The organism is Rhodoferax sp., from assembly GCF_011391645.1.
Classification (GTDB): domain Bacteria; phylum Pseudomonadota; class Gammaproteobacteria; order Burkholderiales; family Burkholderiaceae_C; genus Rhodoferax.
Genome location: NZ_JAABQC010000001.1, coordinates 15,514 through 70,442, shown reverse-complemented (window position 1 = coordinate 70,442; position 54,929 = coordinate 15,514). Strand labels below are relative to the sequence as shown.

Here is a 54,929-nt window from a genome sequence, read left to right as displayed (position 1 = left end):
GCCGGTCTGCACCAGTGCACCCGGAATCAGGCAGTTGATCAGGGTGCTTTTGCCCGCGCCCGACGGGCCCAGCACCAGCGTGGTCTTGCCTGTCAGTCGCGGGCTCAGAGCGGCACGGCCCGCCACCACGTCCGCGAGCGACAGCGGCAACACGTCATACCCCATGTGGCGATACGGCGCCAGCCAGTTCCAGGCACGGGCAAAGGGCTCGGTGAGGTCGCTTTTGTTGAGAACAATGACCGGACTGATGTGCTGCTCTTCGGCGGCAATCAGGGCCCGCGAGAGTTGGCTGCTGGAAAACTCTGGCTCGGCGGCAATCAGGATCAGCACCTGATCGAGGTTGGCGGCAAACATCTTGGTTCGCACATCGTCCTGCCGATAGAACAGGTTGCGGCGCGCCTCTATTTTCTCAATCGTGCCCTCGTCCTGCGAGGCCAGCCACAACACCCTGTCGCCGACCACACCCTGGCTTTTTTTACCGCGCGAATGGCAAATCAAGCGCTCACCCGCGTCGTTTTCAACCAAAAAATGGCGTCCATAGTTGGCCACGATCAGGCCGGGTTCCCGCTGCGGCTGAGCCATCAAGGCGTTGTCCTGGCAACACCTGGAAGCGCATCGACCGCGGCGGCACAATCAAAGTCCGCCTGCGAGAGTCCGGCCACATCATGCGTGCAGTAACGCACCACGCAGTTTCCAAAGTGCACGATAAGTTCCGGGTGATGATCACGGGTCTGGGCCAGCCAGGCCACGGCGTTGACGAACAGCATGGTCCGGGCGAAGTCTGCGAACCGGAAGGTTTTCTGGATCACCACCGCTGCGCCATCGCCGTCCAGATGCCAGCCCTCGAGTTTGGCCAGCCGCGTGACCACCTCAGTTGCGGTCAGGGCTCTTTTGGGTTGCATGAGGGACATTTTGGATCCGAAAAATTAACGCACTGCCGCGGCAATGCCCTGCATGCGCGCCAGCCGCTCCGAAGCACCAGGATGCGAATAATAAAAGCGCACATACAGGGGGTCGGGCGTCAGCGTCGAGGCATTGTCTTCGTAAAGCTTGAGCAGCGCTGTTGAAAGATCCTGCGCGCTGGTTTGCCTGACAGCGTAAGCGTCTGCCTCAAACTCATGCTTGCGCGACAACTGCGCAAAAAGGGGGGCCAAAAAGAAGCTGAACACCGGCATGACCAACATGAACAGCAACAGCGCCAGTGCATCATTGCCAGACGCCAGGTTGGGCTGAACCCCCAGCCCCGTATAAAACCAGACCTGCTGGGTCAAATAACCCAGCAGCGCGAAGCCGGCCAGACTCAGGGCAAACATGGAAACGATGCGCTTGATGATGTGCTTGTGTTTGAAATGCCCCAGCTCATGCGCCAGCACCGCATCCACCTCAGCCGCGCTCAGTTTGGCCAGCAGCGTGTCGTAAAACACCACGCGCTTGGCGGCACCAAAGCCGGTGAAATAAGCATTGGCGTGGGCGCTGCGCTTGCTGCCGTCCATCACGAACAAGCCCTTGGCGGAAAAGCCGCACCGCTGCATCAAGGCTGTGACACGGGATTTCAAAGTCTCATCTTCCAGCGGCGCAAACTTGTTGAACAGGGGCGCGATCAGCGTCGGGTAGATCACCAATAACAACAGGTTAAAGCCCATCCAGAACAGCCAGGCCCACAACCACCACAGGTTGCCGGTGGCGGCCATCATCCAGAGGATCAGGGCGGCGATCGGCAGCCCGATCAAGGCGCCGATCAAACTGGACTTAAGCAAGTCGGCCAACCACAGTTTGAGCGTCATTTTGTTGAAGCCAAACCGCTGTTCCAGCACAAAGGTCTGGTACCAGGACAATGGCAAATCGATCACGCCACTGATGACCACAAAGGTCACCAGCAAAGCCAACTGCTGTCCCATGCCAAGGCCCATGGTATGCGCCAAGAACTGATTCAGGGCGGAGAGCCCGCCAAGCAAAGTCCATCCAAGCAAAACCGCCACGCCCAGAGCCATCTCCAGCAGCCCGAGTCGGGCCTTGGCCAGGGTGTAGTCGGCTGCCTTTTGATGGGCGGCCAAGGAAATGGTGTGCGCAAAGGCTGCAGGCACCGCTGCACGGTGCTGCGCCACATGGCGAATCTGACGCGAACTGAGCCAGAACCTGACCAGCAAACCCAGGCCCAACGCGGCCGCAAACAATGCGGTTAACAAAAGTGAAGCGGGGAAGAGCGTGTCGATCATGGCCGGGGAGTTTAGGTCATCGGCGACAATTTGACCCATGCATAACGCCAACACCCCCACTGAATCGGCTGCTCTGGCCAAATCGGACCTCAACCTGGTCTGGCTGGACTGCGAAATGACCGGCCTGAACCCGGAACATGAGCGCATCATCGAAATCGCAGTCATCGTCACCGACGCCCATTTGACCCGGCGCATCGAAGGCCCGGTGCTGGTGATTCACCAAAGCGACGACCTGCTTGACAAGATGGACAAGTGGAACACCAACACGCATGGCAAAAGTGGCCTGATTGGCAAGGTGAAGGCCTCAACTTTGGGGGAAGAGGAAGCCGAGAAAATACTGCTTCATTTTTTAAGTCATTACGTGCCCAAGAGCGGCGCACCCATGTGCGGCAACAGCATCGGCCAGGACCGGCGTTTTCTGGCCAGGTACATGCCCAAACTCGAGGCGTTTTTTCACTACCGCAATCTGGACGTGAGCACGCTCAAGGAACTCTCCAAGCGCTGGGCACCCGATGTCTACAAGAGTTTCAAGAAGAAGCAGCGTCATACGGCGCTCGCTGACGTGCATGAGTCCATTGACGAACTTGAACACTACCGCACGCACTTTTTGCAACTGCCCAAACCGCCTCTTTGAACGGAAATTGAACCCGACTCAGTAGAAACCCGAATCTGTGGCATAATTCGAGGCTTCGCTGAAATTACAGCGTATTTTGTACATCTCCCAACATTCACTGGGTCTGTAGCCGGGTTGTTTCACAACCTGCCTCAAAAAGACCCCCAGCATCCAGACGCACTCACCTTGCTGAGTCTGAGCCGGTTCCGTTTGATGGTTGATGTTTTTTAACCACCACACGGATCCACCGCACACCTTGCGGGGCTTCGCGTTTGAGGACATTCCATGACTGACGCTACTCTAGCGGCCGGCGAAATTTCGTCTGCTGAAAATTTTTCCAACGACATCAACCTGTTGCCCCACGATGCTTCTGAAGCGTCTGACGTTGCAACACCAGTGGCTGAAGACATCCCTAACGGTTTTGTCACGCTTGGCCTGGCTCCGGAGCTGATTGCCGCCGTGAAAGACCTGGGCTTTACCCAGCCCACCACGGTACAACTGAAAACCATTCCCCTGGCCATGCAAGGCGCGAGCACCGATGGCAACAAAGCCAAATTTGTTGACCTGATGGTCTCCAGCCAAACCGGTAGTGGCAAAACCGCCGCTTTCCTGTTGCCCGTGCTGCACACCTTGCTCAAGCAGCAAGAACAAGTTGAAATCGATGCCCGCGCTGAATACGAGCAAGCTGTGGCTGACGCTGCTGCCAAAGGTGAGGCGCCTCCGAAGCGTGCCAAGCGCAAAGACCCGACCAACCCGCGTCATTTTTCCGCCCCAACACCCGGCGCGCTGATCGTCTGCCCGACCCGTGAGCTCGCTCAGCAAGTGGCTCACGACGCGATTGACCTGGTGCAGCATTGCCGCGGTCTGCGCGTGGCCAACATTGTGGGTGGTATGCCTTACCAGCTGCAAATTGCCAAGCTGCAAAACGCCAATTTAGTGGTGGCCACCCCGGGTCGTCTGCTGGACCTGCAGCGATCCATGCAAATCAAACTCGACCAGGTGCAGTTTTTGGTGGTTGACGAAGCCGACCGCATGCTCGACCTCGGTTTCTCGGATGACCTGGCTGAAATCAACCAGCTCACCATCGACCGCAAGCAGACCATGATGTTCAGCGCCACCTTTGCGCCGCGCATCCAGCAACTGGCCTCCCGCGTGATGCGCGAACCCCAGCGCATCACCATCGACAGCCCGCAAGAAAAACACGCCAACATCAAGCAAGTGCTGTTCTGGGCTGACAACGCCCAGCACAAACGCAAGTTGCTGGACCACTGGCTGCGTGACACCACCATCAACCAGGCCATTGTGTTTGCCAGCACGCAAATTGAATGCGACGGTTTGGCCAATGACCTGCAACAAGATGGTTTTGACGCCGTTGCTTTGCACGGTGCACTCAGCCAAGGCTTGCGCAACCGCCGACTGATGGCGCTGCGCCAAGGCCAGGTGCAAATCCTGGTGGCAACCGATGTGGCCGCCCGCGGCATTGACGTGCCCACGGTCACCCACGTGTTCAACTTTGGCCTGCCGATGAAGGCCGAAGACTACACCCACCGCATTGGCCGCACCGGCCGCGCTGGCCGTGACGGCCTGGCCGTGACCTTTGCCGAATTGCGTGACCGTCGCAAGATTTTCGACATCGAATCGTTCAACCGCCAGCCGATCAAGGCCGAAGTGGTGCCTGGCTTGGAACCCAAGCAGCGCATTCCTGAATCACGCCCAAGTGGTTTTGGTGGCCGTGACAACCGTGGCGGTGGTGATTTCCAGTCGCGCGACCGAAAATTTGGTGGTGGCGGCCGCAGCGGTGGCTTTGATGCGCCGCGTGGCAACTTTGACGCGCCTCGCGCTGGTTTTGCCGACCGCAATGCCACCGGCCCGCGTATGGCTGGGGCGGGCAACTTCCAGAACAACAACGGTGGCGGTTTTGCCGGCCGTGAAGATCGCTCTTTTGCACCGCGTGACAGCGCGCCACGAGAAGGCTTCAACTACGAACGCAAGGGTGGTTTCAATGATCGCTTTGCCGGCGACCGCAACACCACCAGCGCAGCTCCCCGCGGTGATTTTGCCGCCCGCAAGCCTGCCTTTGGCAAGCCCGCGTTTTCCAAACCTGCCGGCGGCGGCAAAGTGTTTGTGCCGCGTGACGCGCAAAAGCGCTTTTCCAAAAACGACCGCTAATCAAGACTGGTAACCATTCAGGCCCGCTGATCGAAAGATCAGCGGGCTTTTTCATGAGCAGCAAGCGGCGCAGTGCATTGCATGCATTGCAGCGCCCCCCGCTCAAGCCATCAGCAAAGTAGCTGCCTGCAGGTTTCCCAGCACAATGGCAGCCACTTGCAAGAGCACAAGCAGCACCAGGGGCGACAGATCAATGCCCCCCACCAAAGGCATGACACGGCGGATGGGCTGCAATAGAGGCTCAACCAGGCGGGTGATCACCGCCCCGATGGCCGATGGCGCAGACACCCAGGACAGGACGGCATAGACAATAACGGCCACCGTCATGCCAGAAATGGCCATGCTCAACAAGCCAAACAGTGCCAGAACCGGAACGACAAAGAGCCCACCCCCGGCTCCGGCGAGCAGCCACAACACCAAGTACTTTCCCAGTTGCAACAAAAAAGCCGCCACCAGGCTGGCCGTGTCCAGGGCACCCAGCGCCGGCAACACGCGCCGCAGCGGCAGCACAATCCAGTCGGTCAGCGCAAACACGAATCGTCCCAGGGGATTGCCTGAACGCACTGCCATGGGGATGCGCATGAGTTGCATGTAAAGACGCAGCAGGCAGGCACCACTCACAATGCCAACAGCAACCTCAAGCAACAAAGAAATAATCTGATAGAGCATGGCCTCAGCACATGGTTAACAAGCAGCAGCAATGATAACGACCGGCGCACTAGCTCTTAAAATCCGGGGTTCTGTCAAAAACACCTGATGCCTTGCTGCCCACTTGATGGACCGAATGCAGCTTTTTTGGATTGCCCCCATGCCTGACCACACCACCACGCCCACACACCCACCAGTCCCTCAGGACGAAAACCAGTTGATACTGGAGCGGCGCGAAAAACTCAAAGCCCTGCGCCTGGCGCAGGCCGAGGGCAAAGGCGTGGCCTTCCCGAACGACTTCAAGCCCGCCGACCATGCGGCCGACCTGTTTGCCGCGCACGCGGGGCAAACACCCGAGGGTTTGATTGAGCAGGGCGCTAAGGCCAAGGTCGCCGGGCGCATGATGCTCAAACGCGTCATGGGCAAGGCCAGCTTTGCCACGCTGCAAGACAGCACCGGGCGTATCCAGATCTACATCAAGGGTGAAGACGTGGGCGCTGACGTGTACGCAGCTTTCAAACACTGGGACCTCGGCGACATCGTTGCGGCAGAAGGGCTGGTCTTCAAGACCAAGACCGGTGAACTCTCCATTCACGCCAGCAGTATTCGCCTGCTGACCAAAAGCCTGCGCCCACTGCCCGACAAGTTTCACGGCATGGCCGACCAGGAGATCAAATACCGCCAGCGCTATGTGGACCTGATCACGGACGAGGACACTCGCGAGCGCTTCAGGGCGCGCAGCAAGGCCGTCAGCGGCATCCGTGAATTCATGGTGGCGCACGAATTTCTGGAAGTGGAAACCCCCATGCTGCACCCGATTCCGGGCGGTGCCAACGCCAAACCCTTCACCACCCACCACAACGCGCTGGACCAGCAGATGTTTTTGCGCATTGCGCCTGAGCTGTACCTGAAGCGCCTGATCGTCGGCGGGTTTGACCGTGTGTTCGAGATCAACCGCAGCTTCCGCAACGAAGGCATCAGCGTGCGCCACAACCCCGAATTCACCATGATGGAGTTCTACGCGGCGTATTGGGACTATCAGGATTTGATGACATTTACCGAAGCGCTGATTCGTGACGCCGCCCAAAAAGCCCTGGGTACCTTGCACTTGAGCTACGCCGGCAAGGCGGTTGACCTGGAGCAACCGTTTGAGCGCCTCACGATTCATGAAGCCATTTGTAAATACACCGAAGCAGGGCAGATGCTGGACGACGGCTCGGGCTTGAAGGTGGACAACGCTGCCTGGCTGCGCTCGGTGTTGCCCAAACTCGGCATCACCGAAGCCAAGCATCACATCTCGACGCGCAGCCTGCCCAGCCTGCAGGTGTTTTATTTTGAAGAGACTGTGGAAGAAAAGCTCTGGCAGCCCACCTTCATCATGGAGCACCCCACTGAAATTTCACCGCTGGCGCGCGCCAACGACAGCCGCCCGGAAGTGACCGAGCGCTTTGAGCTCTACATCACCGGTCGTGAATTCGGCAACGGCTTCAGCGAACTGAACGATGCCGAGGAACAAGCCGCACGCTTCCAGGCTCAGGTGACGGCCAAAGACAGCGGCGACGACGAAGCCATGTATTACGACCACGACTTCATTCGCGCCCTGGAGTACGGCATGCCACCCACCGGCGGCTGCGGCGTGGGGCTGGACCGGCTGATGATGCTGCTGACCGACAGCAGCAGCATTCGTGATGTGATCCTGTTCCCGGCCCTGCGCCGCGAGGCCGGAAAAGAATAAGCCATGCACCCACCCACCCCCTGGCCCTACCCGCGCTGGATCGCTCACCGGGGCGCGGGCAAACTGGCGCCTGAAAACACACTGGCAGCATTCCGGCTGGGAGCCAGCCATGGTTATCGCATGTTTGAATGCGATGTGAAACTGAGCAGCGACGGTGTCCCCTTCTTGTTGCACGACGACAGCCTGACACGCACCACCAATGCCTTCGACAGGCTGGGGGCGCACAACAGCAGCACGGGCGGCGACCATCCCTGGGGAGCGCTGTCCCAGCTTGATGCCGGCAGTTGGCATTCACGCACCTTTGCCGGTGAGCCTTTGCCGACCTTTGAAGCCATTGCCCGCTACTGCCTGCGCAATGCATATTTTTTAAACATTGAGATCAAACCGACGCCCGGCCTGGAGCGCCAGACCGGCGAAGTGGTTGCCAACCATGCCGCTCGCCTGTGGCAAAACGCTGCCGCGCCGCCGCTGCTGACCTCGTTTGATGTCGCCGCGCTGGAATCGGCCATGAGCACGCAGCCAGCATTGCCGCGCGGCCTGCTGCTCGATACCTTGTGGACGGGCTGGCTGGAAACCGCGCAACGGCTGGGCTGCGTCGCCATCGTCTGCAACCACACCCTGTGGAACCAGCTCAGCCTGGCGCTGGCGCACAGCGCAGGTTTCAAAACCCTGAGTTACACCGTCAACGATGAAGCCACGGCTCAGCGCCTGCTGGACCTGGGGCTGGATGGCATCATCACCGACCGCGTGGACTTGTTCTCGCCCGTCAGCCTTTGCGCATGAGCCATTGGCTGGTGGCGGCAGTAACCACCAGGGCCAGATAAGTCACCATCTTGCCATCCTGGCCAAACAGCGCCAGACCAAGAAGCAGGATCACCAGCCCCGCAAAAAAAGTGAATCCAATTTGCGCTGGCAGAGAATAAGTGGACGGTCTTTTCCTGATCAACCACCGGGCTAACCAAGGCAGCAGCAACGCCAGCCACAACGCGGGCGCCGCGAAATTGATGAGATGATCCAGCAGTGTCAGAAATCCCATCAGAAACCCTTCGGGGGAAAGAAAAAATGATACAGGTCAAAGCGCATGGCGGCTGATTTTATAATCCACGCATGACAGTCTGGGCCCTAGGCATCAACCACACGACCGCACCACTGGATCTGCGCGGTCGTTTCACGTTCGCCATCGACCAGGTCGAGCCCACGTTGCGACGCTTTCGCGAGACGCTGGCACACCAGCCCGAGGCGGCGCTGATCTCCACCTGCAACCGCACCGAAATTTATTGCGCCAGTGAAAAGCCTCACCTGGAGCACACACTGGACTGGCTGGCCGAGACGGGCGGTGTGTCCCCTGCCCTGTTGCGGGCGCACTCCTACACGCTGGAAGACAGCATGGCCGCTCGCCATGCGTTCCGCGTCACCAGCGGGCTGGATTCCATGGTGCTGGGCGAGACCCAGATTCTGGGCCAAGTCAAAAATGCGGTGCGCGTCGCCGAAGCCGCGGGCGCGCTGGGCAACACACTGAGCCAGTTGTTTCAGCGCTCCTTTGCCGTGGCCAAAGAAGTGCGCACCTCCACCGAGATCGGCGCGCACTCCATCAGCATGGCAGCCGCTGCCGTGCGACTGGCCGGCCAATTGTTTGAAGATTTGGGCGAGGCCAGGATGCTGTTTGTTGGCGCGGGCGAAATGATCGAGCTGTGCGCCACCCATTTCGCCGCCAAAAACCCCAAATGCATGGTGATTGCAAACCGCACACTCGAGCGTGGCGAAAAACTCGCCAGCCGGTTTGGTGGCGAAGTCATGCATCTGGCGGAGTTGCCTGATCGGCTGCACGAATTTGACGCAATCATCAGTTGCACCGCCAGCACCCTGCCAATCATTGGTCTGGGCACGGTCGAAAGGGCGTTGAAAAAACGCAAACGCCGCCCCATGTTCATGGTCGATCTGGCCGTCCCGCGCGACATAGAGCAGGAAGTCAAGGCTCTGGAGGATGTCTACCTGTACACCGTCGACGACCTCTCCAGCGTGGTGCAAACCGCGCAGGCCAGCCGCCAGGCGGCAGTGGCGCAAGCTGAGGCGATTGTCGATGCAGGGGTGATGAGCTTCATGCATTGGATCGACCAGCGCGGCTCGGTGCCGCTGATCCAGCAACTCAACGCCCAGGCCGACGAATGGCGCGCCCATGAGATCGCCCGCGCCCGCAAGATGCTCGCCAGGGGCGCTGATGTGGATGCCGTGCTGGAGGCCCTGTCCAAGGGCTTGACGCAAAAAATGTTGCACGGCGCCATGGCTGAACTTCGCGCGGGCGACGCCCAGGCGCGCGAACACGTCAGCACAGCCATCCATCACTTCTTTTTACGCAAAGAGCGGTAGATGGGCCCCGCACTGCGTTAGCGACGATGCCGCTTGGTCCATGCCCTGCATGCGTGGATTGTTCTCCATCTGATCTGTCTCTGACGGTCAGAAAATCAATCAGTCAGCCCTCAACGTCCATGAAAACCTTTCTCCGTCAACAACTTGTCCGTTACACCGACCGCCTGGGCGAACTGGAGTTTTTACTGTCGCGTCCGGACATCATGAGCGACATGGCGCAATTTCTGCTGCTGTCGCGCGAACACACCGAGGTGGCCGCCGTGGCGAGCCGCTGGCTACGTTACCAGCAGCGCGAGGCTGACCTGGCCGCCGCAAAGGAACTACTGGCCAGCAGTGCCAGTGAGCCCGACATGGCGGCGCTGGCGCAGGAAGAAATCGATTCCGCCAACGCCGAGTTGCAGCAGCTTGAGACTGAGTTGCAGCGCATGCTGCTGCCCAAGGACCCCGACGACGCGCGCAATGCCTTTGTTGAAATCCGTGCCGGCACCGGTGGCGACGAATCTGCCCTGTTTGCCGCTGACCTGGCGCGCATGTACCTGCGCTATTGCGAGCGCCGCGGCTGGAAACCTGAAATCATCAGCGAGTCGCCCAGCGAGTTGGGCGGCTACAAGGAAGTTGTCATCAAGGTCGAAGGGGACCATGTCTATGGCGCGCTCAAGTTTGAGTCGGGTGGCCACCGGGTTCAGCGCGTGCCGGTCACTGAAACCCAGGGCCGCATCCACACCAGCGCCTGCACCGTGGCCGTGCTGGCCGAGCCCGATGAGCTAGACGCCATCAAAATCAACCCGTCAGACCTTCGCATTGACACCTACCGCGCCAGCGGCGCCGGTGGCCAGCACATCAACAAAACCGATTCGGCGGTGCGCATCACCCACCTGCCCACCGGCATCGTGGCCGAATGCCAGGACGGCCGCAGCCAGCACAGCAACAAGGCGCAAGCCCTCAAGGTGCTGACAGCCCGCATTCAGGAAAAAGACCGCAGCGAGCGCGCGGCACGAGATGCCGCCGAGCGCAAAAGTCTGGTGGGCAGCGGCGACCGCAGCGACCGTATCCGCACCTACAACTTTCCGCAGGGGCGACTCACCGACCATCGCATCAACCTGACGCTCTACAAGCTGCTCACCATCATGGAAGGCGATCTGGACGATGTCGTGAACGCGCTGCAAGCCCACGAAGCAGCGGCGCAACTGGCAGCACTTGAGTTGAATGCCTGACACGCGATGAAAGAAGACAGTCCGGCTCACTCCAGCTTGGGGCAAACGCTCGCCAGTCTGCAATCCAGTGGGCTGGAGCGGCTGGACGCCCAACTGCTACTGCTTCACCTGCTGGGCAAACCGGCCAACCAGCGCGGCTGGCTGCTGTCGCACGACGACGAGCCGTTGCGGCCTGACATCGCCGCGGCCCTGGAAGCGCTGGTGCAGCGCCGCTTGGCTGGCGAACCGCTGGCCTACCTGACAGGCCGGAAGGAATTTTTCGGGCTTGACTTGCAGGTGGATGCCCGAGTGCTGGTGCCCCGGCCCGATACCGAAACGCTGGTGAACTGGGCACTGGAACTGCTCGACGGCGAGCAGCGCGTGCTTGATCTGGGCACGGGCAGCGGCGCCATTGCGCTGGCACTGAAGGCCAGCAAGCCGGCGCTTCACGTCCATGCCACCGACTACAGCGCGGAAGCCCTGGCCGTGGCCCAGGTCAATGCCGAAAAGCTCAAGCTTGACGTCAGCCTCCACCGAGGCGCCTGGTTTGCCGCCCTGCCCGCCACTGCGCCCCGGTTTGACTGTATCGTTTCCAATCCACCCTACATCGCTGAACTTGACGCGCACCTGGCGGCGTTGACATTTGAGCCGGCACAAGCACTTACCAGCGGCCCTGACGGCCTGGACGACCTTCGCCAGATTATCACCCAGGCCCCAAGGCACCTGGCACCGGGCGGCTGGCTGCTGCTGGAACACGGCTACGATCAGGCACAGGCCGTGCGCACCTTGCTGCGCGAAGCCGGTTTTGTGCAAGTGCAGTCACGCCAGGACCTGGCTAACATCGCCCGCTGCAGCGGCGGCCAACTCATCCCGTCACCTCAACATGATCCAGACCATGACCAACCTCATTGAAGAGCGCCTGACCGAACTGGAAGTCAAGGCCAGCTTTGCCGAAGACCTGCTGGACAAGCTCGACCAGATCATCATCCGCCAGCAAGATCAGATTGACCGCCTGGAGCGCGAAGTGCAGTGGCTGCGCCAGCAAACACCGCAAGAAGACATTGCGACGCCACGCAACCTGCGCGACGAGTTGCCGCCCCACTATTAGCATCCCTAAGCCCGGCAGGGTCTAGCCCCCATTCGCCGTTAAAAGTGAAATAATTCAGCCTGTTTTTAAAAGAGGAATTTACAGCATGAGCGACGCACAACAACGCATTGACGACCTGGTCAAACACAACGACATTCTGCTTTTCATGAAAGGCACGTCGAGTTTTCCGCAGTGTGGCTTCTCAGGCCGCGCCATCCAGATCCTGAAAGCCTGCGGCGTTGATCCCAAAGCCATCAAAACCGTCAACGTGCTTGAAGATGACGGCATTCGCGCCGGCATCAAGGACTACAGCAATTGGCCCACCATTCCCCAGTTCTTTTTCAAGGGTGAATTCATCGGCGGCTCCGACATCATGATGGAGATGTACGAGAACGGTGAATTGCAAACCATGCTGGGGACGCCTGCCGCCTGACACAGCGTGACTGTCAGCCCCGCTGGGCTGCTTCAGCGGGGACTCAGGCGAGCCAGATTTTCTGCGCCTTCAGCACCGCCTGCGGGTAGGGCGCGCGCCCCCTTGAACCGTTGTAGCGTCCCAGCGCCATAAACCAGTCACCCCTTTCACGGTTCAGGTAGTGGCGCAAAATCACGCAGCCAAAGCGCAAATTGGTCTGCATATGAAACAGCTTGCTGGCATCACCATCGGCCAGCACCCGGGTCCAGAATGGCATCACCTGCATGTACCCGCGTGCTCCCGCGCTACTCACGGCAAATTTGCGAAAGTTGCTCTCAACCTGAATCAAACCCAGCACCAGCGACTCGTCCAAACCGGCGCGCCGGGATTCGTACCAAACGGTTTGCAGAAATTCCTTGCGGATATTCCAGTCTGAGTATTTTCTGGCCAGGCGCTCGCTCATGGCTCCCAGCCAGCGCAAATAACGCAGCCGCGACTCGGTGTCTGAAAACTCTGGCACGGGTGGCGCATGGTTGGCAATGGCGGAACTCAAGGCAGTGCGTACGGAGTCAACCAAAGGCTCCTCCATTTGCGCCCCAGCCCATGATGGGCCCGCATGAAGCAGCGCGCCCAGTCCCGCACCCACGCCAAAGGGCCGCACGCTGAAGGCACTTGCAAGAACCGCTCGCCTGGTTGTCATCCCGCCACACCGTCGCCGACAACCCTGCGCGGTGCTCCATTCGTCTCGGGCAAGAATTGTTTCATGGGCCGACTTTAACCTTCAGCTTCGACATCAGCAAGCCGGTGATCCCGGTCAGCGGTATCGCGCTGGCAGCCGCATCCCGGCGGTACTGGTACTCCACGTTGCCTTCTTTCAGGGCCCGGTCACCGATGTTGACACGGTGCGGCACGCCAATCAGCTCCCAATCGGCGAACATGGCTCCGGGGCGCTCGCCGCGGTCGTCCAGTATCACATCCACGCCTGCGGCAAGCAACTCGGCATATAGCTTTTCCGAAGCCGCTTTCACATCGGGCGAGCGATCCGCATTGATCGGGCACAACACCACTGTGAAAGGCGCCAGCGCATCGGGCCAGATGATGCCGCGCTCGTCGTGATTTTGTTCAACGGCAGCGGCGGGCAGGCGCGTGATGCCAATGCCGTAGCAACCCATTTCCATGAACTGGGGCTTGCCGTTCTGATCGAGAAAGGTGGCGTTCATGGCCCGGCTGTACTTGGTGCCCAGATAAAACACATGGCCCACTTCGATGCCACGCTCAATCACCAGCGCGCCCTGGCCGTCGGGCGAGGCATCCCCGGCCAGCACGTTGCGCAAGTCGGCCACCAGTGCAGGCTCCGGCAGGTCACGACCCCAGTTGACGCCCGTGATGTGAAAGTCGGGCTCGTTGGCACCACAGACCCAGTCGCTCATGACCGCCACGTCGCGATCCGCGACGATTTGCACCGGCTTTTTCAGCCCGATGGGTCCCAGGTAGCCCGGCAAACATCCAAAGTGGTCTTCAATCTCACCTAGGGTGGCAAATCGGAAAGTTTGCAACCCCGGCAACTTGTTGACCTTGACCTCGTTCATGTCGTGGTCGCCGCGCAGCAGCAGCAGCCAGACCTGCGTTTTCACCACCTCGCCCCGGTCGTTGAGCACATCGGTGGCCAGCACCAGCGATTTGACGGTGCGACTCAGGGGCAGGCTCAACAACTCAGCCACAGCGGCACAGGTGCTCTTGCCAGGCGTCGCCGTTTTGGTCATGGCTTGCGCGGCCCCAGGCCGCGGGCCAACCGGTGCCAGCGCCTCGGCCTTCTCCATGTTGGCCGCGTAGTCACTGCCCGGGCAATACACAATGGCGTCCTCGCCAGTGGCGGCAATCACCTGGAACTCTTCACTCAAATCCCCGCCAATGGCGCCGCTGTCGGCCGCCACTGCGCGATAAGTCAGGCCAAAGCGGTCAAAAATACGCCGGTAGGCCTGCGCCATGATCTGGTAACTGGCCTTGGCCGTGGTTTGATCCCGGTCAAAGCTGTAAGCATCTTTCATGATGAATTCACGCCCCCGCATCAGGCCAAAACGCGGACGGCGCTCATCCCGGAACTTGGTTTGAATCTGATAGAAATTCTTTGGCAGCTGCTTGTAGCTGCGGATTTCCTGGCGCGCAATGTCGGTCACCACCTCTTCGCTGGTCGGTTGAATCACAAAGTCGTGCGCGTGCCGGTCTTTGATGCGCATGAGTTCAGGGCCCATTTTTTCAAAACGGCCGGTTTCAGCCCATAACTCGGCAGGCTGCACCACCGGCATGGCCAACTCGACAGCGCCGGCACGGTTCATTTCTTCACGAACAATGGCCTCGACTTTGCGCACCACACGCAGCCCCATGGGCATCAGGGTGTAAATACCGGCACCTAGCTTTTTGATCATGCCGGCACGCGTCATGAGCTTGTGGCTGACAACTTCGGCATCCGCCGGGGCCTCTTTGAGGGTAGAAATGAAGAATTGGGAGGCTCTCATGGGGATTTCCAGCGCTGTGTCAGGGTTATGCCGCTTGCTGCACGGCCCGGGCTGTGCATAATCAAGCTAATTTAAAAATTGGGGTTTGATTATGCTTGACCGGGACGGCTTTAGGCCGAACGTCGGCATCGTCCTGCTCAACCAGAAAAATCAGGTGTTTTGGGGCAAGCGTATTCGTACGCACTCCTGGCAGTTTCCGCAGGGCGGCATTGACCGGGGCGAGACCCCCGAGCAAGCCATGATTCGGGAACTGCATGAAGAAATCGGGCTGCAACGCGAACATGTCCGCATTGTGGCCCGCACCCGTGACTGGTTGCGCTATGAGGTGCCAGACCGTTTTATTCGCCGCGATTCGCGTGGCTTTTACAAGGGCCAAAAACAGATTTGGTTTTTGTTGCAACTCGTCGGTCACGACTGGGATCTGAACCTGCGCGCCACCAGCCATCCCGAGTTTGATGCCTGGCGCTGGAACGATTACTGGGTGCCGCTGGACGCTGTGGTCGAGTTCAAGCGTGAGGTGTATGTGACGGCTCTGACCGAACTGTCACGCTATTTGCCGCGCAATGAATACCGAAACAGGTTTCTGCGTCAAGGTATCCGCCCGCTGGACCTGGAACAGTCGTGCGCAGGCATGCCGGATGCAAGCTTTGGCATGCAACCTGGCATCCCCCTTGAAAATGATCCCCCGCCCGGACAACAACATGCCTGAATCACCGTCTGTCAAAACCTTTGCGCGGCAAAAATGGCTGCTGCTGGCTGTGACTTGCTGCGCATTGGCGGCCCAAGCACAAGGCCCGGCCGATGATCCAGACTGGAAAGAGACCGAGGTCCCGGCGCCTCCCAAATTCGATCCCAGGCAGCGGGTGAGCATCGAAATGCCGCCTTATGTGAGCACGAAATTTGGCATCGACCCGGCCACCTTGGTGGTCACGCCTGATGGCATCGTGCGCTATGTGATGGTGGCGGTGAGCCCCAGCGGCACCGTGAATGCGTTTTATGAGGGCATTCGCTGCGCCACAGGTGAAGTCAAAAGCTACGCCCGAGCCAACGACAGCGGTGTTTGGACGGCCATCAAAGCGCCAGAGTGGCGTCGGCTTAATGACAACCAACCCTCCAGGCACGCGTTGGCGCTGGCCCAGCAGGGCGCCTGCGAAGGCAACACCAGCAGCAGTTCAGCGGCGGACATTCTCAGAAAACTCAAAAGCAAATAGCTCGGCAGGCGGGGGCCCGCGATCAGGGTGTCAGCGTTTGAGCACCAGGTTGTCACGGTGCACCATCTCTGGCTCTGCCAAATAGCCAAGCAAGCCTTCAAACTGGCTTGATGGCTTGCGGCAGATCAGACGCGCCTCGGTGCTGGCGTAGTTGGCCAGTCCGCGGGCGACTTCAAGCCCTTGCGGATCGCGAATGGCAATCACATCTCCCCGCGAGAAGTCACCCTCCACACCGGTCATGCCGATGGGCAACAAACTTGACCCTCCGCCCAGCAACTTGGCCACAGCGCCGGCATCCACCGTGACGGCGCCACGCAATTGCAAATGGTCGGAAATCCACTGCTTGCGCGCCTGCATTTTTTGCGTCGGCGCCACCAGGAGTGTGCCGATGGCCTCACCCTGGCCCAAGCGCAGCAAGGCATCGGGCTCGCGCCCCCAGGCGATCACGGTAGAGGCCCCTGAACCCGCTGCCCGCTTGGCGGCCAGAATTTTGGTAATCATGCCACCGCGCCCCAGGCTGGAACCGGCGCCGCCAGCCATCACCTCCAGCGCAGCGTCGCCAGCCTGGGCCACATGCACAAACCGGGCATTGGCGTCTTTGCGCGGATCGGCGGTGAACAGGCCCTTTTGATCGGTGAGGATCACCAGCGCATCCGCTTCCACCAGGTTGGCCACCAGGGCGCCCAGCGTGTCGTTGTCGCCAAACTTGATCTCGTCATTGACCACCGTGTCGTTTTCATTGATGACCGGCACGACGCCGAGCTTGAGCAAGGTGAGCAGCGTGGAACGCGCGTTGAGGTAGCGCTCGCGATCCGCCAGATCGGCGTGCGTCAGCAGCACCTGGGCACTGCCCAAACCGTTCTCGCGCAGCTTGGTCTCATACATGTGCGCCAGGCCCATCTGCCCCACGGCCGCAGCCGCCTGCAACTCATGGATCTCATGCGGGCGCTTGGACCAGCCCAGGCGCTTCATGCCTTCGGCAATGGCGCCACTGGACACCATGATGACCTCGCGCCCCTGGCGCACCAGGACCGCCATCTGCCGGCACCATTCGCCGATGGCCGCCTCATCCAGGCCCCGGCCATCGTTGGTCACCAGGCTGGAGCCGACCTTGATGACCACGCGGCGGGCATCCCGCAATGCTGAATTCTCTTGTTCTTGAGCCATGCAACCCTCTTGGGCCAGTTATTTTTGAGCAGGTTCCGCCACATCTGCAAAGCGCGGATCGACGACCTCGGGCGCCAGTTCAATTTTTTGCTGCGCACTGATGTGCTTGTAGACCGCCTTGATCAGCGACTCGCACCCTTCACGTGTCAGTGCCGAGATTTCAAACACCGGCCCCTTGAACTTGAAACGCTTGACAAAGTCCTTGACCAGAGCTTCGCGCTCTTCCTTTGGAACCATATCAAGTTTATTCAGCACCAGCCACCGCGGTTTTTTATGAAGCGCGGAATCGTATTTTTTGAGCTCGTTGACAATGGCTTTCGCCTGCGCCACGGTATCGACGCCGTCGTCAAAAGGGGCCATGTCAACGATGTGCAGCAGCAGACGGGTACGCTGCAAATGACGCAAGAAAAGATGCCCCAAGCCGGCACCTTCGGAGGCACCCTCAATCAAACCGGGCAAGTCGGCCACCACAAAGCTCTGCTCCGGCCCCACCCGCACCACACCCAGATTGGGGTGCAGGGTGGTGAACGGATAGTCGGCAATGCGCGGACGGGCGTTGGATATCGCTGTGATCAAAGTGGACTTGCCCGCATTGGGCATGCCCAGCAAACCAACGTCAGCCAGCACCTTGAGTTCCAGCTTGAGGTTGCGCTTTTCACCCGGCCAGCCTGGTGTTTTTTGCCGCGGTGCGCGATTGATGGCACTCTTGTAACGCATATTCCCGAAACCACCGTCGCCGCCCTTGGCAATGGTGATGACCTCTCCGGGCGCAAGCAACTCAAACAGCACCTCGCCCGTTTCGGCGTCGGAGATGATGGTGCCCACCGGCATCTTGAGCGTGATGTCGTCGCCTGCGGCACCGAACATGTCGGAGCCCATGCCGTGCTGGCCGCGCTGGGCATCATGCCGGCGCGAGAACCGATAGTCAACCAGCGTGTTGAGGTTGGGGTCAGCTACCGCAAAGACATGGCCACCGCGGCCACCGTCGCCACCGTTTGGGCCGCCAAACTCTTTGTACTTTTCATGCCGAAACGAGACGCAGCCAGCGCCACCATCTCCGGCGGAGATGTCAATGTAGGCTTCGTCAACGAATTTCATGATAGGTGCCTTATAAATAAAAAACCCCGCGCCGGGCGCAGGGTCTTGGGTGAGCGCAAGACAGCCCTTAAGCTGCTGCGGTCACGCTCACGGTGTGGCGGTTGAGCGCACCCTTGATGGCAAAAGACACATGGCCTTCTGTCAATGCAAACAGGGTGTGGTCTTTGCCGATGCCGACATTGGTGCCGGGGTGGAACCGGGTGCCGCGCTGGCGCACAATGATCGCGCCTGGGGCGACCAACTGACCACCAAACATCTTCACACCGAGCATCTTGGGCTTGGAATCGCGCCCATTTCGCGTCGAGCCGCCGCCTTTTTTATGTGCCATGACCCGTGCTCCTTAAGCAGTAATCGCACCAATCAGCAGTTCAGTGAACTGTTGACGATGACCTTGACGTTTTTGATAGTGTTTACGACGGCGCATTTTAAAAATGCTGACCTTGTCGTGTTTGCCATGTGCCAGCACCGTGACACTGACCGTTGCACCGGACACCAAGGGTGTGCCCACCTTGAGTTCTGCGCCGCTACCGACTGCCAGAACCTGGTCGATCACAATCTCTTGGCCTACGTCCGCAGCAATCTGTTCTACTTTAATTTTTTCGCCAGCAGCAACTCGATATTGCTTGCCACCGGTTTTTATGACCGCGTACATATTGACCTCTTCAAAGATTTACCCTGCAAACGAATTTCCGCAGAGCCTTGTATTATCACATAAATTTGGGAAAATGCTGATTCTCAAAAAGATCAGGGGTGCCCGGCGCCAAAAGCAGCGCGCCAGCTTTCTATAATGCGCGCAACCAACTGAGCCACTGTTTTGCACGCCACCCACACCAATAATTCCAGTTCCACGGCGATCATCGCTCAGGATATGCGCGAGGTTGACTTGGTCATTGCACAGCGACTCGACTCCGGGGTGCCACTGGTGGGCCAGGTGTCACGCTACATTATCTCTGCTGGCGGCAAGCGGTTGCGCCCCGCACTGCTGCTGCTTATTTGTGGTGCACTCGACTTCAGAGGTGCGCAACGTTTCAACCTGGCCGCCGTGGTGGAGTTCATTCACACAGCCACCCTGCTCCACGACGACGTGGTGGATGATTCGTCCCTGCGCCGTGGCAACGCCACCGCCAATGAAACATTTGGCAATCCGGCCAGCGTCCTTGTCGGCGACTTTTTGTATTCCCGCGCCTTTCAGATGATGGTTGATGCACAAAGCATGCGCATCATGGAAGTGCTGGCCGACGCCACCAACATCATCGCTGAAGGCGAAGTGATGCAGTTGATGAACATGCACAACGCCGCGCTTGATGAAGCGGGCTACCTGCAAGTGATCCGCTCCAAAACCGCCAAGCTGTTCGAAGCCAGCGCCCGCGTTGGCGCCATACTTGCCAATGCCAGTCCCGAACTGGAGTCCGCCTGCGCCGAATACGGGCAAGCCTTGGGCACCGCCTTTCAGGTCATCGACGACGTGCTTGATTACACCGGCGATGCCGCAGTCATGGGCAAGAACCTCGGTGACGATTTGCGCGAAGGCAAAACCACGCTACCCCTGATCGCAGCCATGCAACGTGGCAGTGCCAGCGAACGCGAACTCATTCAAACTGCCATTGAAACCGGCAAACTCGAGCTGATTGACCAGGTCGTTGCCATTGTGCAAGCCACTGGCGCGTTGGATGTGGCGCGTCAAGCGGCGGCAGACGAAGCGCGCCGCGCCATCAGCGCCGCCGAGCAGTTGCCCGACAATGAACACAGGCAGTGTTTGATACAATTGGCGGCTCAATTACTGGAGCGTCAATCCTGACGTTTCAGGGCAAGAATAAATCGGAATGTAGCGCAGCCTGGTAGCGCACTTCGTTCGGGACGAAGGGGTCGGAGGTTCGAATCCTCTCATTCCGACCAAACAAATCAATGGGTTAGCGATTTTTGACTACTAATGCATTTTGCTTTTCGTCTCTTAATTGCCGTTTTGGCCTAGCTTTTGGCCTAACCATTAAGAAATTCAATTGATCGACATGATGTGAAAGCAGGTGAACAGCCACTGACGCGTCACCATCGCCGATATACACATGTCTCTCCGATGATCTTGTTCGGGCCACGCTGTTTCCCGTAATTTTCAAGAGTTGGGCGCGCGGCTCATCTATGCGTTCAATTATGGCTGCGGGTTTTTCATTTACAGGCCGTCGTCTGCTTGTGGCTCGGTGCTGGCGCGGGCGCCGCGGTACCCAGGCTGGGCCAGCAGTTCAAGGTAAAACGCATCGCCGCCTTCTTTGGCCACGGCATCGATCAAGGCAGTCAGGGTGGCAAAGTGAACCCCCTGAGCCTTGTCTGCGGTAGTGCCAAATTTGCAGTCAAAGTCCCAGAAGTCCACGCCTTCAGGCAAGGTTTTGCGGCGCTCGCGCTTGATGTACTGGCGAATCTCATGCTTGGTGGCATCCAGCACACGGTCGCGGTTTTTGCCTTCTATGCTGAGTTGAAATGTCTTTTTCATGCTGTCCTTTGAGTCTGTTGTGGGCACGCCTGGCAGGGTCGGCTTGTAGTGGGGGTGATTATGCGTCCAGCCCCGCCCAAGCCATCTGCCAGCGCGCCCCGACGTGAAGCGCGTAAACTGCCCGAGAAATCGCCAGCCTATTTTCCTCACCCCACTTGCTCTTTATGCCGTTTTCCACACTTGGCTTGACCAGCCCGTTCCTTCAAGCCATTCACACATTGGGTTTCGACGTGCCCACGCCCATTCAGTCGGGGGCCATTGGGCCGGCACTGCAGGGTCGCGACGTGCTGGGGTGCGCGCACACCGGCTCGGGCAAAACGCTGGCCTTTGCCTTGCCCTTGTTGCAAAGCCTGTCAGGCTCGCCTGGCAAATTGGCCCAGGCACTGGTTCTGGTGCCCACGCGGGAACTGGCCACCCAGGTGGGCGACAGCCTCCGCGCCCTGGCGCAGCACTTGCCACACCCGCCCAGGGTGAGCGTGGTGTTTGGCGGTGTGTCGATCAACCCGCAGATGATGGGCTTGCGCGGCGGCACCGAGGTGCTGGTGGCCACGCCGGGGCGACTGCTGGACCTGGTGGCGCACAACGCGGTCAAGCTCTCAGGAGTGAAACTGCTGGTGCTCGACGAGGCTGACCGCCTGCTCGACCTGGGTTTTGCCGAAGAACTCAACCAACTGCTGGCGCTGCTGCCCGCCTGGCGCCAAAGCCTGTTTTTCTCGGCCACTTTTGCGCCCGCGGTGCAGTCCCTGGCCAACACCCTGCTGCGTGACCCGGTGCGTGTGGATGTGCGGCCTGACGCCGCGCCGCCGCTTGAGATCGTGCAGCGCGCCATTGCCGTGGACACGTCCAGGCGCACCCAGTTGATGCGCCACCTGATCCAGCAAAACGCCTGGTCGCGGGTGCTGGTGTTTGTGGCCACCAAGTTTGCGTCTGAGATCGTGGCCGACAAGCTGCGCAAGGCAGGTTTGACGGCCGAGCCCTTTCACGGCGAACTCAGCCAGGGCAAACGCACCCAGGTGCTGGCTGACTTCAAGGCAGAACGCCTGACCGTGGTGGTCGCCACCGATGTGGCGGCGCGCGGTCTGGACATTGCGGGCTTGCCGGTGGTGGTGAACTTTGACCTGCCGCGCTCGGCCAGCGATTACACCCACCGCGTCGGCCGCACTGGACGCGCGGGCGAGCCTGGTCTGGCGGTGAGCTTTGTCAGTGCCGCCACACGGGCGCACTGGCGGCTCATCGCCAAGCGCCAGCAGTTGTCGATTGAGCTGGAAAGCATAGCCGGCTTTGAAGCGCTGGAGGCCGCCCCGCCCGCCTCCAGCCTGCCTGACGCTCCCGGCAACGGCGGCGTCAAGGGCAGTCGCCCCAGCAAGAAAGACAAACTGCGCGCACTGGCAGCGCAAGCCAAGCCGCCCGTACCTTAAAATCGCGGCCTGTTTCACAGCCTCTGGATGAACACCATGAACCGCTGCATCAATGCCCACAAGGGCTTTTCTTTTTTGGCTGGTGGCCCTGATCACCAAAGCCCAGGGTTTGCTCAATCCTTTTCCGAAGCCAGCCTGGCGCAGGCAAAACGCGCGGGCGTGGTGCCGTTTAACCGGTAGCTAATTCGATCCGCGTTAGCAACATGATGGGGCTTTGCCCTGTAGGAGCGGCGCCCTCGCCGCGAAGGCACCCTCCAAACGACATCCAGACAACCTTCGCGGCGAGGGCGCCGCTCCTACAAAATACCAATACACAACTCCATTTTCACCATGAACAAAAAAGTCTTTATCAAAACCTACGGCTGCCAGATGAACGAGTACGACTCAGACAAGATGAGCGACGTGCTCGGCGCGGCCCAGGGCTACACACAGACTGACAACGTAGAAGAGGCCGACCTGATTTTGTTCAACACCTGCTCGGTGCGTGAAAAGGCGCAGGAAAAGGTGTTTTCGGACCTGGGGCGCGTCAAGCACCTGAAAAAACGTGGCGCCCTGATCGGCGTCGGCGGCTGCGTGGCGAGCCAAGAGGGCGAAGCCATCATTGCCCGGGCGCCCTATGTGGACGTGGTGTTTGGTCCGCAAACCCTGCACCGGCTGCCGCAAATGCTCGATGAGCGCGCCCGGCTGAACCGCTCGCAGGTTGACATCAGCTTTCCCGAGATCGAGAAATTCGACCACCTGCCCGCTGCGCGTGTCGAAGGTGCCAGCGCCTTTGTGAGCATCATGGAAGGCTGCTCCAAATACTGCAGCTACTGCGTGGTGCCTTACACCCGCGGCGAGGAAGTGAGTCGCCCGTTCGAGGACGTGCTGGTGGAGGTGGCGGGTCTGGCCGACCAGGGTGTGAAGGAAATCACGCTGCTGGGGCAGAACGTGAACGCCTGGCGCGCAAAAATGATCACCAGTCCTGGCGCTGCCGGCGACACCGGTGAGATGGCCGACTTTGCCACGCTGCTTGAATACGTGTCGGACATTCCCGGCATCGCGCGCATTCGCTACGTCACCAGCCACCCCAATGAGTTCACACCGTCGCTAATTGCCGCCTACGGCAAGCTGCCCAAACTGGTCAGCCACCTGCACCTGCCGGTGCAGCACGGCAGCGACCGCATTTTGATGGCCATGAAGCGCGGCTACACCGCCATGGAATACAAGAGCACGGTGCGCAAGCTGCGCGCCATTCGACCCGACATGGCACTGAGCAGCGATTTCATTGTGGGTTTTCCGGGCGAGACCGAGGACGACTTTGGCAAGATGATGAAGCTCATCGACGACGTTGGTTTTGACAACAGTTTCAGCTTCATTTTCAGCCCGCGCCCCGGCACACCGGCGGCTAACTTGGCCGACGACACGCCGCACGAGGTCAAGCTGCGCCGCCTGCAACACCTGCAGGGCGTGATCAACGACAGCATCAAGCGCATCAGTGAAAGCCGCATGGGCACCGTGCAGCGCATCCTGGTGGAGGGCGCGTCCAAGCGCGACGCCACCGAGCTGATGGGCCGCACCGAGTGCAACCGCGTGGTGAATTTTGTCGGCCATCCGCGCCTGGTGGGCCAGATGGTGGATGTGACCATCACCGACACCCGCACCTTCACGCTGCGCGGCGAGGTGCTGACCCAAGACACGGCACTGGCTTGAAATACCTGCAAGGCTACCCGGCCACCACCCTGGCGCAGGTGGCGCAGATGCTGCACGAGGACAAGGTGGCCGATTGGCTGCTGAAAAAATACCCGCAGGCCCACGCGGTGCGCACCGACCGCGCCCTGTTCGACTACGTGCAGGCGCTCAAAACCGATTACCTGCGCGGCGCGGAGCCGGTGAACAAGGTGCTGTTTGACAGCAAGCTGCATGTGGTCAAAAACGCCCTGGGCACCCACACCAGCGTGTCACGCGTGCAGGGCAACAAGCTCAAGGCCAAGCGCGAAATCCGCATTGCCACGCTGTTCAAAACCGTGCCCGATGAATTTTTGCGCATGATCACCGTGCACGAACTGGCGCACCTGAAGGAAAAAGCCCACGACAAGGCTTTTTACCAGCTCTGCAAACACATGGAGCCCGGCTACCACCAGCTCGAATTCGAGGTGCGGGTGTATTTGACGCACCTGGAAACCGCAGGAACCCGACTGTGGGAAGCTGAAGGTTTTGAGGGTCAGACCACTCGCGCAGCGACGTGCTCTGACCCCGACTGATTAGTGGCGCAGCGGCTTGAGCAAATCCGACAGCCCGTTGTGATCGATCTCGTGCATCAGCGCCAGCAGGCGGCCGATCTCGCCCTTGGGCACGCCTTCACGCGCAAACCAGCGCAGGTAGTCGCCAGGCAAATCGGCGATCAGTCGGCCCTTGTGCTTGCCAAAGGGCATGGTGCGCGTCACCAGCAGTTGCAGGTCTTCTGGCTTCATTTCAACCGCCTGACCGTTTGACGCTGCGGCCCTGCGCCTTGAGCAGTTCCATGACGCGCTCGACATGGTCCCCCTGCACCTCGATCACGCCGTCTTTCACCGTGCCGCCCGAGCCACAGGCCGTTTTGAGTTGCTTGCCCAGGGCGTTCAGCGCCGCGTCATCCAGGTCCAGGCCTTTCACCAGCGTCACGCCCTTGCCGGCCCGCCCCTTGGTCTGGCGCGACACCCGCACGAGGCCGTCGCCGGCCGGACGAGTTGCGGCCGAGCGGCAACTGCACTGCGCCTGTGGTTGGCGGCACTGCGGGCACATGCGGCCGCTGTCGGTGCTGTACACCAGGCCGCTGCTGAGGAGTTTGTCTTTCATGGGCGTTCAGATAGGGTGCACAAGATCATGGATTGTCCGATAAAGCCGGTGTGCCAAAATGGCTTGCAACACGATTCCAGGAAAGTCACCAATGTCACGTCAAAGCGTTTGGGCACCCAAGGTTTTCGCTCTGATCAAGGGCGGCAACAGCTCGGCCGCCATTGCCCAGATCAAGGTGGCACCCACTGTGAAAGACCTGCAGGATCTGCGCAAGCTGTTGACCGCTGCGAATCTGCTCAGGGCCCAGCCCAATGTGGACGCGGCGACCAACGACATGATCGCCGAGCTGTCAGCACCCCGGCTGCACCGCTCGCCCTGAAAACTCAGGGAATCAGGTCAAGCGCCTGCATGTAGGCGGGCTGCACCATCAAGTCGTCCCACGGCGTGGCGCGACCGACAGGCAGCAGGGCCAGCCGGCGCTCTTCACTGGCGTCAAGCGGTTGCCATTGGCCCTTGAGTTGTGCTTCGGTCAGGCCGTTGATCAGGGCATCCAACTCGGCACCGTCACCCAGCGACTGGTTGCACAGCAGCACCATGTCGCAACCTGCATTCAGCGCCGCCACCGCCGCCTGGGTCGGGCTGACCGGTTGGCCATCCAGCACGCGGGCGCCGGCCATGGAGAGGTCGTCGCTGAACACCGCACCATTAAAGCGGAGTTGACCGCGCAGGATGTCACCCAGCCATTTGCCTGAAAAACCAGCCGGCCGGGCATCCACCTTGGGGTAGATCACATGCGCCGGCATGACACTGGTAAGCGCTGTGCCGAGCCAGTCGTAGGGTTTGGCATCGTCGGCCAGAATGGCCTTGAGGCTGCGCTTGTCGACCGGAATGTCGGTGTGTGAATCGGCCTTGACGAAACCGTGGCCAGGAAAATGTTTGCCGCAATTGGCCATGCCGCTTTGCAACAAGCCATGCATCAGGCTCTTGGCCAGCAGGCTCACCACGCGCGGGTCGCGGGCAAAGGCGCGGTTGCCAATCACGCTGCTCTCGCCAAAATCCAGATCCAGCACCGGGGTAAAGCTCAAATCGATGCCGCACGCGCGCAGCTCGGCGCCGAGCACATAACCACAGGCGGTGGCCGCCCGGGTGGCGCGCATGGCACCGCTGCCCTCGCCCGCCTTGCCGTCTTGCAGCCAGAGCTCGCCCAGGGCGCGCATCGGTGTCAAATGGGTAAAACCATCGGTCTTGAAACGCTGCACATGACCACCCTCATGGTCGACACAAATCAGCAAATCCTTGCGCAGCTTCTTGATGCTGTGGCACAAAGCGGTGAGCTGCTCGCGGCTCTGCCAGTTGCGGGCAAACAAAATCATGCCGCCCACCAGGGGGTGCTTGAGGCGTTGTTTGTCCTGTTTGCTGAGGGTCAGACCGGCGATGTCGATGATCAGGGGTGCGTGCAGGGTCATGATGTTATTCCGGGTAAATTGCGTGATGTGGTGTGCTGACTGACTAACGATTAAAGACCATTTTTGCCAATGATTTCAACCACGCAAAAACTCGCGGCATAGTCGGTCTCGTCGGTTACGCTGATGTGGACACTCAAACCTTTGGCTTCAAACCAGGTTTTGAGTCCGCCGTGGAGCACGATATGCGGCTGGCCGCTGGGCAATTTGCCAACCTCGCACAGGCGCCAGGTCATGGGCATGCGCATGCCCAGCCCGATGGCTTTGCTGAAGGCCTCCTTGGCGCTGAAACGGGTGGCCAGATAACGCACACCGCGCTCGGGCCAGCGCTCGCTGCGCTGATGCCAGGTGGCCAGTTCAGCCTCACTGAGAATTTTTTGCGCAAAGCGTTCGCCGTGGCGATCCAGGCTGGCCTGAATGCGACGAACGTCGCAGATGTCGGTGCCAATGCCGTAGATCATGCGGCATCGCGAATGCAGCGCAGGTAGTCCTTGACGGTGGCGGCGTAGCCCAGCTCCAGCGCATCGGCGATCAGCGCATGGCCAATCGACACCTCGCTCACCCCCGGCACCTGGGCGATGAAGGCGGTGAGGTTGTCGCGGTTCAGGTCGTGGCCGGCGTTCACTTCCAGGCCAACGTCCAGCGCAGCTTGCGCGGCCTGGGCAAAACGCGCCAGTTGCGCGGCCTGCCCGGGCGTGCCCCAGGCGGCGGCATAAGGCTCGGTGTAAAGCTCCACCCGGTCCGCGCCCACGGCTTTGGCAGCCGCCATGGCGGAGGCATCGGCATCCATGAACAGGCTCACGCGCAGGCCCCAGACGTGGGCCTGATCAATCAGGGGCTTGAGCCGGGCGGCATCGTCCGGAAAACACCAGCCATGGTCACTGGTGAACTGGCCCTCGGTGTCGGGCACAAACGTGACCTGGTGCACCGGCAACTGCTGCGCCACCAATTGGCCCACCACGTCCATCAGGTTGTGCAGCGGATTGCCTTCAATGTTGAATTCACGCTCTGGCCAATCTCTTAGCAGCCGGGCCAGCTCGGGCACGTCACTGGCGCGTATGTGGCGCTCATCCGGGCGCGGGTGCACGGTGATGCCGTTGGCTCCCGCCTGCAGGCACAACGTGGCCGCGCGCGTCACGCTGGGAATGCCCAGGTGACGGGTGTTGCGCACCAGCGCCACCTTGTTGAGATTGACGGACAGAGAAGTAGTTTTCATAAGCTTTGCAGATCGATCATCATTTGCCGGGTGCGAAGGCTGGGCACACCACAATGGTAATTGAGCAACGTGCGCAACTGCGGTTTGAGTGCACCAGCCACGTCGGCACAAGCGCGCAACACGGTGCTCAGTGGTACCCGCTCACCCAGAACTTGTTGCAGCGCCATCCACTGGGCACCGCTCAGGCTGTTGCGGTCGGTGGCGTTGGCCTGGCGCAAACCGCCCTCGGGTACCAGACTGTAACGCGCCTCGGGGTGTAGCGCCAGCAAGGTCATGGTCTGGGCGTCCAGCAGGGGCAGCAGGCCAATTTCGCGCAGCAGCAGCAGCTCAAAGGCACGCAGGGCCGCTTCCAGCACCTCGCCATGTTCGCTGGCAATGATCTGCACCACGCCGGCGTAGACGTCAAACAGCAGCGGGTGCGGGTCTTCGCGCGCCAGCAGCTTCATCAGCAGTTCATTGAGGTAGTAGCCTGACATCAGCGCGTCGCCGGTGGGCATGACGTGACCGCCCTGCCATTCGGCGGCCTTGAGCGTTTTGATCTCAGCCTCGCCACCAAAGGCCAGATGCAGCCGCTGCAGCGGCAGCAAAATGGGTCGAAAGCTGGAGCTGGGCCGCTTCACACCTTTGGCCACCAACGCCATGCGGCCATGGTGCCGGGTGAAGACCTCCAGGATCAGGCTGGACTCGCTCCAGTCGTAGCGGTGCAACACAAAGGCGGGTTCTTCAGAGATACGCTTGGTGGCCATCAATATAAATTCACCATACCAGCGCTTTTTCAGTCCGCCAAATTCACAACGACTTTTCTCAGTGAAAGATCGATTCGGTCGTAGTTCACGCATCCGTCCTGGTGCACTGGCGAAACCACCATTTCAAACATGACGCGGCTGCCGGGCGGCACTCCACTGACAGGATATGTCAAATCACGGAAGGATTGTTTGCCGCCACTGAAGAAATTGAAGTCAAGAACCGTCCGCCGGCTCAAAATTTGGCTGGAAGCGTTGTTCAGCGTGCCCGTGATGAAGGCGAAGCAGCTGACGTTATTCAAAGAGGAAATTTTTCGCTTGATCTGATAGTCAACACTGATACCGCCGCCTAATTCAACATGGTGCTTTTCCAACTCCATTGAGGGCGCGGCAGCCGGCAAAGTTGAAGGAAAGGGGGGCACTTCGGGTTGGCTGGCGCAACCGGCGATGGTCATCACCAGCAACGCGAGGCGTGCCCATTGTTGGAAAGAAGAGAAATGCATCTGTTTCATGGTTTTCCCAGTATCACTTCCACCGCTCGATTTCAGCAGCGCTCTCATGCAAGGCATGCTGGGACCATCAATTCGTCTGGCTCAGCGCACCTACTCGTAACCAAACGATCGCACGCGCGCTTCGTCGTCAGCCCAGCCAGAGCGCACCTTGACCCACATCTCGATGAACACCTTGCAGTCCATCAGTTTCTCCAACTCAACGCGGGTCTCCATGCCGATGCGCTTGATACGCTCGCCCTTGTCGCCAATCACCATCGCCTTGTGGCCGTCGCGCTCGACCACGATGGTGGCGGCGATGCGCAGCAGGCGCTTCTGGCCTTTTCTCTGGGGCGGCTCTTCCTCAAACTTGTCGATGATGACGGTCGAGGTGTAGGGTAGCTCGTCGCCGGTCAAACGAAACAGTTTTTCGCGCACCATCTCGGCTGCCATGAAGCGCTCGCTGCGGTCGGTGAGCTCGTCTGCGGCGTACCACCAAGCCTGCTCGGGCAGGTATCTTTCGCAAATGCCCAGCAGGCGTTCCACATCCTTGGCGCTCTTGGCCGACATCGGCACAAACTCGGCAAAAGCGTGCTTGTCCTGCATGGTCTGCAGCCAGGGCGCGATGTCGCCGCGGCGGTGCACGTTGTCTAGCTTGTTGGCAATCAGCAGGGTGGGAATATTTTTACCGAGCAGTGCCAGCACGCGCGCGTCGGCCGGGGTGAAGCTGCCGGCTTCCACCACAAACAAAATCAGGTCCACGTCGGCCACCGCGCCGACCACGGTTTTGTTGAGCGACTTGTTCAGCGCGTTGCCGTGCAGGGTCTGAAAACCGGGAGTGTCGACAAACACAAACTGGCTCGCTCCCACGGTGTGCATGCCGGTGATGCGGTGGCGCGTGGTTTGCGCCTTGCGCGAGGTGATGCTTATTTTTTGCCCCACCAGCGCGTTCAAAAGCGTGGATTTGCCAACATTGGGCTTGCCCACAATGGCGATCAGGCCGCAGCGCTGACCCGCAACCGGCGCTGCGGCGGCACCCGCCGGACGCATGTCGCGGCGCATGCCTGCCAGCAGATCTTCCAGGTTGTCCTGCACCTCAACCTCAGGTGCCTCGGAAGCTGTTTTTTTGGGGGTATTCATCAGATGACCGTCGCTTTCAAAATTTCCAACATCGCCGTCGCGGCAGCCTGTTCGGCAGATCGACGCGAGCCGCCAATCCCGCGCTCGGCGCGGTTGAGTTCAGGAATTTCGCATTCCACATCAAAGCTCTGTTTGTGTGCCGCACCCAGGGTGGCCACCACCCGGTAACTGGGCAATTTCATGCGGCGCCCCTGCAGCCATTCCTGCAACTCGGTTTTCGGGTCTTTGCCAATGGCCTCCATCTCCGGGTTGATTTGCACCGCCTCGTAAAGGCGTTGCACCAGGGCTTGCGCGGCAGCAAAACCGGCGTCCAGATACACCGCGCCAATCACGGCCTCCAGGGCGTCTGCCAGAATGGACGGACGTTTTTGCCCGCCCGAGCGCAACTCGCCCTCGCCCAACAAAATCACATCAGGCAAGCCCAGCGACACGGCCAGTTGGTGCAGCGTGTCCTGCTTGACCAGATTGGCCCGCACCCTCGACAAATCACCTTCAGGCAGGTTTTGCAAGCGCCGGTACAGCATGTCGGCCACCACCACGCCCAGCACCGAGTCGCCCAAAAACTCAAGGCGTTCGTTATGGTCAGCAGAAAAACTGCGGTGCGTGAGCGAGCGCTTCAACAAAGCGGCATCGGCAAACTGATGTTGCAGGCGCTGTTGTAGCGTTACCAGTTCCGCATTCAAACCATCACCCGGACTTTCAATTCGATTGGCCACTGTATTTGAGGGTCAGAAAGGCGGGGCCCACCAGGTGGAACTCGCGCTCGTACGCAAAGCGGACCACCACCTTGTCATCTTCCTTGGTCACGTCCAGGTCTTTGGCGGTAATCGAGGTGATACTGTCAATGCTGGTGGCCCGGTCAAAAATCATGCGGACTTCGGGCACCGTGTTGCCTTCCTTGGCTTTGTTCACTGCCTTCAGTATCGTCTGATACTCCATGACTGACGGCACCACCTGGGCCGTCATCACGCCGACAACGGCCACCAAGCCCCCCACAAAAAGCAAACTCACCAAAGTCATGCCAAGTTGGCGGGATTTAAAAGGGGAAGTCATGTCAGTCTCCAGTTCAATTAAAAGAGCCGATGCGCTTGAGGTTACCAAAATTCATCCAGACAAAGAAGGCCTTGCCAACAATGTTTTTGTCTGGCACAAAGCCCCAGTAGCGCGAATCCAGCGAATTGTCGCGGTTATCGCCCATGGTGAAGTAGTGCCCCTGCGGCACCTTGCACACCACGCCCTCAATACTGTAGCGGCAATTGTTTTTGAATTCAAATTCGTCGGCACCCGGAATAAAGGCAGGGCGCGCTGGATCAATGAGCAGGCGGTGCGGTTGCCCCCCCAGTGTTTCTTCAAATTGTGGAAAGTAACGCATGGTGTCTTCGTCAAAAAACTCGGGGAGCGCGTTGACCGGCAACGGCGTGCCATTGATGCTCAGACGCTTGTTCAGATAAGCCACCTCGTCACCCGGCACCCCCACCACGCGTTTGATGTAATCCAGGCTGGGTTTGGGCGGATAGCGAAACACCATCACGTCCCCGCGTTGCGGTGGCGTGCCCTGGGTGATTTTGGTGTTGAGAACCGGCAGACGCAGGCCGTAATGAAACTTGTTGACAAGAATCAGGTCACCAACCCATAGCGTCGGAATCATGGAGCCCGACGGAATCTTGAAGGGCTCAAACAGGAACGAGCGCAGGATGAAGACGCAAATGATCACCGGGAACAAGCCCGCCGTCCAGTCCAGCCACCAGGGTTGCGCCAGGATGAGCTTTTTCGCCTCGGAGACATCGCCGTCCACCTTGCTGATGCCCATTTTGTTGAGTTCAGCGTTGCGGGCGCTGGTCTGCGCCTCCAGCGCGGCCGCTGCCTTTTCACGTTGTGGCAAAAAGTAAAACCGCTCGGCCAGCCAGTACAGTCCGGTCACCACAGTCGCCAGGAACAGGAGCAGGGCGAAGTTGCCTTCCAGCTTGCCAAAATACCAGGCCCCGACATAGGCGGCAAAGGCCGCCAGAATCACGGAAGTCAGGGCTTGCATCACGCGTCCACCTTCAGAATGGCCAGGAAGGCCTCTTGTGGCACTTCGACCGAACCAATCTGCTTCATGCGTTTTTTACCTTCTTTTTGCTTTTCCAGCAGTTTGCGCTTGCGCGAAATGTCGCCCCCGTAACACTTGGCAATCACGTTCTTGCGCAGCGCCTTGATTGTCTCACGGGCGATGATGTTGGCCCCAATGGCGGCCTGTATGGCCACGTCGTACATCTGGCGCGAGATCACCTCGCGCATCTTGGCCACCACGGCACGACCCCGGTACTGCGACTGGGAGCGGTGCACGATGATCGACAGCGCATCGACTTTTTCCCCATTGAGCAAAATGTCGACCTTGACCACGTCGGCCGGGCGGTATTCCTTGAACTCGTAGTCCATCGAAGCATAGCCGCGTGAAACACTTTTTAGCTTGTCAAAGAAATCCATCACGATCTCGCCCAGCGGCATGTCATAGGTCAGCACGACCTGGCGGCCCTTGTAAGCCATGTTGAGCTGCATGCCGCGCTTCTGGTTGCACAAGGTCATGACCGGGCCGACATACTCCTGCGGCATGTACAGGTGCACAGTCACAATGGGTTCTCGGATCTCATCCAGACGGCCCTGATCGGGCATTTTGGATGGGTTCTCGACCATCTTGACTTCACCATCGACAGAAACCACCTGGTAGACCACGCTTGGCGCGGTGGTGATCAAATCCTGGTCAAACTCGCGCTCGAGGCGCTCCTGCACAATTTCCATGTGCAGCAGGCCCAGAAATCCGCACCGGAAGCCAAAACCCAACGCCTGCGAGACTTCGGGCTCGTAATGCAGCGAGGCGTCATTGAGCTTGAGCTTTTCCAGGCTGTCGCGCAGGCCTTCGTACTGGTTAGCCTCGGTCGGATACAAACCGGCAAACACCTGCGGCTGGATTTCCTTGAAGCCTGGCAAGGCCTCGGTGGCAGTGGCTGCAGCACCACCGCTGCCCGGCCGGATCAGCGTGATGGTGTCACCCACCTTGGCCGCCTGCAGTTCGCGAATACCGGCAATGATGTAACCCACCTCACCGGCCTCGAGTGCCTGGCGCGGCTCATTGGCCGGGGTGAAAACACCCAGGCCGTCAGCGTTGTAAGTGGCGCCGCTCGCCATCATCTTGATGCGCTCGCCCTTGGCCAGGCGACCGTCGACCACCCGCACCAGCATCACCACACCGACATAGGAGTCAAACCAGCTGTCGATGATCATGGCGCGCAGCGGGCCTTTCGGGTTGCCTTTGGGCGGCGGAATGCGGGCCACCACGGCTTCCAGAATCTCATCGATGCCCATGCCGCTCTTGGCCGAGCAGGCAATCGCCTCGGAGGCGTCAATGCCGATCACGTCCTCGATTTCCGACCGGGCATTGTCAGGGTCGGCATTGGGCAGGTCCATCTTGTTCAGCACAGGCACCACTTCCACACCCAGATCGAGTGCCGTGTAGCAGTTGGCCACGGTTTGGGCTTCCACGCCCTGGCTGGCGTCGACCACCAGCAAGGCACCTTCACAAGCCGACAGGGAACGGCTCACCTCATAGGAGAAGTCCACATGGCCGGGGGTGTCGATCAAATTGAGGTTGTACACCTGCCCATCGAGCGCCTTGTAGTGCAGGGCTGCGGTTTGCGCCTTGATGGTGATGCCGCGTTCCTTCTCGATGTCCATCGAGTCCAGCACCTGCGCTTCCATTTCGCGCTCCTGCAAGCCACCACAACGCTGGATCAGGCGGTCGGCCAGCGTGGATTTGCCATGGTCAATGTGGGCAATGATGGAGAAATTTCTGATGTGTTGCATCCAGGAAAACCGATTTAAAGTGATTGATTGGCAAACAGAAAAAAGGGCGCGTTCCAGAGAGACGCGCCCCGAACCAAACAGATTGGCTACACCAAAGTCAAGTGCCCGATTGTAATAAGGTCAGGCACCCCCCAATTCAAGGGTTCAACCGGAGCATGGTGTATTGGGCCCACTCGCCACGGCGAAAGAGAATATTGATGGGTTTGGTTTTGTCCAGGCCCGTCAAAACCTTCTCCAAACCAGCGACACTGGTTACCGTCACGTTGGCCACTGCCATGATCACGTCGCCCTCGCGCAAACCGGCACGAGCCGCCGGACCGCTGGCGGCAGTCACCTGCACGCCTCCCTTGATGCGAAGCTCCTTCTTGGCATCATCCGTCAACTCGCTCAGTTCGAGGCCTGTGGTCTGGGTTATTTTGGACTCGGCGGCTTTGGGTGCTTTTTCTGGCGATTTGGCGGCTGTTTTTTCAGGCTCGATCTCGGCCACGGTGACCGTCAAATCCTTGCTGGCACCGCGTCGGAACACCGTCACTGTGCTCTTGGCCCCCGGCTTGGTGCTACCGACCATGCGCGGCAGGTCGCTCGACTTCTCAACTTTTTTTCCATCGAACTTGATGATGATGTCACCCGCCTCGACGCCTGCCTTGTCGGCCGGACCCTCAGTTTCAACGCCACGCACCAGAGCGCCATAGGGCTGACCCAAACCGATGGACTCGGCCACCTCTTTGGTGACCTGTTCAATCTGCACACCAATGCGGCCCCGGGTGACGCGCCCCGTGGCCCGCAACTGCTCGCTCACGCGCACCGCCTCGTCCATCGGGATCGAGAACGAAATACCCATGGAGCCACCCGAGCGCGAATAAATCTGGCTGTTGATGCCCACCACTTCGCCACGCATGTTGATCAACGGGCCTCCTGAATTGCCAGGATTGATCGCCACGTCGGTCTGAATGAAGGGCAAATAATCGCCCGTGTCGCGTTGTTTGGCACTCACAATGCCGGCGGTCACGCTGTTTTCCAGGCCAAAAGGCGAGCCGATCGCCATCACCCACTCGCCCACCTTGAGGCGACTGACATCACCCACCTTGACCGCCGGCAGACCAGTGGCCTCGATCTTGACCACAGCAACATCACTGCGCTTGTCGGCGCCGATAATTTTGGCCTTGAATTCGCGCTTGTCGGTGAGGGTCACGAGGACCTCGTCAGCGCCATCGACCACATGGGCGTTGGTCATGATCATGCCGTCCGGGGTCAGGATGAAGCCAGAACCCACACCCCGGGGCTGCTCGCCCTGGTTGGGCCCCTGACCATGCCCTGGGGGTGGGCCCTGGCGCGGACCATTGGGAATATTGGGGATCGGCAGACCGAAACGGCGGAAAAACTCCAGCATGTCAGGGTCCATCTGGCCCGACTGGCTTTGCCTCGGGCTCACCTTCTCCAGAGTGCGTATGTTGACCACTGAAGGCCCCACCTGCTCGACCAGATCGGTGAAGTCAGGCAAGGCACGCACCTGGGCGGTGGCCGGGGTCATTGGCAACAGCACCGTGGATGCCGCGGCCACCATGGCGACGCTGAGGATACAAGCGTGCAGGCTTTTAAAAGTAAATTGAATCATCGTCGGCCTTATCAAAAAAACATACACAGAAATATAGACTTATTTTTTTCTTTCAAGACCCTGGACAAAAATGGCCAGGGTCTGCGTGGGCACTTCACCCACGGCGGTGATCCACCAAGGACCCAGGCGATGCGTCAGCATATGGGTGGCCCCCCTGGCAAATTTGTCGTGCCGCACCATGTTGCTATGGCGCGCGGCATCAAAGCTTTCTATGAACAGCGACACCGAAGCCAGTCCGTCCGAAAAAACCCACTGCAAGGTGCTCCCTTTGCGGTCGGAAGGATCCATATTCACCCGTTTGTGGCAAGCCATGGGTTTGAAACCCGCGACTTGTGCCTTCATGCCCCAGCCCTCCTGCGCCGCCGTGGTCTTGACCAGTTCGGGCCTTTTGATCTGGTAACCCTCGGTGTTGTTCATCTGTGCAACAAGTTTGGCCATATTGAGAGGCTCGTTCAACTGCAACTCCGAAAACGCCGCCTGCTCCAACACGCCCCGGGCTGGGTCGAGCGTTTGCAGTTTCACCACCACACCGCTTTCACGCTCGGTCCAGACCTTGTAACCAAAACGCAGCGCATCGACCGGCACCAGTTGCACCACCTCAGAGTCAAGCCCGGCAACGCGCTCCTGTCCCAAGGTCTTCAGCCGGTAAAACCGGGCGATCGAAGAGTCCGCCCGGTTCAGCAAATTGGGAAACAGGCCGAGCGAATCGCGGCTCTCGGATATCACCACCCGCCGGTCCGGCAAAAAAGTCATCACCTGATCGTTGTGGCGAAAGGTGCTGCGCGCCGCGCCGGTCAGGGTGTCGACCCGCTCAATTTGCTGCTGGCCATCACACGCATGCCAGATGCGTGATGTCGACAGCGTGTCGCCAACAGTCACCACAAAAGTGCCCGCGTAGGACCGCAACCGGGCAGCGTCATGCAAGCGCATCAGCCAGCGGCTGATCGACGCCCCCTCAACAGGGGTCACCTGCGACGTTCCGGCAGGCAGGCGGACCTCGTTTTGGGCCCTGGCCGCACTGGCGTTCAGAAGAAGTCCCAGCCCCAGCGCCCAAGGCAACAATCGGATCAACGCGCACCCTCCTCAAATGTGGCATTGCGCAGGAAACCGGTGGGCATTTGCAGTGCCGAGGTGCCGCCAAACTGGCGGTGTGCCGCCAGCAAGGCATCAAGCTGCGGGTCCCGAATCATGACCGGCGCCGCGCTCACGGTTGGCTCATTCTTGCCGGCACCGTCGCGCGAGGGAGTCGCTGACAAGTCGCCCATGGAGGCCAAGGTGGCGCTTGATGGCGCAGGTTGGGCGGCAGTTGCAGGCGCCGCAACGGGCGCAGTGGCCAGTTGCGCACCCTGTGAACCGGAATCCTGAAAACCTTGCCACGCCATCACTCCCACCACGGCAACTGAGGCCAGGCCCACGACCAGGCGCCAGGCGTTGTCGTTGGCGCTGACAAGCCGTGGAGCAGTCCTGGCTTGAGTGTCTGAAACGCGTGCGTTATCCGCCAGCAGGTCTCCCGCAGGGTGCAAAGCCAAAGGCGCGGCCTCTTGTTGCAGCCTGGCGCGCAGTCGCATCACAAAGTCGGCATCTTTGGCGCTGGCGGTCGATTGCCCGGTGCGCATGACGTCACCCAGCACATGGTAGGCATGCCAGCTTTGGCGTGCCTCGCTGCTGGCGTCCAACTGCGCCAGCGCATTTGAAAATTCATCGCCACGCAGTTGCCCGTCGACCAGCGCCGACACCAACTCGGTGTTTCTCATGGATTTATCTGTCATGCTTGTCCTGCTCTCTTGAAAGATTTCATGGTGATTGGCCAGCCGCGATAACTACCAACGCTTGCCATTTTGATTTTCAAGCATGGGTTTGATCTTGGCGGAGACAGCCTCTCGCGCCCTGAAGATGCGCGAGCGCACGGTTCCCAAAGGGCAATTCATCACTTCAGCAATCTCCTCGTAACTCAAACCCTCAATCTCGCGCAAGGTCAAGGCCTGTTTCAAATCGTTGGGCAAGGCATCAAGCGCCGCATTCACGGCCTGGCCGATTTCCTTGGCCGCCAACACCGACTCGGGCGTTTCGTCCGTACTTGGTTCACTTCTGCGTTGAAAAGTTTCATCTTCTTCGTGATTGGATTGCAGGGTGCCCAGAAAAACTGCGGGATCGTTTTTGAACTTGAGTAAAAAGCGCTTGGCAGTATTGACAGCAATACGGTAAAGCCAGGTGTAAAACTGGGCGTCACCGCGAAACTGGTGGAGCGCCCGGTAAGCGCGAATAAAAGTCTCCTGCGCAATGTCTTCCACCAGGTCCACATCACGCACCATGCGCCTGATGAGCCGCTCGATGCGGCGCTGGTACTTGATCACCAGCAATTCAAAAGCGCGCTGATCCCCAGCGCGCGCGCGTTCCACCAGCATGGCATCACTGTCGCCAGGCGCTGTTTCGGGATCTGGTTCGATGGGTGATTCAGTCGACATTCAGGTCTCTGCCGAAGCTGCCGGGCGCAAAGGTTCCTGTTCGGCCGGAACGGATGACGTATTGAACAGGGCGCGACGCAATGCCAGCCAGCGCTCAGGCTGGGCCTGCCGCGCCGGCCACGCCCACCGGGCAGGTCCGGTGGAGGGGCGCAAAAGGATTAGCAAGTGATGTTGTCCGTCGACAATGACTTGCGGCACAACAGCCAGGCTGGACGACCCAGAGCGCAACAGCCAGCCCTGGCCGTCCCAGACCAGTTGAGCTGCAACGGTGTGCCAGACACTCCAGATGGCCCACACGCAGGTGACCGACCAAAGCAACAAACCCAGAGCATGCCCAAGCCCGTGCCCTTTTGAGATCAACCACCAGACCACTTGCACGATGGCACCGGCAAACACCACAGCCAGTGTCAGCCCCGCCTGAAAACGCGAACGCCCCACCGGGTAGATCACCGCTGGGGGCTTGTACATGCTGTCAGTCGGTACCAGTGAAACGTCAGGGTGCCCGTTTAAAAACCAGCGAGCCGTTGGTGCCGCCAAAACCAAAATTGTTTTTGACAGCCACGTCAATCTTCATGTCGCGCGCGGTGTTGGCACAAAAATCCAGATCACAGTCGGGGTCCTGACTGTAGATGTTGGTGGTGGGCGGGCTTTTTTGGTGATGCAAAGCCAGCACGGTCACCACCGATTCCAGGCCACCGGCCCCACCCAGCAAGTGGCCGGTCATGGATTTGGTGGAGTTGACCACGATTTTTTTGGCATGATCCCCAAGCGCTGCCTTGATGGCGTTGGACTCATTGGTGTCCCCCAGGGGGGTCGAGGTGCCATGCGCATTGAGGTAGTTGACCTGGTCTGCATTGACACCCGCATTGCGCAAGGCACTCACCATGGAGCGGCGCGGACCATCCATGTTGGGCGCCGTCATGTGACCGGCATCGGCGCTCATGCCAAAGCCAGCCAGTTCAGCATATATCTTGGCGCCACGCGCCTTGGCGTGCTCGTACTCCTCGAGCACCATGACGCCGGCTCCCTCGCCCAGCACAAAACCGTCACGGTCTTTGTCCCAGGGGCGCGACGCAGTGGTCGGGTCGTCGTTGCGGGTGCTCAGCGCGCGCATGGCGGCAAAACCCCCGACACCCAGCGGTGATACGGCAGCTTCTGCGCCACCCGCCACCACCACATCGGCATCGCCATACTCAATCATGCGCCCAGCCTGGCCAATGCAATGCAGACCCGTGGTGCAGGCAGTCACGATCGCCAGATTTGGCCCCTTGAAGCCAAAGCGGATCGATACATGTCCGGCAATCATGTTGATGATGGTCGATGGCACAAAAAAGGGCGATATCCGGCGTGCGCCGCGTTGGACAAATTCGGCATGCACACTCTCGATCATGGGCAAGCCGCCAATGCCGGAACCGATCACACAGGCGATGCGTGTGGCCATGTCTTCGCTCAAGGCCTCGCCAGTGGGCAGACCCGCGTCGGCCACGGCCTGGGCCGCCGCCGCAATGCCATAGTGGATGAAGGTGTCCATGGTGCGCGCTTCTTTGGCGCTCATGTAGGACTCCACATCAAAACCCTTGACCTCACCCGCAATTTTGCAACTGAAGGTGGAGGCATCAAATTTGGTGATCAAACCCACGCCGGAATGACCGGCCAGCAGGTTGGACCAAGTGGTGTCAACCGTGTTGCCAACGGGACTGACACAACCCAAACCGGTAACGACAACGCGACGACGAGGCATATTCATAAGAATTCAGTGGTTCGTCCGAGTGAGACCCTACCTCTTGACAAGGTGTGGCCAAAATTGGGTATTGCCGCTACCCGGCCGGGTTGATGTCCTGGTTCGGGTGCTGGCACTGACGACGTTCACCCGGAACGTCGCCCGACAGGGTTACGCTTTTTTGTGGTTGGTGGCGTAATCGATGGCGTTTTGCACTGTGGTGATTTTTTCAGCATCTTCATCCGGAATTTCAATTCCAAACTCGTCTTCAAGCGCCATCACCAGCTCGACCGTGTCCAGGGAGTCAGCACCGAGATCAGCCACAAAGGCCTTTTCGTTGGTGACTTGGGATTCTTCAACACCGAGTTGCTCGGCAATGATTTTTTTAACGCGTGCTTCAATATCGCTCATGGGTTCCCTCAAAGGGTTGTGAAAAGATCCGTGATTTTAGCCGGGCCTGAAAGCTGTTTTCAGACCCGGCGGCCGTACGGATAACGCGGCTTTATTTTGTCATCAAAAAGGCTCAGGCTCAGGCCATGAACATGCCACCATTGACGTGCAACTCCTGTCCCGTCACATAACCGGCTTGCGGCGATGCCAGATAAGCCACCGCGTGGGCAATATCAGAAGGTTTACCCAGGTGACCCAGTGGAATTTGGGCGAGCAGCGCCTTGTGCTGCTCGTCGCCCAACCGGGCTGTCATGTCGGTCTCAATAAAACCTGGGGCAATGCAGTTTACCGTGATGTTGCGCGAGCCCAGTTCCCGCGCCAGGGCGCGCGTCATGCCCGCCACGCCGGCCTTGGCGGCGGCGTAATTGGCCTGCCCGGCGTTGCCAGAGGCGCCCACCACCGAGGTGATGCTGATGATGCGGCCGTAACGCTGTTTCATCATGGTGCGCATCACCGCCCGACTCATTCTGAAAACAGCCTTGAGGTTGGTGTCAAGCACCGCGTCCCACTCGTCGTCCTTCATGCGCATGGCCAGGTTGTCACGCGTGATGCCGGCGTTGTTCACCAGAATCTGCAGCCCGCCATGCTCTTTGACGGTGCTGTCGATCAACGCATCCACACCAGCGGCATCGTTGACGTTGAGCACCCGGCCGCTGCAGCCCGCAAAGGCTGACAGCGTCTGCGACACTTTGGCCGCGCCCTCATCAGTGGTCGCCGTGCCAATGACCTTGAGGCCGCGCTCTGCCAGTGCCAGCGCAATCGCCGCACCAATGCCGCGCGAGGCGCCTGTGACCAACGCCACCTGTCCTTCAAACTTGACTTCGCTCATGTTATTGCGCATCCAGAATAAATGTTTTGGCATCCGCCAGGCTGGCCAGGTCAAACAATGGCAAACCCTGCATCTCGGCATCGATACGCCTGGTCATGCCTGCCAGCACCTTGCCCGGACCACATTCGACCAGGGTCGGCAAGCCACGCGCGCCCAGGGCCTGAACACACTCGACCCACCGCACCGGGCCAAAGGCCTGCCGATACAGCGCATCGCGAATCCGGTCGGCATCCTGCTCGACGGCCACGTCAATGTTGTTGACTACCGCGATTTGAGGCGTTGCAAAGACGGTCGCCTGCAGCTTTTCCTTGAGCTTGAGCGCGGCAGGCTTCATCAGGCTGGAGTGGAACGGCGCCGACACCGGCAAAGGCAGGGCGCGTTTGGCACCCATTGACTTCAGCGCCACGCAGGCCTGCTCCACCGCCGCCTTGGAACCCGCAATCACGGTTTGCCCGGGATCGTTGAAATTGACCGCTTCAACCACCTCAGCTGAATTTTGACCAAATGAGGCCGTGACCTCGGCACAGCCGGCGATCACCCTGGCGGCGTCCAGCCCCAGAATAGCCGCCATGGCCCCGACACCCACCGGAACGGCATCCTGCATGGCCTGAGCCCGGAAACGCACCAGCGGCGCAGCTTGTGACAAGCTTAAAACGCCGGCAGCGACCAGTGCTGAATATTCACCCAGGGAGTGCCCCGCCAGCGCTTGTGGCGCCACGCCGACCTCCGCCATCCAGACCCGGTAGGCGGCCACACCGGCAACCAGCATCACAGGCTGTGTGTTGGTGGTCAGTGCCAGCGCCTCTTTCGGGCCATCCTGGATCAAGCGGCCGATGTCTTCGCCCAGGGCATCGGAAGCCTCCTGCAAGGCCGCCAGCACCTGGGGGTGCTCGCCCCAGCCCGCCAGCATGCCAACCGACTGCGAGCCCTGGCCTGGAAATACAAAAGCAAACGGTTTCATAAAAGTGTCGTCAATGAATGAAATTAAGGGTAAGTCGCGGGCACGCGCCCGGGATCAAAGCTCGAGAAGCACCGCGCCCCAGGTGAAACCACCGCCCACCGCCTCCAGCAGGAGCTTTTGGCCGGGCTGCACCTGGCCACTGCGCACTGCCGAATCGAGCGCCAGGCCGACCGATGCCGCCGAGGTGTTACCGTGCTGGTCAACCGTGACGACCACTTTGTCCATTGGCATCTTGAGCTTGCGCGCCGTGCTTTGCATGATACGGATATTGGCCTGGTGCGGAATCAGCCAGTCCACCTCTTTGGCGGTCATGTCAGCTTTTGCCAACACGGCCCGCGCGGCTTCATCAAGCACGCTCACAGCCAGTTTGAACACCGCCTGGCCATCCATGCGCAGCAACGGGTCACCCATGACCTGACCGCCACAGACATGCCCGGGCGTGCACAAAATATTGACATGCTTGCCATCGGCATGAATGTCGGTCGCCAAAATGCCTGGCGTGCGAGAGGCCTGCAGGACCACAGCGCCGGCGCCATCGCCAAATAGCACGCAGGTGGTGCGATCCTTGAAGTCGAGAATGCGCGAGAACACCTCAGCGCCGACCACCAGGGCTTTTTTGACCGTGCCTGCGCGAATCATCGCGTCCGCCACCGTGATCGCGTAAATGAAACCGCTGCAAACTGCCTGAACGTCAAAGGCGGGCGCGCCGTGGTTGCCCAGTTTGTTTTGCAAAATGCAGGCTGTCGAAGGAAACACCATGTCGGGCGTGGAGGTGGCCACGATGATCAGGTCCAGGTCTTTGGCATCCACGCCGGCTGCCTGCAAGGCGTTGGTGGAGGCGACCAGCGCCAGGTCGCTGCTGAACACGCCGGCATCGGCAAAATGCCGGGCCCGAATACCGGTGCGCTCCACGATCCAATCGTCGCTGGACTCAATCCCTTGGGTGGCCAGTTGCGCCACCAAGTCGGCATTGGTGAGGCGCCGGGTCGGCAAACAACTGCCAGTGCCAGTTATGCGTGAATATATTTTCATGTCTCAAAGGGGGAACACTGCCTGCGATTCAATTGACACATCTGCCGCCAACAACGGGGCTGCATGCGCAATCCTTACGCGAACACGATCCAACAAGTTGTTCCGGGCTGCATCATACGCCCGCGACAGCGCGAAGCCAAAAGCCAACTCGTCTGCCGAGCCATGGCTCTTGAAGACCAAACCGCGCAAACCCAACAACGCACCACCGTTGTAACGCCGGTGGTCCATACGTTTTTTGAGCGCAGAAATGACCGGATAAGCTGCAATTGCAGACATTTTGGTGAGGATGTTGCGCGAAAACTCCTTTTTCAAAAAGTCCACAATCATCCCGGCGAGGCCCTCGCTGGCCTTCAATGCCACATTACCGACAAAGCCGTCGCAAACCACAATGTCGGCCGTGCCCTTGAAGATATCGTTACCTTCAACGTTGCCATAAAAATTCAAATCACCCGTTTTAGCTGCAGTTCGCAGCAAATCACCCGCTTTTTTGATGACTTCATTGCCTTTGATGGCTTCTTCACCAATATTGAGCAAGCCCACCGACGGATTGTCTTCACCACTGAGCACCGACACCAGCGCCGATCCCATGACTGCAAACTGCAACAAATGCTCGGCGGTGCAATCGACATTGGCACCCATGTCCAGCACCGTGGTGGCGGCTCCTTTGGCGTTGGGGATTTGTCCGGCAATGGCGGGACGGTCTATACCGTCCAGAGTTTTCAACAGGTAGCGTGAAATGGCCATCAAGGCACCGGTATTGCCCGCCGACACCGCCGCCTGGGCAGCGCCGTCTTTGACCTGCATGATCGCCACCCGCATCGACGAGTCTTTTTTACGCCGCAGCGCCACTTCCAGCGAGTCGTCCATGGTGACCACCTCGCTGGCGAGCACCACCCTGGCCCGCGCATGGGTGTAGCCGGCCATACTCTGCGGCAAACCCACCAAAATCAGTTGCACCTCGGCGTGCTGATCCAGAAAACGGGAGCACGCCGGCAACGTGACCACAGGGCCGTGGTCGCCGCCCATGCAGTCAACAGCAATAGTGATCATGAATAACAGCTCGCACAACAAACATCAATGACAAGTCCAATGCGAATCAGAACCAAAAAAGCAAAAGCCCGGGGCTACACGATGGGTAGCCCCGGGCCTTGGGAGTCAGATTGACGTTAAGCTTCAGACTTGCTCTTGATCACTTGACGGCCGCGGTAAAACCCGTTGGGGCTGATGTGATGACGCAGATGCGTTTCGCCCGTGGTGGCCTCCACGGCAATACCCGGGACCACCAAAGCGTTGTGCGAACGGTGCATGCCGCGCTTGGAAGGTGACTTCTTGTTTTGTTGGACGGCCATGTTCCGCTCCTTAAAGCTATAAGCTGCCGGAGTGGCAGCAAATGGGGATGATTAAAAAGCGCATGTCGACATGCGCAAAAGCTGCAGAGTATAACCCAAGACAAAGGGTGTTGGGCATTACTGCTTGCCGGGAGCTTTCAGACCAGCCAGCGCTGCAAACGGATTGGGCTTGGGCTGCGCCTCTTCAAAGTCAGCATCCACAGCCACCAATTTGACGGGCAATGGGCAGGTTTCGTGGCGCGGCACCACCGGCAAATCCATCAGCACCTCGTCTTCAATCAACGCAGCAAGGTCAAACTCCTGGCTGAGCACCAGCACATCCTCCGGCGATGCGTCATCCTCCAATTCAGCCTGCGCTTCACTCTCGACGAAGCGGAAAGAACGCTCGATCTGGACCGGCACATCCACCGGTCCCAGGCAGCGCTGGCAGGTCAGGGGCAGGCTGACCTGCACACGCAAGTGCAGCCAAACCTGTTCCTGACCGGCATGGTCGGGCCGAAGCTCGCCGGACACTGACCAGGACACACTGTTTTGAGACCCAAGGCCTTGAGTTTCTTCCATGAGACGCTCAAAATTTGACAGCACGTCTTGACCAGACAGTGGCTGCGAAGATTGACCAACCTGCTTGACGTTGATTTTGGGGGGGCGTTGGTGTTCAGTCATGCGCGCAGTGTAAGAGAATCGGGGCATGACTGACACACACCCCCGCCCGTTGATTCTGGCTTCCACCTCGATTTACCGTCGCCACTTGCTTGAGCGACTGCGCTTGCCTTTTTCTGTGGTCGCCTCCGATGTCGACGAGCTTGCCCTACCCGAAGAGGCGCCAGAGCCGCTGGCCAGAAGGTTGGCTTTGGCCAAGGCACAGGCGGTGGCAGCTCAGCACCCGGACTGCGTGGTCATCGGTTCCGACCAAGTGGCCGACCTCAACGGTGAAGCCCTGGGCAAGCCGGGCAATCACGCGCGCGCGGTCGCCCAATTGCAGCGTATGCGCGGGCAGACGGTCATCTTTCAGACCGCTGTCGCCGTAGTCTGCCGGGCCAGCGGGTTCGCCCAAACCGAGCTGGCACAGGTCAAGGTGCAATTCAGGGATTTGACCGATGACCAGATCGAGCGCTACCTGTTGGCAGAGACACCCTACGACTGCGCGGGCAGTGCCAAAAGCGAAGGGCTCGGCATTAGCCTGCTGGCGCGCATCGACAACGACGATCCCACCGCTCTGGTGGGCTTGCCGTTGATTCGCACCTGTCAACTCCTCGAAGCCGCCGGGCTCAGGGTGTTATGACCATGACATCTCTCGCCACCACCCCAAGGGGCCGACTCTACCTGGTACCCGCACCGCTCGACTTTGGCTGCGCCACCACCGCCGATTTAAGTGCCACCATGCCCCTGGGCACCATCAAAGTGGCGGCCGGCCTGGCGCACTGGGTGTGTGAAAACGCCAAGTCAGCGCGCGCCTACCTCAAACGGGTCAACGAGATCTCGCCGCTGTGCCTGCCCATCCAGGCCCTGTCGCTGGTGGAACTGCCGCGTGAAGTTCACAAAAAAGGTGACCACAACGGCAACTTTGACGCCCGCGCGCTGTTGCAACCCGCTCTGCAAGGAAATGACATGGGACTGGTCAGCGAGGCCGGCATGCCCGCCGTGGCCGACCCCGGTTCGTCAGTGGTGCGTGCTGCCCACGAATTGGGCATCCAGGTCGTCCCGCTGGTCGGCCCGGTCTCCTTGATGCTGGCGCTGGCCGCCAGCGGCCTTAACGGTCAGAACTTCGCCTTTGTCGGCTACTTGCCACAGGATCCGCATGAGCGCGTGCAGCGCATCCGGGAGTTGGAAGCGCTGGCGCTCAAGTCCGGCCAATCACAATTGTTCATTGAAACACCCTACCGCAACCTGGTCATGTTGCAGGCACTGCTGCAAACCCTGCAGCACAACACGCGCCTGGCCATCAGCAGCGGGCTGACGCTGGAGGGCGCCGGCATTGCCAGCGACACTGTGAAAAACTGGAAGCACAAGCCGGTGCTGCCGGACAACGCCACCCCGGCCGTGTTTGCCATTGGCCGCTGATCTGGCGGCGCACCTTTTCAATTTCAACGAATGGCAGTAGATGCCCGGAACGCCTGAATGGCGCCCGCGCCCATGGCCGCACCAAAACGCTTGACCAGGCGTTCCGCAACGTTTTCGCGGCGGGTGTAGTCAATGATGTCTTCGGCTTTGACCACTTCACGGGCGACAAAGTCGAGGCTGCCCAACTGGTCGGCCAGCCCCATCTCGACGGCCTGCTGTCCGCTCCAGAACAAACCGCTGAAAGTATCCGGTGTTTCTTTCAAACGCTCACCGCGCCCTTCTTTCACCACCGCAATGAACTGCTGATGAATCTGGTTGAGCATGGCTTGGGCGAACTGGCGCTGCGTCTCGGTCTGGGGGCTGAACGGATCCAGAAACCCCTTGTTTTCACCCGCTGTCATCAGGCGCCGCTCCACCCCCAACTTGTCCATCAACCCGGTAAATCCAAAACCGTCCATCAGCACGCCAATGCTGCCCACGATGCTGGCTTTGTCAACAAATATCTTGTCGGCCGACACGGCAATGTAGTAAGCCGCCGACGCGGCCGACTCTTCCACCACCGCATACACTGGCTTGTTGTGCAGCACCTTGAGCCGTTTGATTTCATCGTTGATGATGCCCGCCTGCACCGGACTGCCGCCAGGCGAGTTGATCAACAGCACCACGGCTTGGGCGCCCACGTCTTCAAAGGCAGTGCGCGCGGAGTCGATGATCAGCTCGGCGCTGGCCTCGGCATCCGAGGCAATTTCCCCCTGGATTTCAATCACGGCGGTGTGCGGGGTGGTCACATTTTGGGTGCTCATGCCCTCACTGACGGCCAGCCACACCAGCGTTGCAAAAAACAGCAGCCAGGCCAGCCGAACAAAAGTGCGCCAGCGCCGCGCCAGGCGCTGCTCGTGCAATGAGGCAAAGGCCAGCTTTTCCAGTGTGGCACGTTCCCAACTCGGTGGCGCCTGCTCGGGTGTTGGCTGATTTTTGCTTACAGAAGCTGCGGTTGACGGCTCCAGGCCGTCGTTGACTGGATCATTCATGAATTAGATTGCGGGTTGAATTTTGCTTGAAGTATGCCAGTACACCATGCCGTTGGACTCTGACAGCTCAATTTTCTCCAAGCCGCCTCGGCACGGCCCCATCAGACAACGCCCGGTTTGCGGCGCATAGGTGGCGCCATGGGTGGCACACATCAGCCAATGCCCGGTCAGGTCAAAAAAACGGTTGGGCTGGTAATCCATTTCCATCGGCACATGGCTGCAGCGGTTCAGGTACGCATGAGCCTGGCCCTGGTAACGCACCGCAAAGGCGGCATTGGTTTGCCCGGCAAAGCGCACCTCAAAGGGCACGGCCAGGCCGCTGTCGAGCAAGTCTTCCGAGCGACAAAGATAAAGAGCTTGCGTTGTCATGCCCGGTGGTCAGGCATTCACACGCAGCCAGTCACGCAGTTGCACCACGTCGTGCGCCACGAGCAGGGGCTTGAGCGCCACAAATGCCTCCGGTTCATGCGCTCCGTAGCTCACGCCCACGCTGGCACAGCCGGCATTGAGCGCCATTTGCAGATCGTGCGTGGTGTCGCCAATCATCAGGGTGCGCTCGGGCGGCACGTCAAATTCGGCCATCAATTCGCGCAACATCAGCGGATCGGGCTTGCCGGCGGTTTGATCGGCGGTACGCGAGGCATCAAAGGTGCCCGCGAGGGTTGAAGTCGCCAGGGCCTCGTCCAGACCGCGGCGGCTTTTGCCGGTCGCCACCACCAACAAATGACCGCGCGCCCTGAGCTCAGCCAACATCGGCAGCACGCCGTCAAACAAATTGATTTCGTGCTGAATCGCAAAATAATGGTGGCGATAACGGTCGCCCAGCATCTGGTAGCGCTCTTTGGGCACATCCGGCGCCGCGTGCGCCAGCGCCTGCATCAGGCCCATGCCAATCACATAAGAGGCTGCCTCGTCACTGGGTTTTTGGCCACCCACATCCAACACGGCGGCCTGAATGCAGCGGGCGATGATGGCGGTGGAATCAAACAGGGTGCCATCCCAGTCGAAGGCGATCAGGTCAAAGCGTCGAAAAGTCATGGTAAGGGGCGCAAAGGCGCCTGGTTTGAGGAAAATTGAGCCAACTCTGGGGGCAACTCTGCCAGAAGTTCGACACGCTCGTCGCTGGCGGGGTGATTGAACTGCAAGCGCCAGGCATGCAAAAACATGCGTTTGAGGCTCGGACGGCTGGCGGCACCGGCCAGCGACTTGTTCAACTCAAAGTCGCCGTACTTGTCGTCGCCCAGAATCGGATGGCCCTCGCTGGCCAGATGCACCCGGATCTGGTGGGTGCGCCCGGTCTTGATCGTCACCTCGAGCAGCGTGCCCTGCGGCAGCCGCTCGCGCACCTTGACCAGGGTCACCGAGGGCATGCCATCAGGGTCATCACGCGCCACCACCTTGACACGGCGCTCACCCGCCTGCGCGTCGTTGCCATCCAGCAAGTACTTGTGCAGCGGCTTGTCGAGCACCTTGAGCCGGGCTGGCCAGTCACCGCGCACCATCGCCAGGTAAGTTTTGCCGGTCTGGCGCTCACGGAACTGGTCTTGCAGGTTTTTAAGGGCACTGCGCTTTTTTGCCACCAACAAAATACCACTGGTCTCACGGTCAAGCCGGTGCACCAGTTCCAGAAATCTGGCCTGCGGGCGCGCCATGCGCAATTGCTCGATCACGCCAAAGCTCACACCCGAACCACCATGCACAGCCACCCCGGCCGGTTTGTTGATCACCAGCAGGTATTCATCTTCCAGCAGCACCGCAAAGTCACGCGCCGGCACACCCCGCAGGCTGCCCTGGGCCATGGCCTGCGCTTTTTCGGCGACCCGTTCGGAAATACGCACTGGCGGCACCCGCAGAGAATCGCCCTCGTTCAGACGCGTGTCGGCACCCACCCTGCCCTTGTTGACGCGCACCTCACCGCTGCGGATCATGCGGTAAATGTGGGTCTTGGGCACCCCTTTCAGGTGACGCATCAGAAAGTTGTCCACCCGCTGGCCGGCGCTGTCCTCATCGATGCAAACGGTTTTTACCTCGGGAGCCGGCGTGGCGGGTTTGCCCTCTATAATGACTTTCACTGGTGGTGTGCTGTAAGTGGTTGATTTAACTAATTGTTAATTCTTTAAGTCGGTGAAGTTTAGTTCACGCGCCTCTTGCCCCGCCAGTAAAGTCGATACCGCCCGACACTTTGCCTGCAAATGACTGCCCACTCGTCAGCCATGGTGTGCCGTGTGAAGGGTTAAAACGACGCATTGAAACCCTGAAATGGAATACCCAAAATTCACAGACCCGTGCTGTGAATGGAATGAAGCGATATGTTTGTGTTGATCAACCTGATGAGTCACTGCCTGCAGCGCGCCACCGTGCTGTTTTTTGGCATGCATCAGGCATCAGCGCCCGTCAAACGGACGCAGCCAGCTGCTATATCAATAGCAAATTTAACACCCAACCCGATCGCTCCCCTCCACGCGCCCATACCCAGACTCATGACCTGAGCCTGCGTTCTCCGGCTATTTCCGCCTCATTTCAAAGCGTCAGTTCGTGTATCCATGCTCGTCATGAGCTTGTTTGTAGATATTTGAATTGAAGGAACGCTACCCATGAAACGGATGCTAATTAACGCGACGCAGGCTGAAGAGCGCCGCCTCGCCATTGTCGATGGCCAAAAACTGCTCGACTACGAAATCGAAATTGAAGGCTGCGAACAGCGCAAGGGCAATATTTACAAGGCCGTGGTGACGCGCGTTGAGCCGTCACTGGAAGCCTGCTTTGTCGATTACGGCGAAGAGCGCCACGGCTTTCTGCCGTTCAAGGAAATCTCCAAACAGTACTTCCAGCCGGGTGTTGCCGCCAGCCAGGCGCGCATCCAGGATGCCATCAGGGAAGGCCAGGAACTGCTGGTGCAAGTGGAAAAAGAAGAGCGCGGCAACAAGGGTGCGGCGCTCACCACCTTTGTCTCACTGGCCGGCCGTTATGTGGTGCTGATGCCGAACAACCCGCGCGGTGGCGGTGTCTCGCGCCGCATTGAAGGCGAGGACCGCGCCGAGCTCAAGGAAGCGCTCGACCAGCTCGAATACCCCAACGGCATGAGCATCATTGCCCGCACCGCCGGCATTGGCCGCGCAGCGCCTGAGCTGCAATGGGACCTGAATTACCTGCTCAAGCTGTGGGCCGCCATTGACGGTGCCGCCAAGGGCGGCAAGGGTGCGTTCCTGATTTACCAGGAGTCCAGCCTGGTGATTCGCGCCATTCGCGACTACTTCAACCACGACATTGGCGACATTCTGATCGACACCGACGACGTGTACGAGCAGGCGCAGCAGTTCATGGCCCATGTGATGCCCGAGCATGCCGCCCGCGTCAAACGCTACCGCGACGATGCCCCGCTGTTTTCGCGCTTTCAGATCGAGCACCAGATCGAGTCGGCCTACGCCCGCACGGTCACGCTGCCCAGCGGCGGCGCCATCGTGATTGACCACACCGAGGCCTTGGTGTCGGTGGATGTGAACTCGGCGCGCGCCATCAAGGGCGGCGACATCGAGGAAACCGCCACCCGCACCAACCTGGAAGCCGCCGAAGAGGTGGCGCGCCAGGCGCGTCTGCGCGACCTCGGCGGCCTGATCGTGATCGACTTCATCGACATGGAAGAAAGCCGCAACCGCCGCGATGTGGAAAGCCGCCTGCGCGATGCGCTGCGCCAGGACCGTGCCCGTGTGCAATTTGGCACCATCAGCAAATTTGGCCTGATGGAAATGAGCCGCCAGCGGCTGCGCCCGGCACTCAGCGAGGGCGCGTCCATTCCCTGCCCGCGCTGCGGCGGTTCGGGCCACATCCGTGACACCGAATCGAGCGCCCTGCAAATCTTGCGCATCATCCAGGAGGAGTCACTCAAAGACAACACCGCCTCGGTGCTGTGCCAGGTGCCCGTCGAAGTGGCGTCGTTCCTGCTCAACGAAAAACGCACCGAAATCGCCAAAATCGAGCTCAAGCAGCGCATCAACGTGCTGATGGTGCCCAACAAGTCGCTGGAAACGCCCAACTACCGCCTGGAACGCCTTAAGCATGACGACCCGCGTCTTGACAACATCGAAGCCAGCTACAAGATGGCCGATGAGGTTGAAGAAGCGACCGCCGTCACGCGCCGCTCGCAGGAACCCACCAACCGGCAAACGCCGATCATCAAAGGCGTGTTGCCTGATGCACCGGCGCCTGTGGCTGTCCCCAAACCGGAACCTGTCAAGCACGCCCCGACCGTGCACACCGCAAAACCCGTCGCAGCGGCACCCGTTGTGGCTGAAAAAGGATTTTTCGGCTGGCTCAAGAGTCTGTTCGGCGTCGGCCCCGAGGCCGCACCAGCCGCCCCCGTGACGCCACCTGCAGCCAAAGACGAGACACGCGCGCCGCGTGAAGGCCGCCCCAACCGTGATGGCGCCCGTCGCCCGGAGGGCCGCGGAGAAAGCCGTCCCGAAGGACGCGGACCGCGCAATGAGGGTCGCAGTGGCCGCAGCGAAGGCCGCAATGACAACCGCGGCAACCGCTCCGGCCGCCCTGACCGCAACAGCGCCGGCAAAGACCGCTCGGAAACACAAAGCTCATTTGACGCGGGCAATGCGAACCCCGACGTGAGTACCGCGCCTGAGGCAGCAGGTCGCGGCGAGCAACGCACTGAGCGCGGCGGCCGCAATGCCGAGCGCGGCGATCGTCCACCCCGCACCGAGCGCGGCGGACGCAATGAACGCCGACCCGAGCGCTCACCCCGCCCTGAAGAAGAGCTTCGCACAGGCGAGGCAGTTGTGAGCCCAAGCGCCGAGGCTGAAGAGAGTTCAACCGCCAATGCCGATCAGGGCAGCGCCGACAACATCGTTCGCGATGAAAACGGGGTGCCAAGGGAAAAGCGCTCGCGCGACCGCTACGGCCGCGACCGCAAACCCCGCTCAGAGCGGACTGAACGCAGCGAGTCTCCCGCGCTGCCAAGCCAGGAGCCCCAGACCGTTGATGCAGCCGCTGAGCAGGAACCGGCGCGCAAGTCTTACTTCAGCATGCCAGCAGCCAGCAGCCAGCCCGAAGCTTCGACGGTGCCGCCTGCGGTGCTGACGCCAGCGCCAACCCCGACTGCGGCGGCTGTGACTGCTGAGCCCGAGTCTTTGCCCCCCGTCGTGGCAGTGCCGGAGGTGGCGCCAGCGGTGGTGGTCGCTGTGCCGGCGCCGGTCGCCGTGCTGGCAACCGCCGCGGTGCTTGCCCCTGTGGCGTTGGCACCCGAGGCACCCGCCAAGGCCATGCCCGCCGTGCAGCCATTTGCCCTGCCGCTGGATGAATTGGCCCAAGTGGCCGAATCATCCGGTCTGCAGTGGGTGCAATCTGATGCAGCCAAAGTAGCCATGGCGCAAGCCGCGATCGCAGTAGCTCCGAAGCCCGTCCACGCGCCGCGCCAACGTGCACCGTTGCCCGTTCTTGACGAGCAGCCGCTGGTTCTGGTGGAAACCAAACGCGACCTGCGCGAGCAGAAGCTGCCTTTTGAGCAAACCGATGCAGCGTAAGGTCTGACTACCCAGAAAAAGGGCACCCTCGGGTGCCCTTTTTTATCGCCAGGATTTCGGCGCTAGAGAAGAATCGATATGCGCAAGCGCCCGGTGTCCGGTCACCCTGCTCACTCGTCCTGGCGCAAAGCCAACAGTGCGGCGTTTTGCCAGGCCTCGGCAGCAGGCTCGGAGTCGCCCTGGCGCTGCGCCAGTGCAGCCAGCATCATCCAGGCACTGGCTGCCAGCCATTTGTCGTTCAGGCGCGGCAAGGCTTGCTTGATCAATTGCTGGGCCTTGCCCCACAATTCCAGGTGCAAACATGCCACGCCAGCCAGATACTGCAACAGGGCATCGCCAGGCTGCGCCAATTGCGCTTGCTCTATGCGCTTCAGCCAGGCTGTATCTACCGTGCTTGAAAATGCTGTTTCAAGCACCCGCACCAATGAAATTTTCTGGCTCTGGTTTATCCCGTCCGGTACTTTGACCATGCGTTCCCACACCGGCAGCAGCCAACCCAATGCGGTGTCCTGGGCGCCGCCCAACACCAGGTAACGCTCAGCGGCAAGACAGGCAACTTCAGGCATGGTCTGCTCGGCAGGCTCCAACTTATACCAGCAGCGCTGCAACTGTTCCGTGTCCCGGGCAGCCTGGATGTTTTCCAGCGCCAGGGCGCGCACCAGGCCGCGGCCAGAATCATCGGAGAAGGCGCGGTGCTTGACCAGCAGACGCGCGGTATCGAGCGCCAGGCCAGACTGACCCGTCAAACGCGCCAACTTGAGGCGCAAGCGCAATGCCAGGGTGCGCCGTGCGACACCCTGCGGCAGTTGCGCAAACCAGTCCTGCGCCGCAGCCGCATCACGATCGCGCAACGACCAGCGCACGGCCCGCAGCAACAGACCCTCGCGGATGCCGGTGGCATCCAGGTTGGTCGAGAGTGCCAGCGCTTGCTGGAAATAAGTATCGCGCGCCGCCTTGTCTTGCAGCGCCTGTGAGCTTTCTGCCGCCATCAAATTGGCCATCACCCGCAAACGCACGGCTGCCGGACCCGCCTCACCGCTCTTCGCCATCACCGCCTCACGCGCCAGCACTTGCTGCGACGCCTTTCTGGACCGGATGAAACGGCCTGCGACAAAGTGCGACATGGCGTCGAGCATGCTGGCATGCATGGCCTGCTCCTGATGGCGCACACGCCAGGAATGCGCCTGCCCCGGCAGGGCAAACAGGGCAGCCAGCGCCCTGAGCGCCAGATGGATCAACAAAAACAGCAAACCGAGCAACACCAGCACCATATTGAGCGACAGATCAACCCGGTGAGGTGGCCAGAAGACGGTGATGGTGCCTGCATTGCTGCTGAAAAACAGCGCCAGCACGACCGCCACGCCAAACAAGCCCAAAAACCACAAAGCCACGCGCATGGTCAGCGTCCTGCAACGGCGGTGGCCAGCACCGCCAGCGAGTCATCAATGCGCGGCAACTGCAGGGTGCGCATTTGCTTTTGCACCTGTTGCAGCAAATCGGCAGCAACCTGGGTTTTGCGCGCATTGGCTTGAAAGTACTTTTTCAGCATGGCTTCCGCATCAGCCAGGTCGGAGCGCGCCGAATCAATTTGGCGCGCCAGCAGCCCAAGGCGGGCGTTGAGCAACCTGAGCTTGAAATTTTCCCGCAAAAAGAACGACTGCTCGGGCGACAACAGCGCCGCTTCTGGAGCCTCGATACGGCTCACCCGGACCAGATTGCGCGCCTCGTCAAGCACCAACTGCAGCCCGCTTTGCCACCAACTGACGGGTGAATTTGGTGGCGTGACCAGATTTTTTTCTGCCTGGCGCACCGGCGCCACCGCATTGGCCAGCGCCAGGTCGTCGGCCAGCCGCACCAATTCGTCGAGCTTGATGAGCAGGGTGGGCGTGTCGCTGACGGC

At 60.0% G+C, this 54,929-nt stretch carries 61 protein-coding genes and 1 tRNA gene (1 of these 62 running past the window's edge); 20 read left to right on the top strand and 42 right to left on the bottom strand.

The window, feature by feature from the left end:
- The 3 genes in view from rsgA to GPS82_RS00370 are tightly spaced (at most 15 nt apart) and all read right to left on the bottom strand, a layout consistent with a single transcriptional unit that may run on beyond the window.
- Window positions 1-582: the 5' portion of a ribosome small subunit-dependent GTPase A gene (gene rsgA, locus GPS82_RS00380; protein WP_296490098.1), read on the bottom strand. The gene continues 336 nt to the left of window position 1, outside the view; 582 of the gene's 918 nt are visible here — the first part of the coding sequence; the start codon lies at window positions 580-582; its stop codon lies beyond the left edge, outside the window.
- Entirely contained in the window at window positions 582-911 is a 330-nt protein-coding gene (locus tag GPS82_RS00375) for a 4a-hydroxytetrahydrobiopterin dehydratase (protein WP_296490082.1), read from the bottom strand. Before GPS82_RS00375 ends, rsgA begins: the two co-directional genes overlap by 1 nt.
- Before the next feature lie 15 nt (window positions 912-926).
- Complete coding sequence (locus GPS82_RS00370; RefSeq protein WP_296490097.1) at window positions 927-2,216, bottom strand: M48 family metallopeptidase; 1,290 nt, start codon at window positions 2,214-2,216, stop codon at window positions 927-929.
- 37 nt (window positions 2,217-2,253) lie between these two features.
- On the opposite strand from GPS82_RS00370, the gene orn reads away from it, so the two are divergent.
- Together orn and GPS82_RS00360 are read left to right on the top strand one after the other, a co-directional pair.
- Entirely contained in the window at window positions 2,254-2,850 is a 597-nt protein-coding gene (orn, locus tag GPS82_RS00365) for an oligoribonuclease (protein ID WP_296490081.1), read from the top strand.
- 264 nt (window positions 2,851-3,114) lie between these two features.
- Complete coding sequence (locus GPS82_RS00360; RefSeq protein WP_296490080.1) at window positions 3,115-4,998, top strand: DEAD/DEAH box helicase; 1,884 nt, start codon at window positions 3,115-3,117, stop codon at window positions 4,996-4,998.
- A gap of 102 nt (window positions 4,999-5,100) precedes the next feature.
- Here the strand turns inward: GPS82_RS00360 and GPS82_RS00355 are convergent, their stop codons facing one another.
- Window positions 5,101-5,667, bottom strand: coding sequence for a YggT family protein (locus GPS82_RS00355; RefSeq protein WP_296490079.1), 567 nt, complete (start codon window positions 5,665-5,667; stop codon window positions 5,101-5,103).
- A gap of 139 nt (window positions 5,668-5,806) precedes the next feature.
- Here GPS82_RS00355 and lysS point away from each other — a divergent pair, with 139 nt between their 5' ends.
- The 7 genes from lysS (at window position 5,807) to grxD (ending at window position 12,461) form a co-directional block, all read left to right on the top strand.
- The gene (lysS, locus tag GPS82_RS00350) at window positions 5,807-7,381 is read left to right on the top strand and encodes a lysine--tRNA ligase (protein WP_296490078.1); all 1,575 of its coding nucleotides are present in this window, start codon (window positions 5,807-5,809) and stop codon (window positions 7,379-7,381) included.
- Window positions 7,382-7,384: 3 nt separating this feature from the next.
- A complete protein-coding gene (gene ugpQ / locus GPS82_RS00345; RefSeq protein ID WP_296490077.1) occupies window positions 7,385-8,164 on the top strand; it encodes a glycerophosphodiester phosphodiesterase in 780 nt (259 codons plus the stop codon).
- Between the two features lie 324 nt (window positions 8,165-8,488).
- Window positions 8,489-9,748, top strand: coding sequence for a glutamyl-tRNA reductase (gene hemA, locus GPS82_RS00340; RefSeq protein WP_296490076.1), 1,260 nt, complete (start codon window positions 8,489-8,491; stop codon window positions 9,746-9,748).
- 119 nt (window positions 9,749-9,867) lie between these two features.
- Window positions 9,868-10,962 carry a peptide chain release factor 1 gene (prfA, locus tag GPS82_RS00335; RefSeq protein ID WP_296490075.1) on the top strand — a complete coding sequence of 365 codons (1,095 nt, stop codon included), beginning with the start codon at window positions 9,868-9,870 and terminating at the stop codon, window positions 10,960-10,962.
- Between the two features lie 6 nt (window positions 10,963-10,968).
- On the top strand, window positions 10,969-11,853 hold the full coding sequence (gene prmC, locus GPS82_RS00330; RefSeq protein ID WP_296490074.1) for a peptide chain release factor N(5)-glutamine methyltransferase: 885 nt from the start codon (window positions 10,969-10,971) through the stop codon (window positions 11,851-11,853).
- Window positions 11,837-12,049 (top strand): SlyX family protein, encoded by a 213-nt coding sequence (locus tag GPS82_RS00325; protein ID WP_296490073.1) that lies wholly within the window; start codon window positions 11,837-11,839, stop codon window positions 12,047-12,049. The genes prmC and GPS82_RS00325 overlap by 17 nt, the downstream gene beginning before the upstream one ends.
- An 85-nt stretch (window positions 12,050-12,134) precedes the next feature.
- Window positions 12,135-12,461, top strand: a complete 327-nt coding sequence (gene grxD, locus GPS82_RS00320) for a Grx4 family monothiol glutaredoxin (protein ID WP_296490072.1) — start codon at window positions 12,135-12,137, stop codon at window positions 12,459-12,461.
- A gap of 43 nt (window positions 12,462-12,504) precedes the next feature.
- On the opposite strand, the gene GPS82_RS00315 is transcribed toward grxD, so the two are convergent.
- On the bottom strand, window positions 12,505-13,140 hold the full coding sequence (locus GPS82_RS00315; protein ID WP_296490071.1) for a lytic transglycosylase domain-containing protein: 636 nt from the start codon (window positions 13,138-13,140) through the stop codon (window positions 12,505-12,507).
- A gap of 61 nt (window positions 13,141-13,201) precedes the next feature.
- A complete protein-coding gene (locus GPS82_RS00310; protein ID WP_296490070.1) occupies window positions 13,202-14,956 on the bottom strand; it encodes a proline--tRNA ligase in 1,755 nt (584 codons plus the stop codon).
- A gap of 91 nt (window positions 14,957-15,047) precedes the next feature.
- Here GPS82_RS00310 and GPS82_RS00305 point away from each other — a divergent pair, with 91 nt between their 5' ends.
- Both GPS82_RS00305 and GPS82_RS00300 read left to right on the top strand, forming a co-directional pair.
- A complete protein-coding gene (locus tag GPS82_RS00305) occupies window positions 15,048-15,665 on the top strand; it encodes an RNA pyrophosphohydrolase (protein WP_363716700.1) in 618 nt (205 codons plus the stop codon).
- Complete coding sequence (locus GPS82_RS00300; protein ID WP_296490069.1) at window positions 15,658-16,167, top strand: CNP1-like family protein; 510 nt, start codon at window positions 15,658-15,660, stop codon at window positions 16,165-16,167. Before GPS82_RS00305 ends, GPS82_RS00300 begins: the two co-directional genes overlap by 8 nt.
- Window positions 16,168-16,197: 30 nt before the next feature.
- Here GPS82_RS00300 and proB read toward each other — a convergent pair whose 3' ends face one another.
- The 4 genes from proB to rplU all read right to left on the bottom strand — a co-directional run bounded on the left by proB (window position 16,198) and on the right by rplU (window position 19,084).
- Complete coding sequence (gene proB / locus GPS82_RS00295; protein ID WP_296490068.1) at window positions 16,198-17,334, bottom strand: glutamate 5-kinase; 1,137 nt, start codon at window positions 17,332-17,334, stop codon at window positions 16,198-16,200.
- An 18-nt stretch (window positions 17,335-17,352) separates the two neighbouring features.
- Complete coding sequence (gene cgtA, locus GPS82_RS00290; RefSeq protein WP_296490067.1) at window positions 17,353-18,432, bottom strand: Obg family GTPase CgtA; 1,080 nt, start codon at window positions 18,430-18,432, stop codon at window positions 17,353-17,355.
- A gap of 67 nt (window positions 18,433-18,499) precedes the next feature.
- Entirely contained in the window at window positions 18,500-18,760 is a 261-nt protein-coding gene (rpmA, locus tag GPS82_RS00285) for a 50S ribosomal protein L27 (protein WP_296490066.1), read from the bottom strand.
- A gap of 12 nt (window positions 18,761-18,772) precedes the next feature.
- Window positions 18,773-19,084, bottom strand: coding sequence for a 50S ribosomal protein L21 (gene rplU, locus GPS82_RS00280; protein WP_296490065.1), 312 nt, complete (start codon window positions 19,082-19,084; stop codon window positions 18,773-18,775).
- Window positions 19,085-19,300: 216 nt separating this feature from the next.
- Here rplU and GPS82_RS00275 point away from each other — a divergent pair, with 216 nt between their 5' ends.
- The gene (locus tag GPS82_RS00275; protein ID WP_296490096.1) at window positions 19,301-20,230 is read left to right on the top strand and encodes a polyprenyl synthetase family protein; all 930 of its coding nucleotides are present in this window, start codon (window positions 19,301-19,303) and stop codon (window positions 20,228-20,230) included.
- A gap of 21 nt (window positions 20,231-20,251) precedes the next feature.
- Window positions 20,252-20,328 (top strand) — tRNA-Pro (locus GPS82_RS00270).
- Between the two features lie 271 nt (window positions 20,329-20,599).
- Here GPS82_RS00270 and GPS82_RS00265 read toward each other — a convergent pair.
- Window positions 20,600-20,917 carry a DUF6172 family protein gene (locus tag GPS82_RS00265; RefSeq protein ID WP_296490064.1) on the bottom strand — a complete coding sequence of 106 codons (318 nt, stop codon included), beginning with the start codon at window positions 20,915-20,917 and terminating at the stop codon, window positions 20,600-20,602.
- Between the two features lie 164 nt (window positions 20,918-21,081).
- Between GPS82_RS00265 and GPS82_RS00260 the strand changes: the two genes are divergently transcribed.
- The 3 genes from GPS82_RS00260 (at window position 21,082) to GPS82_RS00250 (ending at window position 24,578) form a co-directional block, all read left to right on the top strand.
- A complete protein-coding gene (locus GPS82_RS00260; protein ID WP_296490063.1) occupies window positions 21,082-22,335 on the top strand; it encodes a DEAD/DEAH box helicase in 1,254 nt (417 codons plus the stop codon).
- 330 nt (window positions 22,336-22,665) lie between these two features.
- On the top strand, window positions 22,666-24,027 hold the full coding sequence (miaB, locus tag GPS82_RS00255) for a tRNA (N6-isopentenyl adenosine(37)-C2)-methylthiotransferase MiaB (RefSeq protein ID WP_296490062.1): 1,362 nt from the start codon (window positions 22,666-22,668) through the stop codon (window positions 24,025-24,027).
- A 47-nt stretch (window positions 24,028-24,074) separates the two neighbouring features.
- Window positions 24,075-24,578 carry a YgjP-like metallopeptidase domain-containing protein gene (locus GPS82_RS00250; protein ID WP_296490095.1) on the top strand — a complete coding sequence of 168 codons (504 nt, stop codon included), beginning with the start codon at window positions 24,075-24,077 and terminating at the stop codon, window positions 24,576-24,578.
- Here GPS82_RS00250 and GPS82_RS00245 read toward each other — a convergent pair whose 3' ends face one another.
- A complete protein-coding gene (locus tag GPS82_RS00245) occupies window positions 24,579-24,788 on the bottom strand; it encodes a DUF3820 family protein (RefSeq protein WP_296490061.1) in 210 nt (69 codons plus the stop codon). It lies immediately after the preceding gene.
- A gap of 1 nt (window position 24,789) precedes the next feature.
- The gene (locus tag GPS82_RS00240) at window positions 24,790-25,152 is read right to left on the bottom strand and encodes a translation initiation factor Sui1 (protein WP_296490060.1); all 363 of its coding nucleotides are present in this window, start codon (window positions 25,150-25,152) and stop codon (window positions 24,790-24,792) included.
- 91 nt (window positions 25,153-25,243) lie between these two features.
- On the opposite strand from GPS82_RS00240, the gene GPS82_RS00235 reads away from it, so the two are divergent.
- On the top strand, window positions 25,244-25,471 hold the full coding sequence (locus GPS82_RS00235) for a hypothetical protein (RefSeq protein ID WP_296490059.1): 228 nt from the start codon (window positions 25,244-25,246) through the stop codon (window positions 25,469-25,471).
- 4 nt (window positions 25,472-25,475) lie between these two features.
- Here GPS82_RS00235 and nagZ read toward each other — a convergent pair whose 3' ends face one another.
- The 23 genes from nagZ to GPS82_RS00120 form a co-directional block, all read right to left on the bottom strand.
- Complete coding sequence (nagZ, locus tag GPS82_RS00230) at window positions 25,476-26,558, bottom strand: beta-N-acetylhexosaminidase (RefSeq protein ID WP_296490058.1); 1,083 nt, start codon at window positions 26,556-26,558, stop codon at window positions 25,476-25,478.
- Between the two features lie 50 nt (window positions 26,559-26,608).
- Window positions 26,609-27,016, bottom strand: coding sequence for a holo-ACP synthase (gene acpS, locus GPS82_RS00225; protein ID WP_296490057.1), 408 nt, complete (start codon window positions 27,014-27,016; stop codon window positions 26,609-26,611).
- Window positions 27,013-27,771 carry a pyridoxine 5'-phosphate synthase gene (locus GPS82_RS00220; RefSeq protein WP_296490056.1) on the bottom strand — a complete coding sequence of 253 codons (759 nt, stop codon included), beginning with the start codon at window positions 27,769-27,771 and terminating at the stop codon, window positions 27,013-27,015. Before GPS82_RS00220 ends, acpS begins: the two co-directional genes overlap by 4 nt.
- Complete coding sequence (recO, locus tag GPS82_RS00215; RefSeq protein WP_296490055.1) at window positions 27,768-28,517, bottom strand: DNA repair protein RecO; 750 nt, start codon at window positions 28,515-28,517, stop codon at window positions 27,768-27,770. The genes GPS82_RS00220 and recO overlap by 4 nt, the downstream gene beginning before the upstream one ends.
- 29 nt (window positions 28,518-28,546) lie before the next feature.
- Window positions 28,547-29,026, bottom strand: coding sequence for a hypothetical protein (locus GPS82_RS00210; protein WP_296490054.1), 480 nt, complete (start codon window positions 29,024-29,026; stop codon window positions 28,547-28,549).
- 90 nt (window positions 29,027-29,116) lie between these two features.
- Entirely contained in the window at window positions 29,117-30,064 is a 948-nt protein-coding gene (gene era / locus GPS82_RS00205; protein WP_296490094.1) for a GTPase Era, read from the bottom strand.
- A gap of 77 nt (window positions 30,065-30,141) precedes the next feature.
- Window positions 30,142-30,825, bottom strand: coding sequence for a ribonuclease III (gene rnc, locus GPS82_RS00200; protein WP_296490093.1), 684 nt, complete (start codon window positions 30,823-30,825; stop codon window positions 30,142-30,144).
- Between the two features lie 16 nt (window positions 30,826-30,841).
- Window positions 30,842-31,195, bottom strand: coding sequence for a DUF4845 domain-containing protein (locus tag GPS82_RS00195; RefSeq protein WP_296490053.1), 354 nt, complete (start codon window positions 31,193-31,195; stop codon window positions 30,842-30,844).
- Between the two features lie 13 nt (window positions 31,196-31,208).
- Entirely contained in the window at window positions 31,209-32,174 is a 966-nt protein-coding gene (lepB, locus tag GPS82_RS00190; RefSeq protein WP_296490052.1) for a signal peptidase I, read from the bottom strand.
- The gene (gene lepA / locus GPS82_RS00185) at window positions 32,174-33,985 is read right to left on the bottom strand and encodes a translation elongation factor 4 (RefSeq protein WP_296490051.1); all 1,812 of its coding nucleotides are present in this window, start codon (window positions 33,983-33,985) and stop codon (window positions 32,174-32,176) included. Before lepA ends, lepB begins: the two co-directional genes overlap by 1 nt.
- Before the next feature lie 136 nt (window positions 33,986-34,121).
- Entirely contained in the window at window positions 34,122-35,600 is a 1,479-nt protein-coding gene (locus GPS82_RS00180; RefSeq protein WP_296490050.1) for a DegQ family serine endoprotease, read from the bottom strand.
- A 39-nt stretch (window positions 35,601-35,639) separates the two neighbouring features.
- Window positions 35,640-36,671: a MucB/RseB C-terminal domain-containing protein gene (locus GPS82_RS00175; protein ID WP_296490049.1), complete on the bottom strand. Its 1,032-nt coding sequence runs from the start codon at window positions 36,669-36,671 to the stop codon at window positions 35,640-35,642.
- Window positions 36,668-37,369 carry a sigma-E factor negative regulatory protein gene (locus GPS82_RS00170; protein WP_296490048.1) on the bottom strand — a complete coding sequence of 234 codons (702 nt, stop codon included), beginning with the start codon at window positions 37,367-37,369 and terminating at the stop codon, window positions 36,668-36,670. The genes GPS82_RS00175 and GPS82_RS00170 overlap by 4 nt, the downstream gene beginning before the upstream one ends.
- 51 nt (window positions 37,370-37,420) lie before the next feature.
- The gene (rpoE, locus tag GPS82_RS00165; protein ID WP_296490047.1) at window positions 37,421-38,065 is read right to left on the bottom strand and encodes an RNA polymerase sigma factor RpoE; all 645 of its coding nucleotides are present in this window, start codon (window positions 38,063-38,065) and stop codon (window positions 37,421-37,423) included.
- Window positions 38,066-38,533 (bottom strand): hypothetical protein, encoded by a 468-nt coding sequence (locus GPS82_RS00160; protein ID WP_296490046.1) that lies wholly within the window; start codon window positions 38,531-38,533, stop codon window positions 38,066-38,068.
- Window positions 38,534-38,558: 25 nt separating this feature from the next.
- Entirely contained in the window at window positions 38,559-39,806 is a 1,248-nt protein-coding gene (fabF, locus tag GPS82_RS00155; RefSeq protein ID WP_296490092.1) for a beta-ketoacyl-ACP synthase II, read from the bottom strand.
- A gap of 150 nt (window positions 39,807-39,956) precedes the next feature.
- Entirely contained in the window at window positions 39,957-40,196 is a 240-nt protein-coding gene (gene acpP / locus GPS82_RS00150; protein WP_296490045.1) for an acyl carrier protein, read from the bottom strand.
- A 118-nt stretch (window positions 40,197-40,314) separates the two neighbouring features.
- Complete coding sequence (gene fabG / locus GPS82_RS00145) at window positions 40,315-41,064, bottom strand: 3-oxoacyl-ACP reductase FabG (RefSeq protein ID WP_296490044.1); 750 nt, start codon at window positions 41,062-41,064, stop codon at window positions 40,315-40,317.
- A gap of 1 nt (window position 41,065) precedes the next feature.
- A complete protein-coding gene (gene fabD / locus GPS82_RS00140) occupies window positions 41,066-42,025 on the bottom strand; it encodes an ACP S-malonyltransferase (RefSeq protein ID WP_296490043.1) in 960 nt (319 codons plus the stop codon).
- A gap of 54 nt (window positions 42,026-42,079) precedes the next feature.
- Complete coding sequence (locus GPS82_RS00135; RefSeq protein ID WP_296490042.1) at window positions 42,080-43,057, bottom strand: beta-ketoacyl-ACP synthase III; 978 nt, start codon at window positions 43,055-43,057, stop codon at window positions 42,080-42,082.
- 3 nt (window positions 43,058-43,060) lie between these two features.
- Window positions 43,061-44,107, bottom strand: a complete 1,047-nt coding sequence (plsX, locus tag GPS82_RS00130; protein ID WP_296490041.1) for a phosphate acyltransferase PlsX — start codon at window positions 44,105-44,107, stop codon at window positions 43,061-43,063.
- Window positions 44,108-44,223: 116 nt separating this feature from the next.
- A complete protein-coding gene (rpmF, locus tag GPS82_RS00125) occupies window positions 44,224-44,406 on the bottom strand; it encodes a 50S ribosomal protein L32 (RefSeq protein ID WP_296490040.1) in 183 nt (60 codons plus the stop codon).
- 117 nt (window positions 44,407-44,523) lie between these two features.
- Window positions 44,524-44,967: a YceD family protein gene (locus GPS82_RS00120; RefSeq protein WP_363716670.1), complete on the bottom strand. Its 444-nt coding sequence runs from the start codon at window positions 44,965-44,967 to the stop codon at window positions 44,524-44,526.
- Window positions 44,968-45,094: 127 nt separating this feature from the next.
- Between GPS82_RS00120 and GPS82_RS00115 the strand changes: the two genes are divergently transcribed.
- Together GPS82_RS00115 and GPS82_RS00110 are read left to right on the top strand one after the other, a co-directional pair.
- A complete protein-coding gene (locus tag GPS82_RS00115; RefSeq protein ID WP_296490038.1) occupies window positions 45,095-45,688 on the top strand; it encodes a Maf family nucleotide pyrophosphatase in 594 nt (197 codons plus the stop codon).
- Window positions 45,689-45,690: 2 nt separating this feature from the next.
- Complete coding sequence (locus tag GPS82_RS00110) at window positions 45,691-46,467, top strand: SAM-dependent methyltransferase (RefSeq protein WP_296490037.1); 777 nt, start codon at window positions 45,691-45,693, stop codon at window positions 46,465-46,467.
- 23 nt (window positions 46,468-46,490) lie between these two features.
- On the opposite strand, the gene GPS82_RS00105 is transcribed toward GPS82_RS00110, so the two are convergent.
- The 4 genes from GPS82_RS00105 to GPS82_RS00090 are packed head-to-tail and all read right to left on the bottom strand — an operon-like array spanning window position 46,491 to window position 49,570.
- The gene (locus GPS82_RS00105) at window positions 46,491-47,498 is read right to left on the bottom strand and encodes a S49 family peptidase (RefSeq protein WP_296490036.1); all 1,008 of its coding nucleotides are present in this window, start codon (window positions 47,496-47,498) and stop codon (window positions 46,491-46,493) included.
- Between the two features lie 3 nt (window positions 47,499-47,501).
- Entirely contained in the window at window positions 47,502-47,867 is a 366-nt protein-coding gene (locus GPS82_RS00100) for a Rieske 2Fe-2S domain-containing protein (RefSeq protein ID WP_296490035.1), read from the bottom strand.
- Between the two features lie 9 nt (window positions 47,868-47,876).
- Window positions 47,877-48,536: an HAD-IA family hydrolase gene (locus GPS82_RS00095; RefSeq protein WP_296490034.1), complete on the bottom strand. Its 660-nt coding sequence runs from the start codon at window positions 48,534-48,536 to the stop codon at window positions 47,877-47,879.
- Complete coding sequence (locus GPS82_RS00090; RefSeq protein ID WP_296490033.1) at window positions 48,533-49,570, bottom strand: RluA family pseudouridine synthase; 1,038 nt, start codon at window positions 49,568-49,570, stop codon at window positions 48,533-48,535. The genes GPS82_RS00095 and GPS82_RS00090 overlap by 4 nt, the downstream gene beginning before the upstream one ends.
- A 522-nt stretch (window positions 49,571-50,092) precedes the next feature.
- On the opposite strand from GPS82_RS00090, the gene GPS82_RS00085 reads away from it, so the two are divergent.
- Window positions 50,093-53,029 (top strand): Rne/Rng family ribonuclease, encoded by a 2,937-nt coding sequence (locus GPS82_RS00085; RefSeq protein ID WP_296490032.1) that lies wholly within the window; start codon window positions 50,093-50,095, stop codon window positions 53,027-53,029.
- A gap of 110 nt (window positions 53,030-53,139) precedes the next feature.
- On the opposite strand, the gene GPS82_RS00080 is transcribed toward GPS82_RS00085, so the two are convergent.
- Both GPS82_RS00080 and GPS82_RS00075 read right to left on the bottom strand, forming a co-directional pair.
- A complete protein-coding gene (locus GPS82_RS00080; RefSeq protein WP_296490031.1) occupies window positions 53,140-54,426 on the bottom strand; it encodes a heme biosynthesis HemY N-terminal domain-containing protein in 1,287 nt (428 codons plus the stop codon).
- Window positions 54,427-54,428: 2 nt separating this feature from the next.
- Window positions 54,429-54,929 (bottom strand): uroporphyrinogen-III C-methyltransferase (locus tag GPS82_RS00075; RefSeq protein ID WP_296490030.1); only part of this gene is annotated, 501 nt, incomplete at its 5' end.

Excerpts from the sequence above, each read along its gene's own strand:
- GPS82_RS00235 (WP_296490059.1), top strand. The coding sequence starts at position 25,244 with ATGTCACGTCAAAGCGTTTGGGCACCCAAGGTTTTCGCTCTGATCAAG.
- GPS82_RS00195 (WP_296490053.1), bottom strand. The coding sequence starts at position 31,195 with ATGACTTCCCCTTTTAAATCCCGCCAACTTGGCATGACTTTGGTGAGT.
- ugpQ (WP_296490077.1), top strand. The coding sequence starts at position 7,385 with ATGCACCCACCCACCCCCTGGCCCTACCCGCGCTGGATCGCTCACCGG.
- hemA (WP_296490076.1), top strand. The coding sequence starts at position 8,489 with ATGACAGTCTGGGCCCTAGGCATCAACCACACGACCGCACCACTGGAT.
- GPS82_RS00370 (WP_296490097.1), bottom strand. The coding sequence starts at position 2,216 with ATGATCGACACGCTCTTCCCCGCTTCACTTTTGTTAACCGCATTGTTT.
- grxD (WP_296490072.1), top strand. The coding sequence starts at position 12,135 with ATGAGCGACGCACAACAACGCATTGACGACCTGGTCAAACACAACGAC.
- GPS82_RS00360 (WP_296490080.1), top strand. The coding sequence starts at position 3,115 with ATGACTGACGCTACTCTAGCGGCCGGCGAAATTTCGTCTGCTGAAAAT.
- GPS82_RS00305 (WP_363716700.1), top strand. The coding sequence starts at position 15,048 with ATGCTTGACCGGGACGGCTTTAGGCCGAACGTCGGCATCGTCCTGCTC.
- orn (WP_296490081.1), top strand. The coding sequence starts at position 2,254 with ATGCATAACGCCAACACCCCCACTGAATCGGCTGCTCTGGCCAAATCG.
- fabD (WP_296490043.1), bottom strand. The coding sequence starts at position 42,025 with ATGAAACCGTTTGCTTTTGTATTTCCAGGCCAGGGCTCGCAGTCGGTT.
- fabG (WP_296490044.1), bottom strand. The coding sequence starts at position 41,064 with ATGAGCGAAGTCAAGTTTGAAGGACAGGTGGCGTTGGTCACAGGCGCC.
- prfA (WP_296490075.1), top strand. The coding sequence starts at position 9,868 with ATGAAAACCTTTCTCCGTCAACAACTTGTCCGTTACACCGACCGCCTG.
- GPS82_RS00095 (WP_296490034.1), bottom strand. The coding sequence starts at position 48,536 with ATGACTTTTCGACGCTTTGACCTGATCGCCTTCGACTGGGATGGCACC.
- GPS82_RS00300 (WP_296490069.1), top strand. The coding sequence starts at position 15,658 with ATGCCTGAATCACCGTCTGTCAAAACCTTTGCGCGGCAAAAATGGCTG.
- proB (WP_296490068.1), bottom strand. The coding sequence starts at position 17,334 with ATGGCTCAAGAACAAGAGAATTCAGCATTGCGGGATGCCCGCCGCGTG.
- rpmA (WP_296490066.1), bottom strand. The coding sequence starts at position 18,760 with ATGGCACATAAAAAAGGCGGCGGCTCGACGCGAAATGGGCGCGATTCC.
- fabF (WP_296490092.1), bottom strand. The coding sequence starts at position 39,806 with ATGCCTCGTCGTCGCGTTGTCGTTACCGGTTTGGGTTGTGTCAGTCCC.
- GPS82_RS00210 (WP_296490054.1), bottom strand. The coding sequence starts at position 29,026 with ATGAAACAGATGCATTTCTCTTCTTTCCAACAATGGGCACGCCTCGCG.
- GPS82_RS00135 (WP_296490042.1), bottom strand. The coding sequence starts at position 43,057 with ATGAAAATATATTCACGCATAACTGGCACTGGCAGTTGTTTGCCGACC.
- lysS (WP_296490078.1), top strand. The coding sequence starts at position 5,807 with ATGCCTGACCACACCACCACGCCCACACACCCACCAGTCCCTCAGGAC.
- GPS82_RS00250 (WP_296490095.1), top strand. The coding sequence starts at position 24,075 with ATGCTGCACGAGGACAAGGTGGCCGATTGGCTGCTGAAAAAATACCCG.
- GPS82_RS00120 (WP_363716670.1), bottom strand. The coding sequence starts at position 44,967 with ATGGAAGAAACTCAAGGCCTTGGGTCTCAAAACAGTGTGTCCTGGTCA.
- GPS82_RS00275 (WP_296490096.1), top strand. The coding sequence starts at position 19,301 with ATGCGCGAGGTTGACTTGGTCATTGCACAGCGACTCGACTCCGGGGTG.
- GPS82_RS00110 (WP_296490037.1), top strand. The coding sequence starts at position 45,691 with ATGACATCTCTCGCCACCACCCCAAGGGGCCGACTCTACCTGGTACCC.
- GPS82_RS00080 (WP_296490031.1), bottom strand. The coding sequence starts at position 54,426 with ATGCGCGTGGCTTTGTGGTTTTTGGGCTTGTTTGGCGTGGCGGTCGTG.
- acpS (WP_296490057.1), bottom strand. The coding sequence starts at position 27,016 with ATGATCTACGGCATTGGCACCGACATCTGCGACGTTCGTCGCATTCAG.
- GPS82_RS00170 (WP_296490048.1), bottom strand. The coding sequence starts at position 37,369 with ATGACAGATAAATCCATGAGAAACACCGAGTTGGTGTCGGCGCTGGTC.
- GPS82_RS00325 (WP_296490073.1), top strand. The coding sequence starts at position 11,837 with ATGACCAACCTCATTGAAGAGCGCCTGACCGAACTGGAAGTCAAGGCC.
- GPS82_RS00085 (WP_296490032.1), top strand. The coding sequence starts at position 50,093 with ATGAAACGGATGCTAATTAACGCGACGCAGGCTGAAGAGCGCCGCCTC.
- GPS82_RS00315 (WP_296490071.1), bottom strand. The coding sequence starts at position 13,140 with ATGACAACCAGGCGAGCGGTTCTTGCAAGTGCCTTCAGCGTGCGGCCC.
- rpmF (WP_296490040.1), bottom strand. The coding sequence starts at position 44,406 with ATGGCCGTCCAACAAAACAAGAAGTCACCTTCCAAGCGCGGCATGCAC.
- recO (WP_296490055.1), bottom strand. The coding sequence starts at position 28,517 with ATGGCCACCAAGCGTATCTCTGAAGAACCCGCCTTTGTGTTGCACCGC.
- lepB (WP_296490052.1), bottom strand. The coding sequence starts at position 32,174 with ATGCAAGCCCTGACTTCCGTGATTCTGGCGGCCTTTGCCGCCTATGTC.
- plsX (WP_296490041.1), bottom strand. The coding sequence starts at position 44,107 with ATGATCACTATTGCTGTTGACTGCATGGGCGGCGACCACGGCCCTGTG.
- acpP (WP_296490045.1), bottom strand. The coding sequence starts at position 40,196 with ATGAGCGATATTGAAGCACGCGTTAAAAAAATCATTGCCGAGCAACTC.
- GPS82_RS00245 (WP_296490061.1), bottom strand. The coding sequence starts at position 24,788 with ATGAAGCCAGAAGACCTGCAACTGCTGGTGACGCGCACCATGCCCTTT.
- GPS82_RS00105 (WP_296490036.1), bottom strand. The coding sequence starts at position 47,498 with ATGAATGATCCAGTCAACGACGGCCTGGAGCCGTCAACCGCAGCTTCT.
- GPS82_RS00240 (WP_296490060.1), bottom strand. The coding sequence starts at position 25,152 with ATGAAAGACAAACTCCTCAGCAGCGGCCTGGTGTACAGCACCGACAGC.
- GPS82_RS00100 (WP_296490035.1), bottom strand. The coding sequence starts at position 47,867 with ATGACAACGCAAGCTCTTTATCTTTGTCGCTCGGAAGACTTGCTCGAC.
- era (WP_296490094.1), bottom strand. The coding sequence starts at position 30,064 with ATGCGCCGCGACATGCGTCCGGCGGGTGCCGCCGCAGCGCCGGTTGCG.
- miaB (WP_296490062.1), top strand. The coding sequence starts at position 22,666 with ATGAACAAAAAAGTCTTTATCAAAACCTACGGCTGCCAGATGAACGAG.
- GPS82_RS00115 (WP_296490038.1), top strand. The coding sequence starts at position 45,095 with ATGACTGACACACACCCCCGCCCGTTGATTCTGGCTTCCACCTCGATT.
- lepA (WP_296490051.1), bottom strand. The coding sequence starts at position 33,985 with ATGCAACACATCAGAAATTTCTCCATCATTGCCCACATTGACCATGGC.
- GPS82_RS00375 (WP_296490082.1), bottom strand. The coding sequence starts at position 911 with ATGTCCCTCATGCAACCCAAAAGAGCCCTGACCGCAACTGAGGTGGTC.
- cgtA (WP_296490067.1), bottom strand. The coding sequence starts at position 18,432 with ATGAAATTCGTTGACGAAGCCTACATTGACATCTCCGCCGGAGATGGT.
- nagZ (WP_296490058.1), bottom strand. The coding sequence starts at position 26,558 with ATGACCCTGCACGCACCCCTGATCATCGACATCGCCGGTCTGACCCTC.
- GPS82_RS00310 (WP_296490070.1), bottom strand. The coding sequence starts at position 14,956 with ATGAGAGCCTCCCAATTCTTCATTTCTACCCTCAAAGAGGCCCCGGCG.
- prmC (WP_296490074.1), top strand. The coding sequence starts at position 10,969 with ATGAAAGAAGACAGTCCGGCTCACTCCAGCTTGGGGCAAACGCTCGCC.
- GPS82_RS00265 (WP_296490064.1), bottom strand. The coding sequence starts at position 20,917 with ATGAAAAAGACATTTCAACTCAGCATAGAAGGCAAAAACCGCGACCGT.
- rpoE (WP_296490047.1), bottom strand. The coding sequence starts at position 38,065 with ATGTCGACTGAATCACCCATCGAACCAGATCCCGAAACAGCGCCTGGC.
- GPS82_RS00260 (WP_296490063.1), top strand. The coding sequence starts at position 21,082 with ATGCCGTTTTCCACACTTGGCTTGACCAGCCCGTTCCTTCAAGCCATT.
- GPS82_RS00220 (WP_296490056.1), bottom strand. The coding sequence starts at position 27,771 with ATGAAAACTACTTCTCTGTCCGTCAATCTCAACAAGGTGGCGCTGGTG.
- GPS82_RS00355 (WP_296490079.1), bottom strand. The coding sequence starts at position 5,667 with ATGCTCTATCAGATTATTTCTTTGTTGCTTGAGGTTGCTGTTGGCATT.
- GPS82_RS00180 (WP_296490050.1), bottom strand. The coding sequence starts at position 35,600 with ATGATTCAATTTACTTTTAAAAGCCTGCACGCTTGTATCCTCAGCGTC.
- rplU (WP_296490065.1), bottom strand. The coding sequence starts at position 19,084 with ATGTACGCGGTCATAAAAACCGGTGGCAAGCAATATCGAGTTGCTGCT.
- GPS82_RS00160 (WP_296490046.1), bottom strand. The coding sequence starts at position 38,533 with ATGTACAAGCCCCCAGCGGTGATCTACCCGGTGGGGCGTTCGCGTTTT.